This window comes from Sulfitobacter sp. 1A13679 (assembly GCF_043557115.1).
GTDB lineage: Bacteria > Pseudomonadota > Alphaproteobacteria > Rhodobacterales > Rhodobacteraceae > Sulfitobacter > Sulfitobacter faviae.
Genome location: NZ_JBIFFO010000003.1, coordinates 112,397 through 168,496 on the forward strand (window position 1 = coordinate 112,397; position 56,100 = coordinate 168,496).

Sequence of the window (56,100 nt, forward strand, 5' to 3'; positions counted from 1 at the left end):
TACCGCGACGGCGGCCATGACGGTGTGATCGCCTTTGGCGGTGGCTCCGGTCTCGATCTGGGCAAGGTCATCGCCTTCATGGCGGGCCAAACCCGCCCCCTGTGGGATTTCGAGGATATCGGCGATTGGTGGACCCGCGCCGACGCAGACGGCATTGCGCCCATCGTGGCCGTGCCGACGACCGCAGGCACCGGGTCGGAAGTGGGGCGTGCCAGCGTCATCACCAACTCCCAGACCCATGAGAAAAAGATCATCTTCCACCCCAAGATGCTCCCCGCTGTCGTGATCTGCGACCCGGAACTGACCGTCGGCATGCCGCCGATGATCACCGCAGGCACTGGGATGGATGCTTTCGCCCATTGTCTCGAAGCCTTCTGCTCACCGCATTACCACCCGATGAGCCAAGGCATGGCGCTGGAAGGGATGCGTCTGGTCAAGGAATACCTGCCCCGCGCCTATGCCGATGGCAGTGATCTTGAGGCGCGCGGCCATATGATGTCTGCCGCTGCCATGGGCGCCACAGCGTTCCAAAAGGGTCTGGGCGCCATCCATGCCATCAGCCACCCGATCGGCGCGGTGCATCACACCCATCACGGCACCACCAACGCCGTGGTCATGCAGCCGGTTCTGCGCATGAACCGCCCCGCAATCGAAGAGCGTCTGGCCAAGGCGGCGGCCTATCTCGATATCGTCGGCGGCTTTGACGGGTTCTACGATTTCGTCGGTAAGCTGAACGAAGAGTTGAACATTCCCAGCTCGCTGACTGCCCTTGGGGTGACCGACCCCGACATCGACGCGCTGGTGGCCTCGGCCCTGCAAGACCCAAGCTGCGGCGGCAACCCCATTGAGCTTACCAAAGAAAACGTCACGCAGCTGCTGCGCGACTGCTTCTGATCTGAAACAAAAAGGGGGGCCAGATGGCCCCCCTTTCGCATTGCGCTGAATGCGCGAATTACTCGGTTGCCTCTGCCGCCGCTTCGGTTTCGGTCACTTCCGGCCCGACGGAGACCAGATAGGCCCATACGTCTTTCGCGTCTTCTTCGTCTCTCAGACGGTAAGACATTTTCGACTTGGCCCGTTTCGTATCAAGATACTCGGCCAGAAACCCCTTGGGGTCGGCGACGTAGCCTGTGAAACTCTCTTCGTCCCATGTCAGCCCGGCCTCGCCCGCAGCCACGATGGAATCGCCATAGCGGTAGTCTTCGACGGAACCCGCCACGCGGTTGTAGATCCCATAAAGGTTCGGCCCCGTACGGCCCCCTTTTTGGATATCGTTGCCCTCATCATCCGAGATCATGTGGCAGCTTTTGCATTTACGAAAGACCTTTTCCCCGGCTTCGGCGTCACTGGAGGCATGGCTTTCCGCCCAAAGGGGGGTGGCCCCGAGGCAGATGGCGAAGATCGACGCGATACGCATGTTCATTGTGAGTTCCTTTGTCTGTCTGGCTTGAAACTAGCGTTTGGGGCGAAGGGGTAAAGGATGTTCACTGCGCCAAAAGGTAGCACGGGCGCAGGGCGGGCCGGTTAGCGGTTGAGACTAGGGGGAAATCCCCCGATAACTGCCGGTGAATTTCTTCTGCGCCGAGGGTGAGATGAACACAACGGTAAGCCGCATCTGATGGAGATCATGGTCCCCGCCTGGGTCGACGGCACCCTGCAACCGGTCGAAAAGCTTGCCGCGCATGAACGCGGTTTGCGGCATATGGCGGTTTCGGTCTTTGTCATCTCCGACGGCAAGCTGCTGATGCAGCAGCGCGCGCTTGGCAAATATCACACCCCCGGACTATGGGCGAACACCTGCTGCACGCATCCGCATTGGGATGAGCCGCCCGAGGACTGCGCCGCGCGGCGTTTGGACGAAGAGTTGGGGATCACCGGGCTGGCCTTGCAGCACCGGGGCCGGGTCGAATACCGCGCCGATGTCGGCGGCGGGCTGATCGAACATGAGGTGGTCGAGGTCTATCTCGCCCATGCCGCGCCGGATCTGACGATTACGGAAAACCCTGACGAAGTGATGGCGACCCGCTGGATCACCCTTGGCGATTTACATGCCGACCTCGCGCAGCATCCCGATGCATATACGCCTTGGCTGCGGATCTACATGGCCGAACACGAAGGTCTGATCCTTGGCGGCGGGGCGATGGAATAACAGAAAGGCGGGCCAGAGATGACCGACGACATGCAAGACCAAAAGACACGCGCGGCGGATTGGTTCCGCAAGCTTCGCGATGATATCGTTCAGGCGTTCCACGACATCGAAGCGCGTCATGTGGGCGAGGAAGAGGCCGGGCGTTTCGTGGTCAGCAACACCACCCGCACTGCCCCCGATGGATCGGACGCAGGTGGCGGTGAGATGTCCGTCATGCGCGGGGGCCGTGTGTTCGAGAAGGTGGGTGTGAATATCTCCACCGTCTACGGCGAGTTGGGCGAGCGGGCGCAGGCCGCCATGGCCGCGCGCAAGGGGCTGCCCGGCATGGCCGAAGACCCGCGTTTCTGGGCCTCGGGCATCAGTCTGGTGGCACATATGCAAAACCCACATGTGCCTGCGGTGCATATGAACACCCGCATGTTCTGGACCCCGCATGCATGGTGGTTCGGCGGCGGCGCGGATCTGAACCCTTGTATCGAGTATGACGAGGACACCGACCATTTCCATGCCGAGATGAAGGCCGCCTGCGACCCGCATGGGGCCACGCTCTATGATGAGTTGAAGGCTTGGGCGGATGAGTATTTCTACATCCCCCATCGCAAACGCGCGCGGGGTGTGGGGGGCATCTTTTACGATGACCGCAACAGCGGCGACTGGGAGGCGGATTTTGCGCTGACGCAGGATGTGGGTCGCGCGTTCCTGCCCGCCTATGTGCCCGTGGTCGACAAACGGCGCGAGATGCCGTGGAACATGGACGACAAGGACGTGCAGCTGCGGCACCGGGGAATTTATGCTGAGTATAACCTCGTCTACGACCGGGGGACAAAGTTTGGGTTGGAGACGGGGCATGATCCGGATGCGGTTCTGATGAGCCTGCCGCCGATGGCGAAGTGGGTTTGAGCTAACCACCCCGGCCCGGAATCAAGCCGCAGGCGCCGGGCCATCGCCTGCCCGCCCGGACGGGTAGGCGATTTGGTGATGCTGGGCGTGACCTCGCGAGCGCACATCATGGTTGCCCCATAAAGTGGCTTTGACAGCCTCCGGTACGCCAACCCGCGGTCAGGCGCTGACCCTTCGGTGACGGTTACCATCCCGGCCCGGAGTCAAGCCGCAGGCGCCGGGCCATCGCCTGCCCGCCCCACCGGGTAGGCGATTTGGTATGGCTTGGCGTGACCTCGAGGGCGCACATCAAGGCTGATACATAAAGTGGCTATAACAGCCGTCAGATCGCCCACCCGCGGGCAGGCGATGGCCCTCGATCTAAACTTTGGGCGTTGGATTGTTACCCCCGCATCCCGCGAACGGTATCAATCATCAACTGCACATTCTCCGGATCCGCATCCGGCGTGATCCCATGCCCCAGATTGAAGATATGCGGCCCCTTCGACAGCGCATCGCAAATCGCCCGGGTCTCCTGCACCAGCGCATCCCCGCCCGTCACCATATGCGAGGACTTCAGGTTGCCCTGCACACAGCCATGCGGCTGCACATGTTCGGCCACCCACTCTGCACTCACGCCGTCGTCGACGGCGATACAGTCCGCCCCGGTGGCGGCATGTAGATTGGCGAAACGCGCTCCGGCTCCACGCGGGAAGGCGATCACCGGCACGCCCGGATGACGCGCCTTCAGCGCGCTGATGATCTGGCGCAGCGGCTCTGTCGAATAGCGGTCGAAATCCGTGCCTTCCAGCGATCCGGCCCAGCTGTCGAAGAGCTTTACCACCTCGGCCCCCGCCTTGATCTGCATGTCGAGGTATTCGATCGTCGCCAGCGTGATCCGCTCCATCAGCTCATCGAACACCTCGGGGTTCTCGTCCTTTAGCGCATGGGCTGGCCCCTGATCCGGCGTGCCCTTGCCCGCGATCATATAGGTCGCCACCGTCCAAGGCGCGCCTGCGAAACCGATGAGCGTCGTCTCTTCGGGCAGTTCGCGCGACAGGATGCGCACGGTCTCGTAAATCGGGGCGAGGTGGTCGTGAATGGCGTCCGCTGGTTTCAGCGCTTCCATCTCGGCCTTGGTGGTGATCGTCGACAGACGCGGCCCCTCACCAGTGACGAACCACAGATCGGCGCCAAGCGCCTGCGGCACCAGCAGGATGTCGGCGAAAAGGATCGAAGCGTCGAAACCATAGCGGCTGATCGGTTGCAACGTCACCTCGGCGGCCAGTTCCGGGTTGTAGCACAGCGACAGGAAATCCCCCGCTTCGGCCCGCGTCGCGCGGTACTCGGGCAGATAGCGCCCGGCTTGGCGCATCATCCAGATCGGCGGCGTCGGCAGGGTTTCGCCCGCAAGGGCGCGCAGGATGGTCTTATTCGCAGTCATTATGGCGTTCCTATTTGTGGCAAACCCGTAGGTAGCGCAGGTACAGCAGTTGTCAGTTCATGTCGACGGGGGTAGGGATGCGTCATGACGTATCAGCTTCCCACCCCGGCCCGGCCTCTCAACATCGGCACACGCGGATCGCTTCTGGCGCTCGCGCAGGCGAATGAGGTGCGCGACCGGCTCGCCGCCGCCTTCGATCTGCCGTTCGAGGCTTTCACCATCGTCGTGATCAAGACCACGGGCGACAAGATCATCGACCGCCCGCTGAAAGAGATCGGCGGCAAGGGGCTGTTCACCCGCGAGATCGAGGCCGCGCTGCTCGACGACTCCATCGACATCGCGGTGCATTCGATGAAGGACATGCCGACGCTGCAACCCGAGGGGCTGTTGATCGACACCTATCTGCCGCGCGAGGATTGCCGCGATGCTTTCATCTCGCCGCATCTGAAATCCATCGCCGAGTTGCCCGAAGGCGCGGTCGTCGGCACCTCCAGTCTGCGCCGCCGGGCGCAAGTGAAACTGCGGCGGCCTGATCTGGAAGTGGTCGAGTTTCGTGGCAACTTGCAGACTCGTTTGAAAAAACTTGATGACGGTGTGGCCGAAGCGACCTTCCTCGCCATGGCCGGGCTGAACCGCTTGCAAATGGACGACGTGCCACAGGCTGCCGTTCACCCTGACGACATGCTGCCTGCCATCGCGCAGGGGGCCATTGGGGTTGAGCGGCGCGAGGACGACAGCCGCGCCGCCGAGATGCTTTCGGCGATCCATGACCGCAAGACTGGCGAACAGCTTGCCGCCGAACGCGCGTTCCTCGCCACCCTAGATGGCTCTTGCGAGACACCCATCGCCGGTCTGGCCGAACTCAACGGCAGCGAGATGCGCCTGCGCGGTCAGGTGCTGCGCCCCGACGGGTCTGATGCCATCGGCGATGACGTGACCTGCGCCATTTCCGACGGCGCCGCGGCGGGTGAGGCGATGGCCCGCAAGCTTCTGGCCGAGGCCGGACCGGGATTCTTTGACTGGCGCGAATGATCGGCAATCTCTTCACGCTGAAACAGCTTGAAGCGCTGATCTGGGTCGCTGATCTTGGTAGTTTCCGCCGCGCCGCTGCGCATCTGAACACGACACAGCCCAATATCTCGGCCCGGATTTCCGGGCTGGAGGCAACCTTGGGCGTCACCCTGATGCAGCGCGATGCCGGGTCGATCCGGCTCACCGAAAAGGGCACCGCACTGCTGGCCCAAGCCCGCCGCGTCCTGCGCGAAGCCGAAGCACTGGTCGAGACCGCCGCGCGGCCCGACCTGATCGACGACAGCCTCCGCCTTGGGGTGACCGAAGTGGTTGCCAGCACATGGCTGCGCCCCTTTCTGCGCGCGCTGGCCGATGCCTATCCCAATCTCACTGTCGAACTTACCGTCGATCTCTCGCGCGATCTGGATCAGGAGCTTGCCGCTCATGCGCTCGACCTGACCCTGCAAACCGCACCCTTCTCGACCCCGGCGAGCGGGCAGCTGGACTTGGCGACCTATGACTACATCTGGGTGGCCGCGCCGGAATTGGCCGCGCAGATCGGCCCCGCGCCCGACTTCGCCGCCATGCTGCGCCATCCGGTGCTAGGCCATGCGCGGCATACGCAGGCCCATTCCGATCTCATCGGCCATTTCGACGGCACGACCGCCCCCAAGGCCCGTTTGGTGCCCTCCAGCAGCCTGTCGGCGGCGATGAACATGGTGCTCGACGGGATGGGTGTGGCGGTGATGCCACGTGTGATGGTGGCAGGCGCGCTGGCCGATGGGGCGCTGCGGATTCTGCCCGCCGCGTGGCACCCGCGCCCGCTGCAAGTCGCCGCGCGTTATCACGCGGATCGCACGCCCGCCTATGTCGCCCGCGCCGCTGAACTGGCCCGCGAATGCGCCCGAAGCTTCGATGTCGAGGATCGAAAAAACCTTTCACACCCATAGAATATAATAATTTGCACCGATGCTGTGCCCACCCCTATCCTGCGTCCAAACAGGAGTGAGACATGGCATCAACCATCCGACTGGGCGTAGACATCGGCGGCACCTTCACCGACGTGGTGCTGGAAAAGGGCGGCGAGAGTTTCTCGACCAAGGTGCTGACCACCTATGCCGCGCCCGAGAACGCGATCATCGACGGGATGCATCAGGTCTGCGCCAAGGCCGGGATCACGCCCGCCGACCTCACGCAGATCATTCACGGCACCACGCTGGCGACCAACGCGCTGATCGAACGGCGCGGGGCCAAGACCGCGCTGATCACCACCCAAGGCTTCCGTGACGTGATCGAAATGCGCACCGAAAGCCGGTTTGAGCAATATGACCTCAACCTCAATCTCCCCGAGCCGCTGCTGCCGCGCCAGATGCGCTACACGGTGGAAGAGCGTGTCGATGCCACGGGGGCGGTTCTGCACCCGCTCGACCGCGCCGAGGTCGAGGCGCTGGCGGACCGCATCGCCGACGCGGGTTATGAAAGCGTCGCGGTCGGGCTGATCCATTCCTATCTGAACGACGCGCATGAGCGCATGGTCCGCGAGGTGTTGGAAGAGAAGCTGCCGGGCGTCATGGTCTCGATCTCCTCCGAGGTCTCGCCGCAGATGCGCGAATATGAGCGCTTCAACACCGTGGTTGCCAATGCCTATATCAAGCCGCTGATGAAGAGTTACCTCGGACGGCTCGAAGGGCGCCTGCAGGAGGAGGGCGTCTCCTGCAACATCTTCCTGATGCATTCGGGCGGCGGCATCATCTCGATCGAAAGCGCCGCCGAATTTCCGGTGCGGCTGGTGGAATCCGGCCCGGCGGGTGGTGCGGTCTTTGCCGCCAACATCGCCGCGCGCTATGGGCTCGACAAGGTGCTGAGCTTCGACATGGGCGGCACCACGGCCAAGATTTGCTTGATCAAGAACCAGACGCCCAAGACCAGCCGGGTCTTCGAAGTGGCGCGGACATACCGGTTCAAGAAAGGCTCCGGCATGCCGATTTCGATCCCGGTGATCGACATGGTCGAGATTGGCGCGGGCGGCGGCAGCCTTGCCCATGTGGACGCCATGCGGCAAATCCGGGTGGGGCCGGAAAGCGCGGGCTCCGAGCCGGGGCCGGCCTGTTATGGCCGGGGCGGCGCGAAGCCTGCGGTGACCGATGCCGATCTGGTGCTTGGCAAACTCGATCCCGACAATTTTGCCGGCGGTTCGATCCGGCTCGAGACCGGCAACTCCGAGACGGCGCTGAGCCAAGCGATCGGTCAGGAACTCGACATGGACGCCGCCACCGCCGCCTTTGGTCTGGCCGAGGTGGTGGACGAGAACATGGCCAACGCCGCGCGGGTCCATGCGGTTGAGAACGGCGAAGACCTCAGCGACTACACGATGATCGCCTTCGGCGGCGCGGCGCCGCTGCATGCCGGGCGGCTGTGTGAGAAGCTGGGGGTCGAGCGCCTGCTGGTGCCGCCCGGGGCCGGGGTCGGCTCGGCCATCGGTTTCCTGCGTGCGCCTTTCAGCTTCGAGGCCAACCGCTCGGTCTACATGAAGCTGTCGGACTTCGACGCGACCCGCATCAAGACGCTGCTGGCGGAACTGCGCGACGAGGCCACCGGCTTTGTGCGCAACTGCGATGCCGGGGCCAAGATCCTGTCGGAATACAAGGTCTACATGCGCTACAGCGGGCAGGGCTGGGAGATCCCCATCGTGCTGGACGAAGCGGACGCGCTAAACCCCGATGCCGCGCGTTTCGAGGCTTTGTTCGAGGCCGATTACGCCAAGCTTTTCGGCGGCACCGTCGAGGGCTTGGACATCGAGATCACGGTTTGGTCGGTCAATGCCAGCACTCCGCCCGAAGAGGTCGCGCGCACCGCAGAGCAGTCCCCGGGTGCGGCGGCGGATGTGGCTCTAACACGGCGCATTTTCGACCCGGCGCGTTCTGAGTACTGCGAGGCCGATGTGGTCCTGCGCGACCAGATGGCCCCGGGCCAGACCGCCCAAGGCCCCGCCGCGATCGCCGAGGATGAGACCACGATCATCCTGCCCGCCTCGCGCCGGGCGATCTGCCAGCCCGACGGCTGCATCGACATCACTGTGAAAGGGTAAGCCCATGGCACAGACACATTCCAACGTTGCCTATCAGGTCATGTGGAACCGCCTCATCTCGGTGGTCGAGGAACAGGCGCAGGCACTGGTGCGCACCGCTTTTTCGACCTCGGTGCGCGAGGCAGGCGACCTCTCGGCCGGGGTCTATGACACCGACGGTCAGATGCTGGCCCAAGCGGTCACCGGCACGCCCGGACACGTCAACGCCATGGCCGACGCGGTGGCGCATTTCATCCGACGCATCGGGCGGCAGAACATCCTCGAAGGGGATATCTATATCACCAACGACCCTTGGGAGGGCACCGGCCACCTGCATGACATCACCATGGTCACGCCCTCCTTCCACCGCGGCAAGCTGGTCGGCTTTTTTGCCTGTACCGCGCATATCGTCGACATCGGCGGGCGCGGGTTTGGCGCGGATGCGGCGAGCGTCTATGAAGAAGGGCTCTATCTGCCGATCATGAAGTTCGCCGATGCGGGAAAGGTCGATGAGACGCTGGTGCGGATCATCCGTGGCAACGTGCGCGAGCCGGATCAGCTGATTGGCGACATCTACGCGTTGACCACCTGCAACGAGATCGGCCACCGCCGCCTCATCGACATGATGGAGGAATTCGACCTCGACGATCTCACCGGCATCGCGGCCTTCATCCTCGACAACTCGCGCCGCGCCACGTTGGAGCGCATCGCCGCCCTGCCGCGCCAGCGGGCGACCGGCGAGATGACCATCGACGGGTTCGACACGCCGATCACGTTGAAGGTCACTGTGAGCATTGCCGAGGATCACATCCTGTCGGATTTCGCAGGCACCAGCGGGATCGACAAGAAGGGCATCAACTGCCCGCTGGTCTATACCAAGGCCTATGCCTGCTACGCGCTGAAATGCGCCATCGCGCCGGAGATCCCGAACAACGCCGCTTCGCTGGAGCCGTTCCGGATCACCGCGCCCGAAGATACCATCGTCAACGCGGTGCACCCCGCACCGGTGGCGCTGCGGCATATCGTGGGTCACTTCGTGCCCGACACGGTCTATGCCGCGCTCGATCAGATCCTGCCGAACCTCGTGCCGGCCGAGGGAGCGGGGTGTCTATGTAACTTCCAAGTCAGCCTGCGCCCCCGCACCGATGCAAAAGCGCCCGCAGGCGCGCGCCGGGCCGAGGTGCTGACCTTCAACTCCGGCGGTTCGGGCGCGCGACCCGAGCACGACGGGCTCAATGCCACGGCCTTCCCCTCGGGCGTGATGACCATGCCGGTGGAGGCCACGGAACATGCCGGTCCCGTGGTGATCTGGCGCAAGGAATTGCGCCCCGACAGCGGCGGCGCGGGTCGCCAGCGCGGCGGGCTGGGGCAATATATGGAAGTCGGTGCGCGCGAGGGGCATGAGTTCGACATGCAGGCGATGTTCGACCGCGTCGATCACCCCGCACGCGGGCGGCAGGGCGGCAAGCCCGGCGCGCCCACCACCATCGCCCGCGATGACGGCACGCCGATGCGCGGCAAGGGCAAGCAGTTCGTGCCGCATGGGGCGAAGGTGATGATGGCCTTTCCGGGTGGCGCCGGCTACGGCCCCGCCGAGGAACGCCCCAAGGCGCAGGTCAAACGCGACCTTCTGCGCGGCTACATCAGCGCCGAGGTGGCGGCGGCGGATTATGGGCTGAGCGCCGAGGAGATCGCCGAGGTGCAAGAGGCCATCCGCAAAGGCGCCGAACTGTGAAAGAGTGGCCGCTCAAAGGCTTATAAGCGCGAGGGGTCATTGACTGTTACAAAGCGCGGGTGTTCCTTGGCGGCATTATGCCAAAAGGAACACCCGTGATGTATGTGATTGATCCCCCCAAGCAAAGCAGCCTTGCCGTTCAAGGCACCAGCGACCGTTTCCCGGTGCGCCGTGTCTTTTGCGTGGGCCGCAACTATGAGGCGCATGTGCTTGAGATGGGCAATGACATGCGCGACCCGCCGTTCTTTTTCACCAAACCTGCCGATGCCACGCTCGATACGCCTTGCACCGTGCCCTATCCGCCGCTGACGGAGGATTTCCACTTCGAGGCAGAGCTTGTCATCGCCATCGGCAAGGGCGGCGCGAATATCGCGGAAGCGGATGTGATGGATCACATTTGGGGCGCATCCGTGGGCATTGATTTCACCCGCCGTGACCTTCAGGCGCAGGCCAAAAAGATGGGCCGCCCGTGGGACTGGTCCAAGGCCTTTGACAATTCCGCGCCCATTGCGCCGATCCTGCCCATGGCCGATGTTCCCTCGGTCGAGAAGGGTCGCCTATGGCTCGCGGTGAACGGCGAGATGAAGCAGGAGGCCGATCTGTCGCAGATGATCTGGTCGGTGCGAGAGCATACCGCCACCCTGTCGCAGGCCGTGACCTTGGCTCCGGGTGACATCATCATGACCGGCACGCCGGCCGGTGTCGCGGCGGTGCAGCCCGGCGATGTGATCACCGGGGGGGTCGACGGCATCTCCGAGTTCGAAGTCACCGTCGGCCCGCGCGCCTAAAGCGCGTCGCCCGGTCTAGGCCCCGGCCAGCGTGCGTTCGGCCCGCGCGCGGGCTTGGGCCGCCAGATCGGGCAGACCGGTCTTTTCATAGACCTCGCCCAGCATCAGGTTCAGCGGCACGCCATCGGGGTCATAGGTCCGGCGCATCTCAAGCACCTGCTGCGCGGCAGAGGCCCGTCCATCGCGCACCAGCGCGTCGAGGTGGATTTGCTCGAACAGGTCCCGCTGCGCATGGCTGCCGCCACATTCGGCCATGCGGGGCAGGGCCATGCCAAGCTCGCGGATCGCCGTGGCCCACTCCCCCTTGGCATGGGCGGCGATGCCCCGGGCGGCGGGCAGCGCGACTTCTGCCCATGCGGCGTGGTCATGGGCGGCAATCTCACTCGCACGACCTTCAATCGCGGTGAGCATCTCCGCCGCCTCGGTCCGCCCGGTGCGGCAAAGGGCATAGAGATATTGCAGCGTGAGGAAGGGGCTCACCGTATCCGCCCCCCGCGCCGCCACATGGTCGGCCACATCGCCCCAACGGTCGCCCACATCGACGCCCGCGAATTCCATCCGCGCCAGCAGGGACACGGCGCCGACTTGGTCTTGGGAATAGTCCTTTTCCAGCCCCCAGATATGCTGGTCATAGGCGGCGCGCACATCGTCGTGACGGCCCTGCGACAGGTAGAACAGCGCCAGATGCCACCAATTGTGGCTCCGCATGAAGGAGTTCAGATCGCTCCACGTCTCGGCCACGCTTTCCATGAAACGCGCGCCTTCGGCGACGCGGCCTTGCGTTAGCATCACATGGGCCAGCGCGTGATGCGCCCAAGGCTCATCATGGCGCAATTCCATCGCCCGGCGGGCAGCAGCCTCGGCCCGGTCGAGCAGATGGCATTGCTCATAACCAAAGGCGATCATGCCGTGGGTATAGGCGATGTCTTCGGCCTCGGGCAGGGATTTCAACGCTAGGCGCAACATGCCTGCGGCATCGCCGGTGTTGAACAGGTGGTATTGCGCCAGTTTCAGCATCGCCAGATCGCGCGGCCATTTATCGGTAATGGCATCACAGGCGGCGACGAGGGCGGGCACATCGCCGTCGATCCAATGCCCAACGGCGCGGATCACTTCTTGTTCGCGAGCATTCGCGCCGGGGGCTGCCTTGGCGCGGTCCAGATAGGGGCGGGCTTTCTCGGGCGCGATCGGGTGTTCGAGGAACATCCACAAGAGCGCGGCATAGGCATTGACCAGCGGCCCGTTGGGGTCGGCATCGGCGGCGGCGATGATGCCCGCGGCCTTGGGTTGGTAGGACAGGAAGCCGTGGATGAAGTCATTGATCGCCTGCAAGGTTTCCGGGCGGTCGGTAGAGGTTTCCAATCCGTAAAGGTCTTGTGTCATCTCGGGTCTCCGGCGGTGTCGTGGAATTGGCGCAGATGTTGGGCGACGGCCTCGGCGGCGTCCCAATGGATCGAATGGCCCGCCTCGGGCAGGGTGGTCTGGGTCACATTTGGGATCTCCGCAAAAGCCTCCTCGGCGGCGGCGCGGGGGATCAGCAGGTCTTCGGCCCCGTGGAGCACTTGGGTCGGGCAGGTCAGATCAGCGGGCCGTACCGTGGGGCGGAAACCGCGCAGCGCTTCGAGTTGATGGGCCATGGCATCCGCGCTCTGCGCATGGGGATAGGCCAGTGCTGCGGCGAGGGCGGCCTCGGTATTGTCAGGATCGGTGAAGAAACCGGGGGCGAAAATCCAAGGGTAGAGCGCGCGCAGCCAAAGCTGCTCCCCTTCCGGCGCGCGACGCACGGCGAGCAGCGCATCGAAGACTGCCATGGTCCGGGGTGCGCGAACCGGGGCAGAGGCGAGAACGCTCAGCGCTTGGATGCGATCCGGCGCGAGGCCAAAAAGCTCCATCGCCATCAGCCCACCCATCGAATGGCCGACAACGTGAAAGGTGTCATGCCCCAGATGATCCATCAGCGCCAGCGCATCCCGAGCCATCTGCGCGACAGAGGTTTCGGCATCCCAAGGGGTCGTGCGCCCGGTGCTGCGGTTGTCGGGCCGGATCAGGGTGAAGTGATCGGAAAGCAGCGGGGCCAAAGCGCCCCAACTCGCGCTGTCGCTCAGCATCCCGGCCAGCATCAAAAGCGGCGGGCCGCGCCCGTCGACCTCATAATGAAGTGAAATATCGGAGAGGGGCAGATCAGGCATTCAACGTGCTCCAACAAGGCAAAAGATCCCCATCGGCGGGGGTGGCCGCATAGATGGCGCGGGCGATGGCGCGCGACAGGCAGAGGGCCGCGGCATGGCCGATCAGCGCCACATCCCCCGCAGGCCGCGCCGCGGTCGAGAGAGAGAAGACCAGATCGCCGTCATTGGGCTTATGTGCAGGCACCACGGCACGGGCGATGCCGTCATGGGCCGCCACGGCGACGCGCTGGCATTCGGCCTTGGTCAGCGTGGCGTCGGTGGCGACGATGGCGATGGTGGTATTGGCGCGGGCCGACATGGCCGCCATCTTGCGGCTCTCGAAGCTCAGCCCCAACCCGGCGGATGGGTCCGGCCCCAGCCCGCCGAACTCTCCGTCGATCTCAAAGGGGGCGGCGTGGAAATAGCGGTCACCGGGGGTGGTAACGGCGCCCACCGGATTGGCCCCGACAAGCGCGCCGACCGTGCTGCCATCTGGCAATTGCAAACTGGCGGAGCCGAGGCCCCCTTTAACCATCGCGCTCAGCGCCCCGGTGCCCGCACCGACCGAGCCGATTTGAAAATCTTCGCCCGCCGCTTCCAAGGCTTGGCGGCCAAGATCGGCATAGGGGTTCTGCGCCCAATCCTTATCGCCGCCGTTCAGCAGATCGAAGAGGATCGCGCCGGGCACCAGCGGGATCAGCGCGTCGCCCACGCGAAAGCCGCGGCCCTGCGCGCGCAGGGCATCGACCACGCCCGAACAGGCATCCAGCCCATAGGCAGAGCCGCCCGAGAGCACCAGCGCATCGACCGCCGCGACGGTTTTGTCGGGGGCCAGCAGGTCTGTCTCGCGCGTGCCGGGCGCGCCGCCCATGACGTGGACAGAGGTGGTGAAGGGCGCATCGCCGATCAGCACGGTGCTGCCGGATTTCAGCCGCGCATCCTGCGCATTGCCCACCTTCAGCCCTGCCACATCGGTGATCAGGTTGCGCGGGCCGGGACGCATTGGCGCGCTCATGGCAGGCTCTTCACGTGAAACATCCCCGTAAGGGTGCGCATGGGGCAGGGGGCTAACAAGGGCATCATCACTCCGGCGTTGATTTCGGGCGGAGTTTGCGCGCTTCCCCGGCGGATGCCAAGGGCCGAGGTGGGACAGGATGCCCCCGCCGGAGGGACGCCACAAAAATGGGCGCGCAGATTGCCCCGCGCGCCCGATCCATCCGGTGTGACTGTTTGGTTTACTTCTGCTCTTCGGCGACAGCGGCGGCGACGGCCTCTTCGAAGATAGCGAGCCCCTCTTCGACGATGGCGTCGGAGGCTGTCAGCGGGACCATCACGCGCACGGCGTTGCCATACATGCCACAGCTCAGCAGCAGCAGGCCGCGCTTCAGCGCATGGGCGATGACCCGTTTGGTGAAGTCGGCATCGGGCTTGGCGCTGTCGAAGTCGGTCACGAACTCAACGGCGACCATGGCCCCAAGGCCACGGATGTCCCAGAACCGGAAGGGGGCGGAACGCTCGCCAATCTCGGCAAAGCGGGCTTTGAGCGTGTCGCCCATCGCGGTCGAGCGGGCCAGAAGACCTTCGTCTTCGATCACCTCGATGGCTGCCAATGCCGCAGCGCAGGCCACCGGGTTGCCGCCATAGGTGCCGCCCAAGCCGCCGGGGGCCATCGCGTCCATCACATCGGCGCGGCCAATGACACCGGCCAGCGGATAGCCACCTGCCATGGATTTCGCCACGGTGATCAGGTCTGGCACCACGCCGGAATGCTCGATTGCGAACCATGTGCCGGTGCGGCCAAAGCCCGCCTGCACTTCGTCAGCGATCAAGAGAATGCCATGCTGGTCACAGATCGTGCGCAGCTCTTGCATCATTTCGAAGGGCACGGGGGTGTAGCCGCCTTCGCCAAGCACCGGCTCGATGATGATCGCGGCAACACGCTCGGGCTGGGCATCGGTGAGGAAGAGGTTCTTCAGCCCGGTCAGCGCGTCCTGCACGGTGATCCCGTCGCGCACAGAAGGGAAAGGCGCGCGAAAAACATCCGCGGGGAAGGGGCCGACGTCTTTCTTGTAGGGCGTGACCTTGCCGGTCATACCAAGCGTCAGCAGGGTACGGCCGTGGTAGCCGCCGGTGAAGGCGATGACGCCCGGGCGGCCGGTGGCGGCGCGGGCGATTTTCACGGCGTTCTCAACGGCTTCGGCGCCGGTGGTGACCAGCAGCGTCTTCTTGGGCGCGTCACCGGGGGCGAGCGCGTTCAGCTTCTCGGCCAGTTCGACGTAAGGCCCGTAGGGCACGACCTGAAAGCTGGTGTGGGTGTAGTGGTCTTCCTGCGCCTTGGCGGCCTCGACCACCTTGGGGTGACGGTGCCCGGTGTTCAGCACGCCGATGCCGCCGACGAAGTCGATGTAGCGGTTGCCTTCCACGTCCCATAGCTCGGCGTTCTCGGCATATTTCGCGTAGATCGGCGCGGCGGAGGCGACGCCGCGCGGCACGGCGGCATCGCGGCGCGCGATGAGATCGGCGTTGGTCTGACCGTCGGGCTGGGTCGCGGGGTTGGTTTCGACCACGGAGATCTGCGGCGCGGCTTTGGCTTTGGCCGCGGATTTCCGGGGTGATTTCTTGACGGTGCTGGACATGGAACAGATACCTTATTGCGAAAGAGAGAGGGCAGTGACGTGTCGTTTAAAAAATCCATATTCCGTTTAATATAATTGTCAATCGCGATCGCAGCCTCTATCTAACAATTCCCGTGACCCCCCGGTTGACCCAAGGCCGTGCCCCGTAGCGGCGGCGCGGGGGCCTACAAAGGACAAGCCATTGAACGTCGGCGATAAACTCAGAGCGATCCGCAAGAAACACGGGCTCTCCCAACGGGAGCTTGCGGCCAAGGCCGGGCTGACCAATGGCACGATATCGCTGATCGAAAAGAACCGAACCAGCCCCTCGGTCGCGTCGCTCAAAAGCCTGTTGGACGCGATTCCCATCAGCATGGCCGAATTTTTCGCGATTTTAGAAGAAGACGACAGCGCCAAAGTCTTCTACCGCGCGGAGGAGTTGACCGAGATTTCACCAAGTCATCAGGGCGGCGTATCCCTGCGTCAGCTGGGCAGTGCCGCGCATCACGCGCTTCAGGTTTTGCATGAAACCTATGAGCCCGGCGCCGATACCGGACCTGAGTTTCTGAGCCATGAGGGCGAAGAGGCGGGGGTCGTGGTGCGCGGGAGCATCGAAGTAACGGTGGATGGCGCGGTCAGCTTGCTTCATGCCGGGGACGGATATCTGTTCGACAGCCGCCTGCCGCATCGGTTCCGCAACACCGGGTCCGAAAGTTGCGAGATCGTCAGCGCCTGTACCCCGCCCAGTTTTTAAAAAAAGGTGCCCCATAAATATCGACCGCCCCGAGCATTCTGCTCGGGGCGGTCGATAGGGGGTGTCAGGTCTTAGTAGTCTGACCGGTAGTTCGACCTTTGGGTCTCCGGTTGCTGTTTTTCGCGCCCGGTGCGGTCCTCATCCGGGTGAAGTTCCCTTCGGCCCGTGGTGAGGGCAAGGATGATGACCGCCGCTAAGGTCAGGATGGTCAGACCGCCGAGAAAAAGCTCCGTGGTCATCTCCGTGTTCCTTTTTAGCACTGCGTTTCAGGTGCTCAACCGCGCGCAGGCCAAAGGGTTCCGACAAATTTTTCGCCTATGACGAGTCTGTGATCGGTCCGCCACGTTTTGGGCCAGATTCCATTGGGGCTTTGGGGCCTTAGTAATCGTAGATCATTTTACTGTCGGTCGGGACGTGGAAGTTCACCCGGATCTGATAGATGTCGTCGTTGGTTTCGACCTCGACCTGGCCGTTCAACTGGCGGGTAAAGGCAAGGATCAGGCGCGAGCCTAGCCCGGTGCCGGACTTCACCTCTTCGGGGTTGCCGATGGTGTTGCGCACTTCGAGCATCGCCTGCTCTGGCCCGGTTTGGATCAATTTGAGCGAAATAAAGCCTTTGCCATGTTCGACCGTCGAGACGTATTTAAGCGCATTGGTCAGCGCCTCGGAGACCAGCAGGGTCAGCGGCGCGGCATCGTCGGCGTCGATCTTGATCGGCTCGAAGGACTGCTCAACCTTCACGCCAGAGCCGGATGGCAAGCCGACTGAGAGCATCTGGCCCACGATCTCGGTCAGTAATTCACTGGCATTGACGCGGACCAGATCGTCATTCTGATAGAGGTTCTTATGCACCGTGGCGAGGCTGAGGATACGGTCTTGCAACCGGCGCAGCACGAAACGCGCATCTTCGCTTTTGGCCTGCCGGATCTGCATGTTCATGATCGAAGAAATCAGTTGCAGGTTGTTCTTAACCCGGTGGTGCACCTCTTTCAGCAGGATGTTCTTCTGCCGAAGGCTGTCTTCCAACGTCGCCTCGTCCCGCAGGATGGATTCCGCCATGCCAACAAAAGCAGCCTCCATCTCGACCAATTCGGTGGGGACCGAGGGGCCGAGCGTCCCACGCGGGAGAGTACGGTTCAGCGCAAAGCGCCGCATCTGCCGCCCGAGTTTGCGAATATGGTTGATCGCCAGACGGTTCAGCGCCCAGAAGGCCACGATAAGGCTCGCCAGCCACATAACGATGGGCAAAAGCGCGCTGAGGCGGGTCGAAACGCCAGTATCCAAAAACGGGGTGTTGCTGGGCCAAACGCTGAGCGCGAAGACCGTGTCGGGCACAATCGGCACGATCACATAGGCGCGTTCTTGGCCATCGGAATTTTGCGAAAGAAAGACATTGGGCTCTTTGGTGGTCAGCAGCGACAGGGCGACATCGTTGGGATATTCCGTCTTGGCCACCTCAAGCCCGTTTTCGGTGGTAAGGATATGACCCATCTTATTGAGGGTCATCATCGCAACGCTGCTGTGTTTGGTCTTGGGCTCGCGGATCGCGTTGATGGCATCCTCGGGGATGCTAAGCGCCATGAAGCCGATCAACTCGCGCTCTTCGTAGACCGGCGCGTTGATCAGCGTGACCACTTGGTTGCTGACCGCCCCCTGCAACACTGGCATCGCGCGGCGGACGGGGTTTTCCAGCAGGGTCTGGAAATTCTCATCCTGCGAAAAGTCATGATCCTGCCCCGTGGAGGAGCAGGTCATTTGTCCGTCTAGCCCGATGAAACCCACAAGCGAATAAATGTCTGACGCCTGTTTGTATTCCCTAAGGAAGGCCGTGCATTCCTCAGGATCTTCCCGCCTGAGCCGCACGATGGCGGTGAGAGCTTCTGCCGCGCCAAAGGCCTCTTGGATCACCCGGCGTTCCGCCGCGGAGGCTTGTTCCGTCACGGCGATCAGCGATAGCTCCGCGCTTTGGCGACTCTGATCCGCGATCTGCCGTGTCTGTACAACCGCGATCAGCCCGATGGGCAAAAGCGCGAGAGACAGAAACAGCAGGATACGGATCGTCAGCCCACGCATCAGATCACCGCTGAAGAAGCCAGATGTCATATTTAAAAAGAGGAAACTTTAGATGCGGATAGGACAGACATTGTTGCGTCATCGGTCATTTCAAGCGACTCGTCGTCATGGTGACCCAGCAGTTCGGCAAGGCGGGCACGCGCCCGGTTGGTGCGGCTCTTGATGGTGCCGACAGCGACCCCACACATTTCCGCAGCTTCTTCGTAAGAGAAACCGGAGGCCCCGACAAGAAGCAGCGCTTCGCGTTGTTCGTCCTTCAAAAGAGCCAGTGCCTTGCGGAAGTCGGTCATCTGCATGTGGCCGTCGTGTGCGGGCTTTTCGGCCAGCCCATCGGTCAGCACGCCATCCACGTCCGAGACTTCGCGCTTCGCCTTACGGCGCGAGGAATAGTAGGTGTTACGCAGGATCGTGAAGAGCCAAGCACGCATATTCGTGCCTTCTTGGAACTTTTCGATGTTGGTCCACGCCTTGACCAAGGTGTCCTGCACCATGTCGTCTGCCGTGGCACCATTGCGTGTCAGGCTGATGGCAAAGGCCCGCATGGCCGGCAGATGTTCTACCAGCTCGTCGCGCGGATCGGGACGGGTCATCATGACGTTCCTTTTTCTGAATCCTGTTCCTTCAACTTCTGAAGCAGATCCTTGAAACGATCAGGGATGCCTTCTTCGAGCGTCTCATCGAAGACCCGTTTGAGGTTGTCGTCGATGACGCGCTCGCGCTCGTCCTTGTTTCCTGAATTCACTAACATCACCTCTGGCATCGTCGTCTCGTTTGAATAATTATGCATGCATACTGGAACCAAACACAATGTCGACGTGTTTGGTTCCAAGAAAAGTAAAAAGGATTCGACTAGATGAACGATGCGACACAAAAGACCAGCATCAGCGATGAACTGGGAGCCAACATCCCCTACCTTCGCCGGTTCGCGCGGGCGATGACAGGCAGCCAGACCAGTGGCGACACCTTTGCCGCGGCAGCCCTCGAAGCCATCTTGGTTGATCGCTCGGTGCTCGATGGAGTAGATACAAAGACGGGTCTTTTCAAGGTTTTGTACGGTATTTGGGCCAGCGCAGGTGCCCCGGTCGAAGAGGGCGAAAGCGGCCCGCGGGCCAAGGCACAACGCCATCTTTCCAGCCTCACGAACAACAGCCGTGAAGCGCTTTTGCTGCACACGATCGAAGGCTTCTCTCACGGGGAAATCGCCAAGATCATCGGTGTGGATGAGGCCGAAGCGGGCGAGTTGATCCAGATCGCCCATCGTGAGATGGCCGACAGCACCTCGGGTTCGGTGATGATCATCGAAGACGAAGCCATCATCGCGATGGACATTGAATCCATCGTGGCCGAGATGGGCCACCGGGTGACCGGCATCGCCCGCACCCGCGAAGAGGCGGTGAAACTGGGCAAGGCCGACGTGCCGGACCTGATCCTCGCCGACATTCAACTGGCCGACAACTCTTCGGGCATCGACGCGGTGAACGACCTGCTGAACGAGCTGGGCATGCGTCCGGTGATCTTCATCACGGCCTTCCCCGAACGTCTGCTGACCGGCGACAAGCCCGAGCCTGCCTTCCTGATTTCCAAGCCCTATTCGGTGGATCAGGTCGTCTCAGCCGTGTCGCAAGCGATGTTCTTTTCCTCCACGGAAACGCTCAACGCCTGAAGCTGAGCCGCGAAAACAGGGTTCCCCGCGCGCAACGTCGCGCCGGGAACCCTTTGCACTAAAAGCATGTGCCGCCTAACATCACCCAAACATTCAGGAGGCCCGCATGGCCAAGACCACAACCGCTGCCGCAAAAGAGGTGACGATTGACGATCTGTCGGATCAGATCGCACTTCTCAAAAAAGACATCGCATCGCTGACCGAAACCCTGGGCGACTATGGCAAGGCCAGGTCGGAAGAGATGCGGGACAATGCTCGCAATGCGGCGAATGATTTCGCCGATACGGGGCGTCTCAAGGCGATGGAAGTTCAGCAACAGGCCGAGGAATTCCTCAAGACTCAGCCCGGAACCGCTTTGGGGATTGCCGCAGGCATCGGTTTCCTCGTTGGTCTTGTGACGGCCCGCCGCTAAATGCTGTCTTCGGTGATGCAACATCTGCGCGGCTCCCTGCGACGGGCGCTGCGCACGGCCATGCTCAGCGCCGGGGCCGCGCTTTTTCTGCTGATCGGCCTGCTGTTTCTGACGCTGGCGGCATGGCTTTACCTCATCACCGTCACCACCGCGCTCACCGCCGCGCTGATCCTCGGCGCGGTTTACTTCGGTATGGGCTTTCTCTTGCTCGCCATCGCCGGGTCAGATGGTGAGGCTGCGGCGCAGCCGTCCCGGCAAGAGGACCCCGCCGCCTCCGATCATGATGGCTTGAAGAACCTGGTCATGGCATTTCTGGCTGGCATAACCGCGGGTCAGAAAGCGCGCCGTTAACCGCGGCCAGCAGGTTGCTGCTGGAAAACGGGCGGGTGATGAATTTCAACCGCTCGCCCACCTTCGCCAGCCGTGGCGTATCGTTCATGATGCAGATGATCGGAAACCACTCCTGCAAGTTCGACAGTTCCGACAAATGCTGATGCAACTGTTCGCGCCGCAGCGACAGGACCGCGAATTCCGTGTCGTTGACGTTGTCCACCAAGGCGCTGAGGTCAAAGCTTTCCAATACTTCAATTTGAGATTGCGGAAACGCGGCAGAAAGCGTTTCATTTATGTCTGAACAGACCAATGGGTCCGGTTCGTAGATCAAGATCGACATGGTCTTCCCCCGGGTAAGCAAAGTCGTCGGTGTAGGGGGTGCGCAAAACACGCGCATTAAACTAAGACATATGAAGGCAAATTTTATCTAATGACGACACACTGCCGCTATTGTCCCCTTCGGCGCAAGGATGCTTTCCTGCCGATGTCGAAAGAAGAAGTGAGCTTCATGGAGAAGTTCAAGTCGGGTGAGCTGACCGTCGAACCGGGCACGCCGATCCTGATGGAAGGGTCGAACTCGCCCCAGCTTTACACGGCGCTCACCGGAATGGGCATCCGCGACAAGACGCTGGAGAACGGCAGCCGGCAGGTCATCAGCTTTGTCTTCCCCGGCGATTTCATCGGGCTACAGGCTGGCATCATGGGCGAAATGGGCCATTCCGTCGAAGCCCGGACCCATATGCGGCTCTGCGTTTTCAACCGCAGTGAGTTCTGGAACTTCTTCAAATCCCACCCCGAACGCGCTTTTGACATCACTTGGCTGGCCGCCATCGAAGAGCATTTCATGGGCGAAGTCCTCGCCACCATCGGCCAACGCACCGCGATGCAGGCCATCGCTTGGGCGATGGTCAAGATTTTCGAACGCGGCCAGTCGCTCGGGATGGTCACCCACAACCAGATGCTGCTGCCCTATTCGCAACGCGATCTGGCCGATGCGCTTGGCCTCTCAGTGGTGCACACCAACAAGACCCTCGGCGCTCTGAAAGAACGTCAGTTGCTGTCGTGGTCCGACAGGGTGCTGCAAATCAACGATCTTGCCGCCTTGGCGAAAGAGGGGATGACCGATCCGGAAAGCCGCCAAAAACGCCCGCTGCTCTAACCGTCAGTCCTGCGCGACATCGATATAGGTATCCGCCGCCTCCGCCCCGCGTTGCCCGCGCGGCTTGGCCGGGCCAACGGTGCTGTCAGGCCGCGTCCGCCGCTCCACCTGCGCGTTCAACGCGGCCCCAAACAAGATCAGAAAGCTGCTGATCCAAAGCCAGATTAACATCGCGATCACCGCCCCGATCGAGCCATAGACCTGATTGTAATTGCCGAAATTGGCCACATAATAGGAAAAACCGATGGAAAGCACCGCCCAAGACAGCACCGCCAAGATCGCCCCGCTGCTGAGCCACGGAAGCCGCGCCGCCCGCCGGTTTGGGCCAAAGCGGTAAAGCACCCCAACCCCGGCAAACAAAACCACCGTCGCCACGGTCCAACGCAAAAGGTCGGCCACCGCATTGCCAAAGGGGCCAAGCGGGATGAAGGCCAGAATGATCGGCGCGATCACTACCGCCAGCAGCGCCACGATGCCGACCGCCACAAGGCTCACCGTCAGAAGCAGGGCATGAAGGTAGTGTTTCGCGGCATTGCGGTTGCGCTCATTGTAGACGGCGTTCAATCCGATCACCATCGCCCCCACCCCGGCCCGGGCGGACCAAAGCGCCACCAGCAATGACACGATACCGGCCCAACCCAGCGTATCGGCCCGCGCAGTGACCAAGCCGGTCACCTGCGTATTAATGATGTCATAGACATCATCCGGCAGCAGCCCGCGCACTTCCTCCAATTGGGCGACGACGACGACAGGGTCCGAAATCAGCCCCAAAAGCGCGATCAATGCCGCCAGCGCCGGAAACAGCGACAACATGGCGAAAAACGCCACCCCGGCCGAGATCAGCGCAAGGTTGTCCTCCGCCGCCTGTTTCAGGCTCGCCTTGAAAGCATCCCAATAGATCGCCGGTCGGGTCGGGGGTCTGCGCAACACCAATGCCATTCCTCTCAATTCGGCCCCGCCATTGATCGGGACCGCTTTGCCTCAACTGTCCTCCACATCGTCGCGGACCTGGCCCCAAGCAACAAGGGTGAAGACCACCGTGCCGCCAATGATGTTGCCCACAAGCACCGGCAGGAAGAAGCCAAAGATCGCCTGACCGACCCCCAAGCCGCCATGCAGGATCAGCGCGGCCATCTCGACCGAACCCGCGACGATATGCGTGAAATCCCCCGCCGCAATCAGCCAAGTGAAGGTCAGGATCAGGAAAAAAGCGGTCTCGTCCGCCTGCGGAAGCATCCAAACGATCAGCGCCACGATCACGCCCGCCGGAATGCCGCGCCAAAATGCTTCTGACAGCCCCATGCCGGTGGCGTGTTCCGAAAGGCTGATGATGGCGGGTAGAATGTTTTCAGGGATGGCGGGCGTATAGATAAACAGTGCCGCCGCCGCAAAGGCCCCGACGACATTCGCCCCCAATACAACACCCCAAAGCCGCAACAGGCTGCACAAAACACCCAAACTACGCTCCTGCATCAATGGCAAGACGGTGGTAATGGTGTTCTCGGTAAACAACTGCATCCGGCCCATGATGACCGCGATGAAACCCAAGGAATAGCCAAGGTTCTCTAGCAAAAACCGCCACTCCGCATCCGGCAGATAGGTCCGGAAAATTGCCTCGCCCAAGACAGAAAGACTGATCAGCATCCCCGCAGAAATCCCCGACCAGATCAATGACCGGTTGGTGCGGTTCAACTCATCGCGCCCCTCGCGGCGGATCACCTCATAGATCAGCTTGGGCGACAGCGCCGCCGCATCACTGACAGAGCGTTCTTCCGCCTCCTCCTGCACAGCAGAGGTCGGGGGTTTCTTCTGGATCAGTGGGGCCATGCGCGTTCTTCCTAAAAACTATGGACATAATGAACATAGCCCGCCGCAGCCTTCTGCACAGTAAAAAGACCACAGCCCCACGCCGCACCACCAGCGGCCCTGTCGAGCCTCCGCCCTTCACCTTCATCCTTTCTCAAATACCGATCCCGCGCTCTCAACCAGCCGGATCAGCCGCGTTCATCCCCACCGGCCCGCAAGGCCAACCCCTCAACAATCGCCGTCAGCGCCGCCCCCCGATGCAGTTCCGCCCTTGGAAAGCGCGCCCGCATCTCGTCTTCGACCACCGCCATCAGGCTCGACCCGCCGACAAAGATCAGCCGGTCCACTGCCTCAGGCGCGAGGCCTGCCTTCTGCGCCGTCGCTTCTGCCGCGTCCCCCATCTGCACGGCGAGTTTCGACAGCCGCTTGCGCATCCAATCGCGGGGCAGGGGCAAGGTCGCGCGGGGTTTGAGCATCGACACGTCGATCACCGGATCAGTATCCCCCGCGCCCCCCGCACCATTGGCGCGGATTTTCCCCGCTTCGACAGCAAAGGCGAGGTCATGGCCAAGCTCTTCGTCAAGCACTTTGACCAGGCGGGCCAGACGTTTGGGATGTTCGGCGAACTTATGGAGTTCCGCCGCCGCCTTGCGGGTCTCCGGCCCATAGAGAAACGGAATTTTCGCCCAAGTGGCCAGATCGTTAAAGATCGCATTGGGCGCGATATGGGTGTCACCCCCGAAAGCGTGGCGAATTTCGCTGCCCATGCCAAGCTGCGGCATCACCCGCCCGATCGACAGGGACCGGTCGAAATCGGTCCCGCCCAGCCGAATGCCGTGGCTTTCCAGAATGTCGATCTCATCATTTCCGCGCTGCCGGAACAGCGTGAAATCCGAGGTGCCGCCGCCAATATCGATGACCAGCCCCAGATCCCCCGGACGCAAGGCCGCTTGATTGGCAATCGCGGCGGCTTCGGGTTCGTTCATGAAGTCCACATGATCGAAACCCGCCCGGCCATAGGCCTCGCGCAGGTCTGTCAGGGCTTGGGCATCGCGGGCGTCATCGGCTGAGTAAAAGCGCACGGGGCGTCCCGAGAGCGCCCTGTCGAAGTGCAGCCCCGTGGCGGCCTCGGCCTGCGTTTTGACCCGCGCAAGAAACCGCGCCACGATGTCGATAAAGTCGAGCCTTTCGCCCAAAAGCACCCTTCGTTCGCGCATCAGCCGGGTGCCAAGCAGGCTTTTCAATCCGCGCATATACCGGCCTTCGGCCCCGGCCAGCAGCGCGTCGGATGCCGCGGCACCGATCCGCATTTCCCGTGCTTCGAAATCAAAGAAGACCGCCGTCGGAAGGGTCTGCGCCTCGGCCTCCAGCGGGATCAGACGCGGCATGCCGTCAACGGCGATGCCCGCCGCGGTGTTGGAGGTTCCGAAATCAATCCCCAGCGTGGCCATGATGTTCTCCTGATGCCTTTTCACGGTCGCCCCGATGCGCGGCGCGCCCGTGCAAAGCACCCGCGATACCCTTCTCGCGCGTGCTTGGCAACGAAGGCTGGCGTGCCGCGTGGCTTTTGGCTAGCCTCGCAAAAAAATACGCCAATATGGGAGACTTTCATGAACCGTTTGAACCGCTTGATGACCGGTGTGGCCAGCGCTGCATTGGCCGTTGCCGCCACGACGGCCCTTGCCAAGGACGACATCACCGTCGCCATGCAGCTTGAGCCGCCGCATCTTGATCCGACCTCCGCCGCTGCTGGGGCCATCGACTCGGTGCTTTATACCAATGTCTTCGAAGGGCTGACCCGCTTCATGGGCGACGGCTCTGTCGTGCCGGGGCTGGCTGAATCTTGGGAGATTTCCGAAGACGGGCTGACCTATACTTTCAAGCTGCGCGAGGGGGTCACCTTTCACGATGGCACCACGATGGATGCCGAGGATGTGAAATTCACTCTCGACCGGATCAATGCCGAAGACAGCGCCAACGCGCAAAAGGCACTTTATTCCGCAATCTCCGAGGTGAATGTCATCGATCCCCAGACCGTTGAGGTCAAACTGAGCGAGCCGAACGGCAACATGCTTTTCAACCTCGCCTGGGGCGATGCGGTGATCGTGGCGCCGGAATCGGTCGAGACGATCAAACAGACCCCAATCGGCACCGGCGCTTTCAAATTTGAGAACTGGAACCAAGGCGACAAGATCACCCTGACCCGGAATGAAGACTATTGGGGCGAAGCGCCCGCCCTGGCCAGCGCGACGTTCAAATTCATCTCGGACCCGACAGCGGCTTTCGCCTCCGTCATGGCCGAGGATGTCGATGTTTTCACTGGCTTCCCCGCGCCTGAGAATATCCCCCAGTTCGAAGCCGATCCGCGGTTTCAGGTTCTGATCGGTTCGACCGAGGGGGAAACGATCCTGTCGATCAACAATCAGCGCGAACCTTTCGATAACGTTAAAGTGCGTGAGGCCGTTGCCCATGCCATCGACCGGCAGGCGATCATCGACGGCGCGATGTTTGGCTATGGCACGCCCATCGGCACCCATTTCGCACCGCATAACCCAGACTACGTCGACCTGACGGAGATGAGCAGCTACGATCCCGAGAAATCGAAGGCGCTGCTGGCCGAGGCCGGTTTCCCCGATGGGTTCGAGACGACATTGCACCTGCCGCCCCCCTCCTACGCCCGCCGCGGGGGTGAGATCATCGCCGCGCAGTTGGCCGAGGTTGGCATCAAGGCGCAGATCACCAATGTCGAATGGGCGCAGTGGCTGGAAACCGTGTTCAAAGGCAAAGATTTCGGCCTGTCGATCGTCAGTCATACAGAGCCGATGGACATCAACATCTATGCCAACCCGGACTATTACTTCCAGTATGACAATGCCGAGTTCCAGTCTCTGATGACCGAGTTCAACAAGACGGCCGACCCCGCCGCGCGGAGCGAGATGCTGGCCAAGGCGCAGCGCATCATCGCCGAAGACTATGTGAACGGTTACCTGTTCCAGCTCGCCTTCCCGACGATTGCCAAGGCCGGTGTTGAAGGGCTTTGGGTGAACGCACCGACACAGGCGACCGATCTGACCGGCGTCAGCTGGGCGGAGTGATCTGAAAGGATCATGTTGAGACACTAAAAAAGGGCGCGCCGTGAGGCGCGCCCTTTATAATTAGATGCGAAGACCTATTAGTCTTTGCCACGCATGCCAGCAGCGGCTTCGCTTACCAGCGCGTCGGGGTTCTGGTTGCAGACGACCATGAAGTCTTCCATTTCCTGCTGCATGTCCGTGTCGGCCATCACATCGGCGTCTTCGGAATCTTCAACGGCTTTGGTGTTGTCGATCAGGGAATCTTCGGTCTCTTCGGAATCTGTCGCTTCTTCAGCGGAGATGTCGCTCGGTTCGGAACCGTCGCTCTTGGTTTCGGTGATCAGGGAGCCACCGTGGCCGCCATCTTCCAGCTCGGCGATTGCCATGGAAGCGACTTTCATTTTGTCGTCATCGCTCAGTTCTTGGTACTGGGCGCAGGTCATGGTGGCCATGTCCATGTGAGCGGCGGCAAATGCGGGTGCGGAAACGGTGCCCAGAAGGCCGGCGATCGCAAGTGTTTTCAAAGTCGTTTTCATTTTCATTCTCCAGTTTTGTCTGTTCTCCCGAAAACAACACCGCATAACGGATATGGTTCCAGCGCATAGCAATAAGGCACAGGAAAATGGCGTACTGAGTGTGTAAGGATTTGTTATTGAAGGGTTCTTTCGGTAGCGATCCAGCGCGGGAATCATGAGGGCACCAAAAAATCAGCATTTTTGTCCTTCTTGCCGGGGAAACTGCACGCGGGCTCTGGACCCTCCCGCGCGTGCCGCCTAACCTCCGCGCTATGTTGCGCTATGCGTTGAAAAGATTTCTCTCCTTGCTCATCAGTCTCGCGGTTGCGTCGCTGGTGATTTTCATGGTGATCGAGGTCGCCCCCGGCGATCCGGCGTCCTTTATGCTGGGCTTGAATGCCCAGCCCGAAACGCTGGCCGCGCTGCGCAGTGAACTGGGGCTCGATCAGTCCCGTCCAGAGCGTTATTTGGAATGGGTCGGTGGCATGTTGCAGGGGGATTTCGGCACCTCCTACACCTATCGGACCCCGGTGACCGAGATGATCGGCGACCGGCTTTGGGTCTCTGTGCCCTTGGCGCTTTATGCGCTTTTCCTCTCTGTCATCGTGGCTTTTCCGGCGGGCATCTATGCCGCCTCGCGCCGTGGGCGGGCGGGGGATGTGGGCGTGATGGGGGCGACACAATTGGGCGTGGCGGTGCCGAACTTCTGGTTCGCCATGATCCTCGTGCTGATCTTTTCGATCAATTTGCGCTGGTTTTCGGCAGGCGGTTTCGTCGGCTGGGACAAGGGGCTTTTCGCCGGGCTGCACGCGCTGACCCTGCCTGCCATCGCGCTGGCTTTGCCGCAGGCGGCGATCCTCGCACGGGTCATGCGCTCGGCCCTGCTGGATGTGCTGGGCGAAGATTTCATGCGCACCGCGCGGGCCAAGGGGCTGACGGCGCGGCAGGCGCTTTGGCGGCACGGGCTGCGCAATGCGCTGATCCCGGTGCTGACCATCATCGGCCTGCAGTTCTCCTTCCTGCTGGCCGGGTCGATCATTATTGAGCAGGTCTTTTATCTGCCGGGCCTTGGGCGGCTGGTGTTTCAGTCGATCTCGGCACGAGACCTGATCGTCGTCGAGTCGGTCGTGATGCTCTTGGTCTTTTCGGTGATCTTGGTGAACTTCCTTGTCGATCTGGCCTATGCCGCTGTCGATCCCCGGTTGAGGGCCCGCACATGAACCGCAACCTGATCCTTGGGGCGGTGCTGACCTCGGTCTTTCTGCTGGCCGCGCTGATCTCCTTTGTCTGGACGCCCTATGACTATGCCGGACTTGATATCGCGAACAAGCTGCACAGCCCGTCGCTGGCCCATCCGATGGGGACGGATCACTTTGGCCGTGACATCCTGAGCATGATCATGGTCGGCGCGCGCACCTCTATCGCCGTGGCGCTGGTGGCGGTGGGCATTGGCATGGGCGTGGGTGTGCCGCTAGGGCTTTGGGCTGCGGCACGGCGCGGCAGCCTTGTGGATGAGGTCATCATGCGCGGCAATGATCTGGTCTTTGCCTTTCCGGCCATTGTCATCGCCATTCTGATTACGGCGGTCTTTGGCGCCGGGGCGATCAATGCGATCATCGCCATCGGCATCTTCAACATTCCCGTTTTCGCCCGGATCACCCGCGGTGCGGCGCTGTCGTTGTGGCAGCGGGAGTTCATCATGGCGGCACGGGTAGCGGGCAAATCCGCGGCGCGTATCTCGTTCGAGCATATCCTGCCCAATGTCGCCAACCTGCTGATCGTGCAGGGGACCATCCAGTTCTCTCTCGGCATCCTTGCCGAAGCGGGGCTGAGCTATGTCGGCCTCGGCGCGCAGCCGCCGGTGCCGTCTTGGGGCCGGATGCTGGCCGATGCGCAGACCATGGTCAGCATCGCGCCGCATATGGCCCTGATGCCGGGTTTCGCAATCATCCTGACGGTGTTGGGGCTGAACCTGATGGGTGACGGGCTGCGCGACCTGCTTGATCCCCGCCTGAGGGTGGCACGCACATGACGCTTCTTTCTGTCTCCAACCTTTCGCTATCTATCCACGGGCTGCGCATCCTCGACGGGGTGACCTTTTCCGTCGCACCGGGAGAGATCGTGGCCGTGACCGGGGAAAGCGGCTCGGGCAAGTCGATGACCGCGCTGGCGGCGATGCAGCTGCTGCCCAAGGGCGCGACGACGACCGGGCATATCATGCTGGGCGAGGACGATCTGACCCAGATGGACGAGGCAGCGCTTTGCGATATGCGCGGCAATGACATCGGCATGGTGTTCCAAGAGCCGATGACCGCGCTCAACCCGGTGCAAAGCATCGGTCGCCAAGTGGCTGAGACCATCCGGGTGCATGAACCCAGCGTCTCGCGGGCCGAGGCCGAGGCCCGAGCCGCCGATACGCTGACCCGCGTGGGCTTGCCCCAAGACCGCTTTCCCCTATCGCGCTATCCGCATGAGCTAAGCGGCGGGCAGCGCCAGCGGGTGGTGATCGCCATCGCCATCGCCCTGCGCCCCCGTCTGCTGATCGCGGACGAGCCGACCACCGCGCTGGATGTCACCACGCAGGCGCAGATCCTCGCCCTGCTGACCCGCTTGGCGCGCGAAGACGGCATGGGGCTGTTGATGATTACCCATGACCTTGCCGTCGTGGCGGATATGGCCGACCGGATCATCGTCATGCGCAAGGGGCAGATCGTCGAACAGGGGGAGACACAAGCTCTGCTGCACAACATGCAGCACCCCTATACCAAAATGCTTTTCGACGCCTCACGCCATGAGGTGAACCTGCCCGCGCCGCCCGCGCCTAAGCCTCTGTTAGAAGTCAAAGGCGTCTGTCGCGATTACCATCTGCCGCGCAAGACACTCTTCGGCGCGCCCGGCACGTTCCGCGCGGTGGACAACCTCAGCTTTACCCTGAACCGGGGGGAGCGGCTGGGGCTGGTCGGGGAATCCGGTTGCGGGAAATCGACCCTGACCCGGGCGATTTTGGGGCTGGAGCCGGTGCAAGAGGGCAGCATCACTGTCGATGGCCAGCCGGTCTTTACCGGGACGCAGCCGAACCTTGCCGTGCGCCGCAAGATGCAGGTGGTGTTTCAAGACCCTTTCGGCAGTTTCAACCCGCGCCACCGGGTCGACCGTTTGGTGACCGAGCCTTTCCACCTGCTCGACACCCCGCCGCAGGGGGTCGAACGGACCCGCGCGATTGACGAGGCCCTGACCGCTGTGGGGCTGCGCCCGGCGGATGCACGGAAATACATCCACGAATTCTCCGGCGGGCAGCGGCAGCGGATCGCCATCGCCCGGGCGCTGATCATCCGGCCCGAGTTGATCCTTTTCGATGAGGCGGTCAGCGCGCTGGATGTCTCGGTCCGGGCGCAGATCCTTGATCTGCTGGCCGATCTTTGCAGCCATTATGACCTGACCTATCTCTTCATCTCGCATGACCTATCGGTGGTGCGCACGGTGACGGACCGGGTGCTGGTGATGCAGTCTGGTAAGATCGTAGAGGCCGGAGAGACAGCGCAGGTCTTTGACGCGCCGCAGCACGCCTATACTAAATCGCTGATCGCCGCTGCCCCGGTTCTGCCCGACTTGCCCCAGCCCGTCGGGTAGGCTTTGCGGCCCTTCGTGTCAGCCGCATTGATTGCGATGAAAAACCGACCTAACGTGAAATCGGGGATTCCCGCCACAGGGGCATGTCTGCTCGCGGTCTGAATGGCGTGTGAAGAATTTCCTAGCCCAGTCAATTGCCTGAAGGCTGCGGCGCTCTACTTGTGCATGCAATGGTGTCCGCCTAAAGGGTGGTCCGCCAATTATAACAATGGGAGACATCTTATGAAAATGTTCAAAATGCTCGCGATGACCGGTGCCATGGTGGCCGGCACTGCGGCCATGGCTCAGGAAAAGTTCATCACCATCGGCACCGGTGGTCAGACAGGCGTTTACTTTGTCGTCGGTCAGTCGATCTGCCGTCTGGTGAACCGCGGCACAGCGGATCACAACCTGAAATGCACCGCGCCGTCGACCGGCGGATCGATCGCCAACATCAACGCCATCAAAGCGGGCGACATGGACATGGGCGTGGCCCAGTCCGACTGGCAGTTCCACGCCTACAACGGCTCCTCCCAGTTCGAGGGTGACAAGTTCGACAACCTGCGCGCGGTCTTCTCCGTGCATGGTGAGCCGTTCAACGTCATCGCCCGTGCCGACAGCGGCATCGAGTCCTTCGACGACCTCAAAGGCAAGCGCGTCAACATCGGCAACCCCGGTTCCGGTCAGCGCGCCACCATGGAAGTCGTGATGGACGCCAAAGGCTGGACGCTGGACGATTTCGCACTGGCGTCCGAGCTGAAACCGGCTGAGCAAGCCGCCGCTCTGGGCGACAACAAGGTGGACGCGATCATCTACACCGTGGGCCACCCCAACGGTTCGATCCAAGAAGCCGTGTCGACCGTCGACGCTAAGCTGATCCCCGTGGACGGTGATGCGATCCAAGGTCTGATCGACGACAACCCCTATTATGCCGAGGCCACCGTGCCGGGCGGCATGTACAAGGGCACCGACGAAGACGTGAAAACCTTCGGCGTGAAAGCCACCTTCGTGACCTCCGCCGATGTTGACGACGAAGTCGTCTATCAGGTGGTCAAAGCGGTTTTCGACAATTTCGACCGTTTCAAGCGTCTGCACCCTGCCTTTGAGAACCTGACCCAAGAGGAAATGATCTCGGGCGGTCTTTCCGCGCCGCTGCACCCCGGCGCCGAGAAGTATTACAAAGAGCAAGGTTGGCTCGAGTAATCTATCCGTGACATGATAGCTCTGGCGGCGGTACGCTGCCGTCAGAGACCCGAAAAACAATATGCGCATCCGCCCCAAGGTGGAGCCGACAGGGGGACGATATGTCTGAGAAGGACCAGCAAAAGGCGGCGGCTGTCGAAACCGCCGCGACCGGTGACCGGGGCGGATTGAGCCAGGCGGAACTGGACGAACTTGTCGCTTCTTCTGACACGGGTGGGCGTTCTGTCAGCGGGTTGATGGGCACCTTGCTGCTGCTGGTGGCATTGGCTTGGTCCCTTTTCCAACTCTACATCGCCTCGCCCATCGGCCTTTTCAACGATACGCTGGCCCGCTCCATTCACCTCGGCTTTGCTGTATTCCTTGGCATCATGGTGTTTCCAGCCACGCGCACGAGTTTTCAGGTGGCGCTTGGCGTCATCGTGCCCATCGTTCTTGCCGCGCTCTTTATGGTCAGTACGAAGGATTCCACCGCGGTCTGGTGGATCCCGATCCCCGCGCTCTTCGTCATTGCCACAGTGCTCCTCGGCTCCCCCAAGAACCGCGTTCCGATCTGGGAATGGGCCTTGGCCATCGTCGGTACATTCTGCGCTCTCTACCTCTTTATCTTTTACCGTGACATCGCCAACCGCGTCGGCGCGCCGATCCTGCCAGACTATATCGCAGGGGTTACCGGCCTGTTAATCCTGCTCGAAGCCACCCGCCGCGCCCTTGGGCCTGCGCTGATGATCGTGGCGAGCGTCTTTCTTTTCTACACCGTGCTTGGCCCCTATATGCCCAGCATCATCGCGCATAAGGGCAACAGCCTTTCGGAGATCGTGAACCACCAGTGGATCACGACCGAAGGTGTCTTTGGCATCGCGCTTGGCGTATCGACCTCCTTCGTCTTCCTCTTCGTGCTTTTCGGCTCGCTGTTGGACCGTGCGGGGGCGGGCAACTACTTCATTCAGGTCGCCTTCAGCCTCATGGGCCACATGCGCGGCGGCCCGGCGAAGGCTGCGGTCGTGGCCTCGGCGATGACTGGCCTGATCTCGGGCTCATCCATTGCCAACGTGGTGACCACGGGCACCTTCACCATCCCGCTGATGAAGAAGGTGGGCTTCAACTCCGAGAAGGCCGGCGCGGTCGAGGTGGCCTCTTCTGTCAACGGGCAGATCATGCCGCCCGTCATGGGGGCTGCGGCCTTCCTGATGGTCGAATACGTCGGCATTCCCTATTTCGACGTGGTGAAACACGCCTTCCTGCCTGCGGTAATCTCCTACATCGCGCTGGTCTACATCGTGCATCTTGAGGCGATGAAAGCCGGGATGCAGGGTCTGCCGCGCGCCTATACGCCCAAGCCGCTGGTGCAGCAGCTTATCGGTATCGCCTTTGCGATCATCGCGATCTGCGCGCTGTCCTTCGCCGTCTATTACCTGATGGGCTGGATTCGCCCGGCCTTCCCCGAAACGGCGGGCTATATCATCTTTGTCTTCCTCACGGCGGTCTATGTCGGCCTGCTTTATGTGGCGAGCAAGGAAGAACCGCTTGAGATGGAAGATCCCAACGCCGAGGTGACGACCCTGCCGATGCCGGGGCCCACTGCGCGGTCCGGTCTGCATTTCATCCTGCCTGTCGTGGTGCTGGTCTGGGCGCTGATGGTCGACCGCCTGTCGCCCGGCCTCTCGGCCTTTTGGGCGGCGGCCTATATGATCTTTATCCTGCTGACGCAGCGCCCGCTTATGGCGATGTTCCGGGGTGAAAGCCAGTTCGTCAACGATGTCAAAGCCGGGTTCCTTGACCTGATCGACGGTCTGGTCACCGGCGCGCGCAACATGATCGGCATCGGCATCGCCACGGCGACAGCGGGCATCATCGTCGGCGCGGTCAGCCAAACCGGTGTCGGCTCGGCCCTCGCGGATGTGGTCGAAGTGCTCTCGGGCGGCAATATCCTTGCCATCCTGTTCCTGACGGCTGTGCTCTCGTTGATCCTTGGCATGGGCCTGCCCACCACAGCGAACTATATCGTCGTCTCGGCCCTGCTGGCGCCGGTGATCGTAACGCTGGGGCAGCAGAACGGGCTGATCGTGCCGCTGATCGCGGTGCATCTCTTCGTCTTCTACTTCGGCATCATGGCGGATGTGACCCCGCCGGTGGGTCTGGCGAGCTTTGCCGCCGCCGCCGTCTCGGGCGGTGATCCGATCCGAACCGGGCTGGTCGCCTTCTTCTACTCCCTGCGCACCGCGGCGTTGCCGTTCCTGTTTATCTTCAACACGGAATTGCTGCTGATCGGGGTCACATGGGGGCAGGGGCTGTTCATCTTTGTGGTGGCCACCGTGGCCATGCTGCTTTTCGCGGCGGCGACCCAAGGTTTCTTTCTGGCCCGCAACCGTTTCTACGAGACTATCGCGCTGCTGCTCATCGCCTTTACCCTGTTCCGCCCGGGCTTTTGGATGGACATGATCTATCCCCCCTATAGCGAGGAGGCCCCGACCGAGATTGTTCAGGCCGCCGAAGAAACCCCCGCGGGCGAACGGCTGCGGCTGCGTATCTCGGGCGTGAATGATCTGGGCGATCCGCTGGAGTTCGTGGCCCTGCTGCCCATCGGCGAAGGTGAGACCGGTGCCGAGAAGCTGGAGGCCGCGGGGCTCATGTTCCGCGAGGATGGCGACAAGATGATCATCGACGATGTCCTCTACGACAGTCCCGCGCAGGGCGCTGGCCTTGATTGGGACCAAGAGGTGCTGCGGGTGTTGAAGCCGATGCCGCAACCCAGCAAGTACTGGATGTTCATCCCCGCCCTGCTACTTCTGGCGCTGGTGGTCTTCTTGCAACGGGGCCGTGCCGCGCAGGCCCCCCGTAAGCCCGCGACAGCCTGAGGAGGGCGCATCATGTTCGATAACATCCTGCTGACCGTTGATCTGAGCGACCCGAAATCATGGGAAAAGGCGCTGCCGCAGGCGATTGATATGATCCGCCTCTCCAAGGGCACGTTGCATATCCTCTCGGTCGTGCCGGATATGGGCACGCCGCTGGTCGAAGGGTTCTTCCCCGCGGATTACGAGAAACAGGCCACGGGCCGCGCGGCCAAGGCGCTTGAGCAACTGGTCGAGCGTGAGGTGCCTGATGACGTAAAGGTGAAGCAGCATCTGAAATTCGGCAAGATCCACCGTGAGGCGCTGAAAACGATAAAGAAATCAAACGCCGATCTGGTGGTCATGGGGTCCGAGCATCCCGACAGCCTGCGTGAATTCCTCGTCGGTTCCAACGCCGACCGCATTGTGCGTCGTTCCCCTGTTTCCGTTCTGGTCGTGAGGGCGTAAGACACGTGCGTCGCGGAGATAGGCAAGGAAATGGTCCATTGCGCCGCGTAGTTCGGAGTATTTACGCATGACCCCTTTCGCGATTGCCGGCGTGCAAATGTACGTCAATGCCTTGCAGCCCAATGTCGAGGGCATGATCCAGCGGCTCGACATTCTGATGGCGCGTTTCCCTTGGACGCAGATGGTGCTGTTCTCCGAACTGGCGCCTTTCGGCCCGCTTGACCGGTTTGCCCTGCCGCCCGAGAATGAGACGATCGAACAGTTTCAGGCCGCCGCGCGGCGGCATCGGGTCTGGCTGATCCCCGGTTCGATGTTCCTCAAGCATCCCGAGGATGGCCGCGTGTATAACACCTCGGTCGTCATCAACCCAGAAGGCGAAGTGGTGCGCCGCTATGCCAAAATGTTCCCCTTCCGGCCCTATGAGGCGGGCATCGCCGCAGGCAATGAGTTCTGCATCTTCGACGTGCCGGAGGTGGGCCGCTTTGGCCTGTCGATCTGCTATGACATGTGGTTCCCCGAAACGACGCGGCAGTTGACCTCGCAGGGCGTCGAGGTGCTGTTGCACCCGGTGCTGACCGGCACCACCGACCGCGATGCGGAACTTGCCATCGCGCGCGCCACGGCGGCGCAGTTCCAGTGCTATATCTTCGACGTGAATGGCCTCGGCGCCGGGGGCGTGGGCCGGTCCTGCGTGGTTGATCCGACTTCGATGGTGCTGCACCAATCGGCGGGTCAAGAGGATATGTTCCCGATTGAGATCGACCTCAACATGGTGCGCCGTCAGCGTGAGACGGGGATGAAGGGGCTGGGCCAACTGCTCAAATCCTTCCGCGACCGCCCGACAGACTTCCCGGTCTATGACCGTGACAGCGGCGCGGATGCTTTCCTGCACACGCTTGGCCCGCTTGAAATCCCGCAACAGGGCAGCCGCGCGGGGCTGCATGTCGATGTGCCCGCCCAGCAGGTGCCTGCCGAAATCCCGACCTATAAGGGCAAGAACGGTTTCCCGCCTGAGCCGCTTGCCAGCCCCACCGCCGGGACGGCGCCCGAGGTGGCCCAGACACCGGCGCCCGTGGCCCCGGCTGCGGGCACGCCCGACCCACAGACAACGCCCGACACGCCCGGGCAGAACGACAATACCAGCGGCTAGGCCGGGGTTAGGTTCGCACAAAGCGCTACCTGACGCATCGGTCGGCCCTCCAGCAGAGGACGACTGATGCATTCTATGAACGACTATTCCTCGGCCATTCAACTGCGGTCGGATCGGTGGAGCGCCCTGCGCGCCGCCGCCGCCGCCATGTCACGCGATCCGAAAGGCAAGGGCGCGGCGCAGGGGCGCAAGGAAATCGAGGCGCTGTTTGAGTCACTGGCCCTGATCGAGCCCTATTGGGCCTTTCCGGGCATGTCCGCTTTTGACCACATGCGTCGCCAGTTCGCCCACGGCAATTTCGAAGATCTGGCCTTTGCCGTGAACCGGGTGACGCGGGCGCTAACCACCGGCGCCTATCGCCGTCGCACCATCCCGTTGGAACGCGACAGTCTGGATCAGGACGAGCATGACGACGAGGCGATGCTGCCGCCCGAGGCGCGGGCGCTGGCGAAACCCTATTTCGAAGTGCTGATCGTCGACAATGTGAACGAACAGCAGGAACGCTGGCTGCGCAGCAATGTCACCCGCATGCGCCGGACCGAAGACCCGTTCATCTACGAAGCCGTCGTGGTGCCCAGCCTCGAGGACGCGCTGATCGCGGTGATGTTCAACCACAATATCCAAGCCATCGTCGTCCGCCCCGGCCTCACGCTGAAATCAAAGGTCGATCAGCAGATCCTGACCCGCTACCTCGCCCGCGCGGGCGGGCAGGATGAGATCGACGCGCTTCAGCCTGAGAGCTATGGCCCAGAGCTTTGCCGCATGATCGCCAAGGTCCGGCCCGAGCTTGATGCCTATCTGGTCACCGAACGCTCGGTCGAGGATATCGCCGGGCTCGATCTGGGGATTTGTCGGCGTGTCTTCTACAATCAGGAAGACTTCATGGAGCTGCACCTCAACATCCTGCGCGGGGTGCAGGCGCGCAACAAGTCGCCCTTCTTCACTGCGCTGGTGGAATATTCCAAACAGCCCACCGGCGTCTTCCACGCCATGCCGATCAGCCGTGGCAAGTCGATCACTCGCAGTCACTGGATTCAGGACATGGGGGCGTTCTACGGGCCGAATATTTTCCTTGCAGAGACCTCGGCGACCTCTGGCGGCCTCGACAGCCTGCTAGAGCCGCACGGGCCGATCAAAGAGGCGCAGGAACTGGCAAGCCGCGCCTTCGGCTCTAAACAGACGTTTTTCGCCACCAACGGCACGTCGACCTGCAACAAGATCGTGGTGCAGGCGTTGGTGCGGCCCGGCGACATCGTGTTGGTCGACCGCGACTGCCACAAGAGCCACCACTACGGCATGGTGCTCGCGGGCGCGCAGGTCAGCTACCTCGACAGCTATCCGCTCAACGAATATTCGATGTACGGCGCGGTGCCGCTGCGCGAGATCAAGGAGCGGCTTTTGGAGCTGAAGGCGGCGGGCAAACTCGACCGGGTGCGGATGCTGCTGCTGACGAACTGCACCTTCGACGGGCTGGTCTATAACGTCGAGCGGGTGATGGAGGAATGTCTGGCGATCAAGCCCGACCTCATCTTCCTCTGGGACGAGGCATGGTTCGCTTTCGCCCGGTTTAGTCCCACATATCGCCAGCGCACCGCGATGAACGCGGCCAATACCCTGCGGGCGAAGTTCAAGTCCGAGGCCCATGCCGCCGCCTATGAGGCCCAGCAAAAGACCCTGAAGGACGCGGATGATGAGACCCTGCTCAACACCCGGCTGATCCCCCCGCCGCGGGCGCGGGTGCGGGCCTATGCCACGCAATCGACCCACAAGACGCTGACCTCGCTGCGGCAGGGCTCGATGATTCACGTCAACGACCAGGACTTCAAAGGCGAGGTCGAGCAGAGCTTCCACGAAGCCTATATGACCCACACTTCGACCTCGCCGAACTATCAGATCATTGCTTCGCTCGACGTGGGGCGGCGTCAGGTCGAACTCGAAGGCTTCGAGTTTGTCCAACGGCAGGTCGAAGCGGCGATGTCGATGCGTCGCGCGATCAGCGAACACCCCCTCTTACGCAAGTATTTCAAAGTGCTCTCCGCCGGGGACATGATCCCCGAACAGCACCGCGAAAGCGGCGTCACCAGCTATTATGACGTTGAGCAGGGCTGGACCGACATGTGGGATTGTTGGGAGCAGGATGAATTCGTGCTCGACGCGACCCGCGTTACCCTCGCCGTGGGCGGCACGGGCTGGGATGGCGATACCTTCAAGACCCAGATCTTGATGGACAAATACGGCATCCAGATCAACAAGACCTCGCGCAATACCGTGCTGTTCATGACCAACATCGGCACCACGCGCTCTTCGGTGGCCTATCTGATCGAAGTGCTGGTGGAGATCGCCAAGTCGCTCGACGATCTGCTGGACGATGCCAGCCGAATGGAGCGGCTGTCATTCGACCGGCGCGTCACCAATCTGATGGAGAACTACCCGCCGCTGCCGGATTTCAGTTGCTTCCACGAAGCCTTCCGCGCGGCCGACACGCCCGAGGGCGACATTCGCACGCCCTTCTTCCTCGCCTATGATGAGAAGAACTGTGACTACCTCGACCTGAACGGATCCTTGCAAGAGGTGATGGACGCGGGCGACACGGTGGTCTCGGCCAGCTTCATCATCCCCTATCCGCCCGGCTTTCCGATCCTCGTCCCCGGACAGGTCGTCAGTCAGGAAATTCTCGACTTCATGCGCGCGCTCGATGTGAGCGAGATCCACGGATACCGGCCCGATCTGGGCCTGCGCGTCTTTACCGCGGAGGCATTGAAACGCGTGCGCCGCAAAGACCTTTCTTCTTCACCCGTTTGACCAAAAGGACCTACGACATGGCAAAAATTCTCAAGAATATCTCCGAAATCCGCCGGTTCTTTCACCGAAACGAGGACCCAGTTTATTTCATCTCGGCCACCAACTTCAATTTGCTGGGCCTCGATGAATGGGTGAAGAATTTCAAGTACATCTGCTACATCGACTGCTACGGCGGCAAGCATCCCAACGTCTTCTGCCCCTCGGAACAGCCCCATGCGGAGTTCCAGAGCATCGAGGACATCAACAACTACCTTTTGCAGCACAAGGAGGTCATCGACTTCATCAAGCGCCGCGGCGGCAAGCCCAAATTCGTCTTCCTGATGTTCGACGAGGAAACCGAGCGCCTGAGCAAGGAGTTGGGCGCCGAGGTCTGGTTCCCGAAAGCCAAGCTGCGCCAGTCGATGGACAACAAGATCGAGACCGTGCGCATCGGCAACAAGGCTGGTGTGCCTTCGGTGCCTAATACGCTGAGCGAGGTGAAAAGCTACGACCACCTGCGCGAGATCTGCGAGAAAGCCGATCTCGGCCATGACCTCGTGCTGCAATCGGCCTATGGCGACAGCGGGCATACGACTTTCTTTATTAAGTCCGAAGCCGATTTCCGCCGCCACGAGAGCGAGATCGTGGGCGAGGGCGAGATCAAGATCATGAAGCGGATCGACTGTCGCGGCGCCGCGATCGAGGCTTGCGCCACCAAGGAGGGCACCATCGTCGGCCCGCTGATGACCGAACTGGTCGGCTTCAAGGAATTGACCCCCTACCGCGGTGGCTGGTGCGGCAACGAGATCCTCGCCACCGCCTTCCCGCCCAAGGTGCGGGAGAAGGCCCGCGATCTGACCTTCAAGTTCGGCGAGCAGTTGCGGAAAGAGGGCTATCGCGGCTATTTCGAGCTCGATTTCCTAATCGACAAGAAGACCGGCGACCTGTGGCTGGGCGAGTTGAACCCGCGCATCACCGGCGCAAGCTCCATGACCAACCACGCGGCCTTTGCCCATGCCGACGCGCCGCTGTTCCTGTTCCACTTGCTGGAGTTCAGCCGCAAGAAGTTCACCCTCGACGTGGATGAGCTGAACGCCCGCTGGGCTGACCCGGACAATATCGACGGTTGGAGCCAGATGGTCATCAAACACACCGAAGACAGTGTCGACATCTGCACCGAAGCGCCCGAGACCGGGATTTACAAGATGAAGGAAGACGGCAGCGTGGTCTTTGACCGTTTCGACTATCACCGCCGCGCGGTCGAGAGCGAGAACGAAGCCTTCTTCCTGCGCATCTTGCAACCGGGTGACTATCGCTACGAGGGCGCGGATATTGGCATCCTCGTGACGCGGGGTCGGTCGATGACCAAGTCTTTCCAGTTGAACGAACGCGCGAAAAAGTGGATTCATGGGATCAAACGCAGCGTGGATGGCAAACCCTTGCCCACCGCCTCTGCCGGTCCAGAGCTTTCTGATCCGGCGTTCAAGATCCTGTAACGAGATGAAAGGCCGCGATGTACTGGCGCGCATTGTCCGAAGACCAGCCCGGCCCGAAATGGGCCGGTCTCTTCGCGGCCTATTGGCCTGATTATCACGCATGGTGGTTGAAGGAGGGGGAGGCCGCGCGCCCGACCTATGCCCAATGCCGCCGTGCGCTGGCCCAGCATATGCCCGAGATGCTGCCGCTTTATGACCAGCTTTGCAGTCTTGCAGGCGGCGGCGATCACGCGGCGCGCTTCCTTAGTTTCTATTGCCCGCCGCCCTATCTGTCGGCCTGTTCGCAGGCGATCTGGGCGGGGAAAGAGCCGGTCATGGTGCGCAACTATGACTATAACCCCAATGCCTTTGACGCGATGGTGCTGCGCACCGGTTGGCAGGGGCGGCAGGTCATGGGCACCTCCGACGGGCTTTGGGGGCTGGTCGACGGGGTGAATGACGCAGGGCTGTCAATCTCACTCACCTTTGGCGGGCGGCGTGTGGTGGGCGAGGGCTTCGGTGTGCCGCTGATCCTGCGCTATGTCTTGCAGACCTGCGAAACCGCGCAGGAGGCGGGCGAGGTGCTGGCGCGGGTGCCCACGCATATGAGCTACAACGTCACCGTACTCGACCGAAAGCGCAGTTACCTGACAGCCATGATGGCCCCCGATCGTCCCGCTGTCATCACCCGCGCCGCGGTGGCGACCAACCATCAAGAGAATGTGGAGTGGATCAGCCACGCCCGCTTTACCGCCACGGTCGAGCGGGAGCGCTACCTGTTGCAACGTCTGCGTCTGCACCGCGACCCGGAGGAAAAGTTCATCGGGGCGTTCCTCAAGCCGCCGCTTTATTCCACGGCCTTCAACGCCGGGTTCGGCACGCTTTACACCGCCGTCTACCGTCCGCGCAAACGCGAGATGGAGTTGCGCTGGCCCGGCACGACATGGGCGCTGTCGCTGTCGGATTTCACCGAAGGGGCGCGGCAGGTCTTGGTGCCGGGGGCGGCATGAGCGGGGCGGCGCGCAAAGGGCCGCTGTCCTCGCTCAGGGTGGTGGAGTTTTCCGGTCTTGGCCCCGCGCCGCTGGCAGGGCAACTGCTGGCCGATCAAGGCGCGGATGTCATCACGGTTGACCGCAAAGCCGCCCCGGCGGAGCCGTCGGACATCAACCGGCGCGGCAAGCGGTCGGTGGTGTTGAACCTGAAAACCGCCGAAGGGATCGCCGCGGCAAAGGCGCTGATCGCTTCTGCCGATGTGCTGATCGAAGGGTTTCGCCCCGGCGTGATGGAACGTTTGGGCCTTGGCCCTGACGCCTGCCCCGAGGCTCTGATCTATGGCCGCATGACCGGCTGGGGCCAGACCGGCCCATGGGCGCAAACGGCGGGGCATGACATCAATTATCTGGCTCTAACAGGGGCACTTCATGCCATAGGCCGCGCCGATGCGCCCCCGGTGCCGCCCCTGAACATGGTGGCGGATTACGGCGGCGGGACGATGTTCTTGCTGTTCGGCATCCTTGCTGCCGTGATCGAACGCGGGGTGACCGGTAAGGGCCAAGTCGTCGACGCCGCGATGGTCGATGGGGTGCCTGCGATGATGGGGCTGATCCACGGCATGCTGGCCCAAGGCGCGTGGACCGAAAAGCGTGCCGCCAATTGGCTCGACGGGGCTGCGCCGTTTTACCGTTGCTACACCTGTGCGGATGGGAAATTCATCTCGGTCGGGGCATTGGAGCCGCAGTTCTACGCGATCTTGTTAGCGAAGTTGGGCCTGCCTGCGGAGCTTGCCGAGAGCCAGAACGACAGGACGACATGGGAGGCGCGTATCGCCGAGTTCTCCGCGATCTTTGCCACCCGCGCCCGGGACGACTGGGCGGCGCATTTCGATGGCTCGGATGCCTGCGTGGCCCCGGTGCTCAGCTTTTCCGAAGCGCCGGATCATCCGCAGATGGCGGCGCGGGGCAATGTGGGGAGGGTCGATGGCGTGCTGCAATCAGGCCAAGCGCCGCGGTTTGACGGTGCCGCGCCGCAGATGCCCAGCCCCCCGCGGGCCATCGGCGCGGATACCGATGCGGTGCTGGCGGAGCTTAGCCTTCCGCGCGACCGCGCATGAAAAACCCCCGGCCAAAGGACCGGGGGTAAATCTCGTCACAGAGGCAGGGCTCAGGCCGCTTTGCGGTCGTGTTTGCCCTCTTCGATTTCCTCGACGATCTTGGCGACGAAAGCGTCGAGATCCTCGGGCGAGCGGCTGGTCACGATGCCTCGGTCGGCCACCACTTCGCTGTCTTCGTAGTGCGCACCGGCGTTCTTCACATCCGTCGCGATGGAGGAGAAGGAAGTCGCCTTGCGGCCCTTGATGATGCCCGCCTCGATCAGCAGCCACGGGGCGTGGCAGATGGCGGCGACGGTCTTGCCGCTGTCGTGGAACTTGCGGATCAGAGCCACCGCATCTTCGTTGGCACGCAGCAGGTCGGGGTTGATTTGGCCACCGGGCAGCACGATGCCTTGGTAGTCGTCGACATTCACGTCCCGAAGGGCGAGGTCTGCGGGCACGGTGTTGCCCCAGTCATCTTCGTCCCAACCCTTGATCTCATTGCCATCGGGCGTGGCCACATGGACGGTGGCGCCGCGGTCGCGCAGATCGTTCAGGGGTTTTTCCAGTTCGGACTGCTCAAAGCCATTGGTGGCGAGGATCAGGATCTTTGCATTGGTAATATCAGTCATTGCTTTCTCCTTTGTCATTTCTGCTAGACCAACGGTCTGCATGGCCGCCTGTTCCCCTCACATTCGCGCGAGGGCGATGATCCGCCGGTGCAGATGCGCCACAGGCCGGTGAATATTTGTTGATACGTCAAAGGGCGGCATCATATATGCGTCCAGAATGGATCGCCCCGACACCCCCCTTGCCGAATTGCCCATGGACGAATTGATCGTCTGTTCGCAATGCGACGCCGTCTATCGGCTGCGCCGCCCCGCCCATGGGGAGCGGGCGAGTTGTGAGCGGTGCCATACCGCCCTGATCACCCCCCGCAGGAACGCCGGGTTGCAGATCATCGCCGTGGCGGTGGCGGTCATGGTGTTGATCATCGGGGCGGCGGTCTTTCCCTTCCTGACGATCGACGCGGCGGGGGCCAGCAACGCGGTATCGGTGCTGGATGCAGCGCTTGCCTTTTCCGGCGGGCCGATGATCCTCTTGTCGCTGGCCACGGCGGCGCTGATCTTTTTCATCCCGCTCTTGCGGGTGCTGCTGACGCTCTATGTGCTGATCCCCGTGGTGCTGGATCGCCCGCCCGCGCGCCATGCCGTCGCCGCCTTTCGCCTGTCGGAGGAACTGCGCCCTTGGTCGATGGCCGAGGTTTTTGCCATCGGCTGTGCCGTGGCGCTGGTCAAAGTGGCCGATCTGGCCGATGTGGGCTTTGGCCCCGCGTTTTACATGTTCGGCGCGTTGGTGATCCTCGTCATCGCGCAGGACAGATTCTTATGCAAATGGTCCGTATGGAACTCTCTGGAACATCCCAAGACATCGTGAGCGCACGGGAGTTGGGCATCGTGGCCTGCACCCGCTGTAACAAGCCCGCGCCGATGGGCACGGAGCTTTGCAGCCGTTGTGGCAGCAAGCTGGTCTCGCGCGATCGGATGAGCCTTCAGCGTGTCTGGGCATTCTGGACGGTGGGGCTGATGTGCTACATCCCCGCGAATACCTATCCGATGCTTAAAACCCGCACGCTGTTTCAGGTCGAGGAAAGCACGATCATCGGCGGCGCGGTGGAACTGGCGCAATATGGCAACTGGGGGATCGCCCTGATCATCCTCTTCGCCTCTGTCGCCATTCCGTTGGCCAAATTCATGGCAGTGGCCTTTCTTGCCATCAGCGTCAAGCGGCGCTCGGTCACCTCGCAGCGCCAGCGGCATTACCTTTACGAAGTGGTTGAGTACATCGGGCGCTGGTCGATGATCGATATCTTTGTGGTTGCGATTTTGTCGTCTCTGGTGCAACTCAAGACATTGGCCGCCATCAATCCCGGTACCGCGAGCATCTTTTTTGCCCTCTCCGTGATCTTTACCATGCTGGCGGCACAAGCGTTCGACACCCGCATGATCTGGGACGCTCAGACCAAGGACGAGGGCCCGAAAACCAATGACTAAGACGCCTCCCGACGTACCGATTTCCCCGACCCGCAAGATGTTTCTCAGCGGGGCCTCGGTGATCTGGATCATCCCGATCCTCGCCTTGATCGTGGCGCTTTTCGTGGCCTATCGGTCTTATAGCGAGCGCGGCCCGGTGATCGTCGTGGAATTCGAAGAGGGCGCGGGTATCTCTGCTGGCGAGACCGAGTTGCGCTTTCGCGATGTGACGGTCGGGGTGGTCGAGAAGGTCGGCTTTACCTCGGGTTTGGACCGGGTGACGGCGCATATCCGCGTCGACAAGGACGTGGCGCCTTATATCGACAATGGCGCGGTCTTCTGGGTCGTGCAGCCCGAAGTCACCGCGCAGGGCATTACCGGTCTCAGCACGGTGCTGAGCGGTGTCTATATCGAAGGGTCGTGGGACCAACAGGTCGGCCCGGCGGCGGAGCGCTTTCAGGGATCGTCGACTGAGCCGTTGATCCGCGGCGGCCAAGGCGGGCTTGAGATCGCCTTCCGCTCCACCGCGAACGGGCATCTGACCGACAATGCGCCGATCCTTTACAAGGGCATCGAGGTGGGCCGCGTCGGCTATGCCAAGATCGCCCCGCGCGGCAACTACGCCATTGTCGAGGCACTGATTTTCGAAGAGCACCGCCAGTTGATCAATGAATCCACCCGCTTTTGGGACGCATCGGGCTTTAGCGTCAACATTGGCCCCGCGGGGGCCGAGATCGACTTTTCTTCGTTGGCGACCCTCGTCGGCGGCGGCATCACCTTTGACACTTTCGTCTCGGGCGGGGCGCAGGTGTCTGACGGCACGGTGTTTGAGATTTACCCCGACAAGGAAACCGCGCGGAACTCTGTCTTTAACGCCTCCGAGGTCGATCCGCTGAAGCTGAGTGTCGTGTTCGACGACAATATCTCGGGTCTGATCGTCGGCGCCCCGGTTGAGATGAGCGGGCTGGAGATCGGCGAGGTCGAGACCCTCTCGGGGCTGGTAGACTTCGAACGTTTCGGCGACAGCCGCGTCCGGCTGAACGCCATCCTGTCGATCCAGCCCGCGCATCTGGGGATGCAGGATGACGTCACCGCCGAAGCCGCGCTGGCGTTCTTGAAAGAACGTGTGGAAAACGGCCTGCGCGCGCGGCTTGCCTCGGCCAGCCTTCTGACGGGTGGTCTGAAGGTTGAATTCGTGAGGGTGGAAGACGCACCCGAAGCGTCGTTGGCCGAGACGGAGAATGGCCTTGCCCTGATGCCGACCACGGAAAGCGATGTTTCCGATGCCGCGGCCACGGTCGAAGGGGTCTTTACCCGCATCAACAGCCTGCCGATTGAAGAATTGCTCAACAGCGCGATTACCTTCCTTAACTCGGCAGAAGCTTTCGTTTCGGACGAGGATCTGCGCGAAACCCCGCAGGATGTGCGGACCTTGCTGGGCGAACTGACCGGGCTGGTCTCCTCCGAAGAGGTCAAGAACGTGCCGGTGGCCCTGAACGGCACGCTGGTACGGATCGAAGAACTGGTGGCCCAGCTTGAAGAAGAGCGGATTGCCGAACGGCTTTCCACCGCGCTCGAAGGGGCGTCGGATGCGGCGAATGCGGTGTCGTCGTCCGTTGAGGGCGTGCCGGAGTTGGTGGAGCGCATTCAAGCGGTGGCGGCCAAGGCCGAAACGCTTGAGGTCGAAGAACTGGTCGTCGCACTCACCGACCTCACCGAATCCGCCGATGCGGTGATCGGCACCGAAGATGCGGTGGCCCTGCCGGGCGCATTGAAACGCGCCTTGGACGAATTGAACGCCACATTGGAAGAGCTGCGCGAAGGCGGCGCGGTCGAGAATGTGAACCGCACTTTGGCCTCGGCCCGCAACGCGGCGGACAATATCGCCCTCTCGGCCCAAGACCTGCCGCAGGTGGTCGAGCGTTTGACCGCGCTATTTGCCCAAGCCAGCCGCACCATCGAAGGCTATAACCAAGGTGAACAGCTGAGCCGCAGCGCCGAACGCACCCTGCGCGACATTCAGAAAGCTGCCGATGCCCTTGCATCTTTGGCGCGGACCATCGAACGTAACCCCAATTCTCTATTGCTGGGACGGTAACGCATGACATTTGCAAGACCCTTGATCACCCTCGGCCTGCTGGCTGCCTTGGCAGCCTGTGGCGGCACAGCTGAACGTTTCCCCGTCCGCGCCCCGGCGGTGACAGAGAAGACCTCCATCGCCTTCAGCTCTGTCGAAGTGCGCGACGTGTCTTTGCCGACCTACGCCGCCGCCGAAGAGATTTCGGTGCAATTGGCCGATGGCCGTCTGGTCAGTTCGACCGATGTGCTTTGGGCCGATGCGCCCGAACGGGCCGTGGCGCTGGAGCTTAGTCAGAACCTTGCGCGGATGACGGGGCGGCGCATCGCATCCGAGCCTTGGCCGTTCGAGGCTTTCCCCGATGCCAGCCTCGAAGTGCGCTTTGCCGAACTGGTGGCCACCGAAGCCGGAGAATTCCGCGCCTTCGGTCAGTATTTTGTGGCCGTCCGGGATGAGCGTCGGGAGCGGTCGGGCCTGTTTGACCTCAGCGTGCCGTTCAATCCCGAAGGTGGCGCAAACGCCATCGCCGCGGCGCGGGGGCAACTCGTCCTTGATCTGGCCCGCTATATCGCGCGGAACGGGTTGAAGTAGGGTCGAGCGCCGGAAGTCTACCGGCGACGCGCTTTGTTCCGTCTGTTCGGAAAATTCTGAATAGTCTTGATTTGTGCCTCGCCTTGTCTATCTACCGTCAACGCGCCTGCCGTGGACGGGGAATGATGGATAGCACCGACCAAATCGACCAAGTCCGCGATGACTTCATCACCCGCATGGGCGTCGTTGCCATGGGCGAGGGGTTGCCGCGCATGGCAGGGCAGGTCTTTGCGATGTTGGTTTTCGAGGGCGAGCCGATCGCCTTTGGCGCGCTGTCGCGCCGCCTTTCCGTCAGCCGCGCCACGATCAGCACCTCCATTCGCCTGCTCGAAGAGCGGGGCTTGATCCGGCGTGTGAACAAGACGGGCGACCGGCAGGATTACTTCCAACTCGCCGATGACGCCTATGCCGCGATGACGAAATATGCGCTGGCAGGGACCCGCCACGCCAAATCCGAGATTAACGATACGATCCGCAAGCTGCCCGAGGAGGCCGAAGGCGTGCGCCAAAGGCTCGATACTTTCGCCGCCTTCTATGACACGATCAGCGCCGCGCTTGATGACGTAGCAACCCGGGTGAGCAAACCCAAGTATTAACGCGCGCCTGATCATAGGGCCGCGGTGATGGAGTTCGATCAATGAGTGACACATCTCAAGAGCGCCAGACGCTTTCATTCGACAGCGATGCCGGCTCGAAACGGTCGAAGTTCATCGCCGGTGGGATCGCGCTGTTGATCGCTCTTTGGATGGGCAGCGGCTATATCATCCCCTCCGAAGAGATCGAAGAAGCCGCGCCTGCGCCCATTGCTCCCGAAGCGGTGACAGTGGCCGTGCGCGGCTCTCAGGCGGACAGCGTGACGCAGGTCTTCGTAGCTGAAGGGCAGGCCTTGCCGGACCGCGATACGATGGTCCGCGCCGAAGCGGGCGGTGAGATCGCCGAGGTGCTGGTGGACAAAGGCGATGTCGTCGAAGCGGGCGCGCTGATCGCGCGTCTCAGCACCACGGCGCGCGATTCCGATCTGGCCCGCGCGCGTGAGGAATTGAGCCGCGCACAGCGCGAATACGACAATGCCCAAGCGCTGCTGGACCGCGGTGTCTCGACCGTGGACCGCGTGAGCCAAGCCCGCGCGACCTTGGCCGCCGCTCAGGCCTCGGTCACCGCCGCCGAAGAGGCGCTGAACAACACCGAAATCCGCGCCCCCTTTCCCGGCCGGTTAGAGATGCTCGATATCTCAGCGGGAGAGTTCGTCTCCACCGGTGAGGAAATCGCGCGGCTGGTCGACAACACGCCGCTGACGATCCAAGTGCAGGTGCCCCAGCAGTCGCTTAAAGACATCAAAGAGGGGCAAAACGCCGAGGTTGTCTTCATCACCGGGACAGAGGCGCAGGGCGAGGTGCAATTCGTCTCAAGCAGTGCGAGCGCCGAAACCCGGACCTTTACCGCCGAAGTCAGGGTCGAAAACGCCGATGGTGCGATCCCCGCGGGCATTTCGGCCCGCGTGCGCATCCCCACGGGCGAGACACGCGCGCATTTCGTCTCTCCGGCGATCCTGTCCTTGGACACCAATGGCACCTTGGGCGTCAAAACGGTGAACGATGAGGATAAGGTTGTCTTTAACAAGATCGCCATCGTGCGCGCCCAGACCGATGGTATCTGGATCGCTGGCCTGCCGGATGAGGCGCAGATCATCACCATCGGACAGGGTTTCGTCAACGACGGGGAAACGGTCAACCCGCAGCCCGAAACCGGTGGCGAAAGTGAGGGTGAAGCGCAGCCCATGACGGGTGTGCCCGAGATTGACGAGTTGGAAGACCAGCCAACCGGCGACGGCCAGATCACCGGCAGCGCCGAAGCCGCCCAGCCGGAGCAAGTGGAATGAACACGCTGATCGACGCCGCTTTCAGCCGCGCCCGCGTGGTGATCCTGAGCTTGGTGATGATCTTGGCGGTCGGGGCCTATGCCTATGTCGGTATCCCCAAGGAAAGCTCGCCCGAGATTCCGATCCCGACGCTCTATGTCTCCACCTCTCTCGAAGGCATCTCGCCCGAGGACAGCGAGCGGCTGCTCGTAGAGCCGCTTGAGACCGAACTCAGCGCGATAACCGGGTTGAAACAAATCACCTCGAACGGGGCCGAGGGCCATGCCTCGGTGCAATTGGAATTCGAGCCGGGGTTCGATTCAGATGAGGCGCTCGACAAGGTGCGCGAGGGCGTGGACCGGGCCAAGTCGGACCTGCCCGAAGACGCCACCGATCCGGTCGTGACCGAGATCAACACGGCGCTTTTCCCGATTCTGACCGCGATCCTTTCCGGCCCGGTGCCGGAACGGACGCTCAACTCCATTTCCGAAGAGTTGAAGGACGCGATCGAAGGGCTGTCCGGCGTGCTTGAAGTCGATGTCGGGGGGGAGCGGACCGAGCTTTTGGAGGTGCTGATCGATCCCACGGTCTTTGAGACCTACAACATCTCTTTCGAAGAGCTGATCAGCCAGATCAACCGCAACAACCGCCTGATCGCGGCGGGGGCGATTGAAAGCGGCGCGGGGCGGCTGGTGCTCAAGGTGCCGGGGCTGATCGAGAATGTCGAAGACGTTATGTCTCTGCCGATCAAGGTGCGCGGCGATACGGTGGTGACTTTTGCCGATGTCGCCACGATCCGCCGAACCTTCAAAGACCCGACTGGCTTCGCCCGGATCGACGGCCAGCCCGCGCTGGCGCTTGAGATCAAGAAACGCTCGGGCGCGAATATTATCGAGACGGTCGCGGCGGTGCGCGAATTGATTGACGAGATGCGCGCGGAATGGCCCGACAGCATCACCGTCAAATACACCCAAGACGAATCCGAGCAGGTCCAAGACATGCTCAGCGATCTTGAGGCCAATGTTATTGCGGCGGTGATCCTTGTGATGATCGTGATTGTCTGGGCCTTGGGCGTCCGCTCGGCCCTGCTGGTGGGCTTGGCCATTCCGGGGGCCTTCTTGGCCGGGGTCACGGCGCTTTGGGTCATGGGCTATACGATGAACCTTGTGGTGCTGTTTTCGCTGATCCTTGTGGTGGGGATGCTGGTGGACGGGGCCATCGTGACCACCGAACTGGCCGACCGACGCCTACAAGAGGGGCATTCGCCCCGCGCCGCCTATGCCCATGCCGCCAAGCGTATGGCATGGCCGATCATCGCCTCAACGGCGACGACGCTCAGCGTGTTCTTTCCGCTGCTGTTCTGGACCGGCACGGTGGGGGAGTTCATGAAATTCCTGCCCATCACGGTGATCCTGACCCTGACAGCCTCGCTTTTCATGGCGCTGGTCTTTATCCCCGTGGTCGGTGGCATCATCGGCAAGCGGCCCCCGCAATCGGCCAAGGATAAGGCCACGCTCTATGCCGCCGAACAGGGCGATCCGCGTGACCTGAAGGGCTTTACCGGTGGCTATGTCAAACTGCTGCAATTCGCGATTCTACGCCCGTGGATGACCCTGATCCTCGCTATTTCCATGCTGATGGGCGGCTTTACGGCCTATGCGCAATTCGGCAACGGCATCACCTTTTTCCCCGATGTAGAGCCTGATTTTGCGCAGGTGCAGGTGCGCGCGAGGGACAATTTTTCGATCTACGAACAAGACGCGCTGGTGCGGCAGGTCGAACAGCGCCTCTTTGCCTATGACGAGATCGCCAGCGTCTATGCCCGCACCGGCAGCAGCAACCGCGACAGCGCCGATCTGATCGGCACCATTCAGGTTGAGTTCACCGAGTGGGACGAACGCCGCCCCGCCGCCATCATCGGCGAGGAAATCCGGACCGAGATGGCGGCCATTCCGGGGATCGACGTGCAGGTGCAGACGGCATCGAACGGCCCCTCGGCGGGCAAGCCCGTCAATCTGCGGATCGAGGCGCATGACCCGCAGGTGCAGCAGCAGGTGGTGGATCAGATTCGCGAGAAGATGGCCGATATCGGCGGTTTCACCGATGTGACCGACTCGCGCCCCCTGCCGGGGGTGGAATGGCGCATCGCGGTGAACAGGTCCGAGGCCGCGCGGTTCGGGGCCGATATCTCGACCCTGGGGCAGGCGGTGCAACTGCTGACGCGGGGCATCACGGTCGCGGATTACCGGCCTGACGATGCCGAAGGCTCCATCGACATCAACGTGCGCTTCCCCTCCGATGAGCGCACGCTGGAAGAGTTGCAATCGCTGCGTGTGCCGACCTCCGCAGGGTTGGTGCCGATCTCGAACTTCGTGACTTTCGAGCCGAGTCCGCGGACCGGCACGATCACGCGGGTGGATCAAGAGCGGGTGGTCACGATCGAGGCCAATGTCGCGCCCGGTGTCTTGGTGAACGACCAGACCGTCGCGCTGCGCAGCGCGATCGACGCGATGGACTTGCCGCCGGGTGTCGAAGCCTCCTTCGCCGGGGAGGCGGAGGACCAGCAGGAATCGATGATCTTCCTCGTCGGTGCCTTCATTACCGCAATTTTCCTGATGTTCGTGATCCTCGTGATCCAATTCAACAGCTTTTACCAAGCCTTCGTCGTCATGTCGGCCATCGTCTTTTCGATTGCCGGGGTGCTCTTTGGCCTGCTGATTACCGGACGGCCCTTCGGGGTGGTCATGGGCGGCATCGGGGTGATCGCGCTGGCGGGGATCGTGGTGAACAACAATATCGTTCTGATTGACACCTATAACGATCTCAAGAAACTGGGGCTGTCGCCGCTAGAGGCCGCCTTGCGCACCGGGGCGCAGCGTTTGCGGCCCGTGGTGCTGACCTCGGTCACCACGGCGCTTGGCCTGATGCCCATGGTGATCGGCCTCAACATCAACTTCTTCACGCGCGAAATCGTCTATGGCGCGCCTTCCACCCAATGGTGGACCGAGCTGAGCTCGGCCATCGCGGGCGGTCTGGTGGTTGCCACGGTGCTGACGCTGGTGGTGACCCCGGCGATGTTGATGCTGGGAGAGAAGAAAGCGAAACGCGCAAAGCCGACCCCGCCAGAGCCGGAACCGGTCGCCGTCTAGCGTAAGGTTAGGCGGCCCAAGATCAAGCGGCCCAAAATCAAGCCGCCTTATCGGCCTTGTCTTCGGTCAGGATCGTGTAAAGCGTGGCCGGGTCGGGGTTCGACCGCAACTTGGTGCAGATGCTGGTGTCGCGCAGCGTGCGGGCCACCAGTGCCAGCGCCTTGAGATGCTCCACCCCCGCATCTTCGGGGGCGAAGAGGGCAAAGGCCACGTCGACCGGTTGCCGGTCGACCGAGGAGAAATCAATCGGCTTGTCCAGCAAGACGAAGGCACCGACAACCTTATCGATCCCGTCCATCCGCGCGTGGGGCAGGGCAACGCCATGGCCGACACCGGTCGGCCCGAGGGTTTCGCGCGTCATCAGCGCGTCCACCACTTGGCCGGCCGGCAGCCCATAGGCTTGCTGGGCGAGTTCGCCGATATCCTGCATCAGACGCTTCTTGCTCGAAGCCGAAGTCAAAACCTTCACGGCCTCTGGCTTGAGGAGTTTGCCGAAATCCATTCCGCTCGCCCTGCTCTGTGGCGGAAGTTACCGCCGTGGGTTACGAAGGGTCGATCCAGCCGATGTTGCCGTCTTCGCGGCGGTACACGACATTCATCCCTTCCTGGCCTTCCTTGCGAAACAATAGCACCGGATCGCCCGACAATTCCATCTGCATCACCGCTTCGCCGACAGACAAAGTTGGCACCTTCGTCTGCATCTCTGCAATGATCATGGGTTGGAGGGTATCAGGTTCCTGCGCATCTGAATCGCTGTCTGACGCGAGGATATAGGAGGACGCCCCCAGAAGTTCAACCGGTTCGGCGCGTTCTTTGTGATGGTCCTTCAGGCGGCGCTTATAGCGGCGCAGCTGTTTCTCCATCTTTTCGCAGCAGCTGTCGAAGGCGGCGTAGATCTCTGTCGCCTTGGCCTTGGCCGACGCATTAAGACCGGTGGAAAGATGCACGGTCGCCTCGCAGGCAAATTCGTGGCCCGTTTTGGAAAACACCACCATCGCATCTGTCGGGCGTTCAGCATATTTGCTGACCGCCTCGTCCAGTTCGGTTCGGACATGTGTCCGAAGCGCGTCGCCAATGTCGATCTGTTTGCCACTGATCTGATACCGCATATCGTCTCCTTGTCTTTCTTGTTCCGAACATTGCCAAACGGTCCACATGCGTGGAGCGCGACAACTTTCAGATATGGAGGAATGGCGCTGCGACCAGGATGATTTTGACCGTTCCTTCGCGGGAAGGGCGATGCAGGATCAAACAGGAACGCGATGTCACCATAGCTCAATGAGGCCGCGTTTCGGTTTGAAAGTCAATGGCGCCGATGCGCGCGCCATCCTTTTATCGCTACAATCAGAGCGGTTTTCCGCATCATGCGAGCAAGGCTTCGCCGAGGGCTGGCAGGCCCGGAAAAACGCGCTAAGTCTTAGGAAATACGGAAATTATCGCCAAGGTAGACGCGGCGCACATTCTCGTTTTGCACAACTTCTTCGGGCGTTCCGGACATCAGAACTTTGCCCTCATGCAGGATATAGGCGCGGTCCACGATCTCTAGGGTTTCGCGCACATTGTGGTCGGTGATCAGCACCCCGATGCCGCGTTTCTTGAGGTCGGCAACCAATTGCCGAATGTCCCCGACCGAGATCGGATCGACCCCGGCAAAGGGTTCATCAAGCAGCAGATAGTTCGGGTTGGCGGCCAGACAGCGGGCGATTTCCACCCGTCGCCGCTCCCCGCCCGATAGCGCCAGCGCAGGCGCGCGGCGCAGGTGTTCGATGGAAAATTCGGTCAGCAACTCTTCCAACCGTTCGCGGCGCTGGTGGCGGTGTTTGACCCGGATATCGAGGATCGCGCTGATGTTGTCTTGGACCGACAGCCCGCGAAAAATGCTCATCTCCTGCGGCAGATAGCCGATGCCAAGCTGCGCGCGGCGGTACATCGGTAGGGTGGTCACGTCTTTGCCGTCCACCGTGACGCGCCCGCCCTCGGGCGTGACCAGACCGGCCACTGCGTAGAAAGTGGTCGTCTTGCCCGAGCCGTTCGGCCCCAAAAGCGCCACGACCTCCCCCCGGTCAAGCGCCATCGAAAAGTCGCGGATCACCGCTTTCTTGCGGTAAGACTTGCGCAGATGCTGAATGCGCAGGCCGGAATCGCCCCCGGCGACTTTCAGCTCGGGCGGCATCAGTTGTCGCTGCCGGGCTGCAAAATGGTCTTCACGCCGCCCGACATCTGCGCCGTGCCGTCGTTCAGGTTCACCGTCATTTCCTGCGCGCTCAGCGCACTGGGGCCTTGGGTCATCAGCACATCGCCTCGCATCACCAAGGTGCCTGCGTCGATGTCGTAATCGGCGCGCTGCGATTCAGCGGCGTCCTCCCCCGCGACCAATACCACGCCGCCGGTGGCCTCCAGCTTGGCAATGCCCTGATCCGAGGCGCGATAGACGACCTCGACCTTACCGGCAGAAAGGGTCATTTCGCCCTGAGAAATCAATACATTGCCCGTGAAAACGGCGGTGCCCGTTGCATTGTCGACCGACAGGTTATCGGCGGTCACTTCGACGGGTTGGCTGGTGTCTTGCTCAAGCGCGCCGAAGGCGACATTGGCAGACTGTGCAGAGACAGGGGCGGCCTGCAGCGCGAAAAACAGCGGCAGCATCAAAATAAACAAGTGTCTCAAGGCAGTTACTCTTTCGTTGCTTGCGGCGTGTATATCAGTTTCACACCCTTTGTGAAAAGCAATTGCGATCCGGCGCTGTTCTGCCGGTTGGTGATGGCCATGCTGCCGGCGGTGATCTCACCCGCGGGGCTGGTGGCGCGCACCGGGCCGGGCGATTGCAGGTCCAGCGTGGTGAGGTTCGAGATCATCCGCTCGGACAGGATTTCGTAGCCGGTTGAGGTGCTAACCCGCACATCGCCCGCCAGTTCCGCTTCCTCTGCACCGGTGTCGAACCGCCCGCTGTTGGAGTGCAGCGTGATTTTGGAGCCGCCTTCTAGGTCCAGCGTCGCCTCGATCTCTTCGGCCTCATTTGTGCCCGTCTCCCCGCCGGGAGTGGTCAGCTTTTCGGCAGAGAAAGAGATCAGATCGCCATCCGCCGTGGTGCCAGAATAGAAAGGGCCGGTGATCTGCTGGTCGCGCAGCCGTTCTTGAACC

Annotated in this window: 53 protein-coding genes (2 of these 53 only partly in view); 32 read left to right on the forward strand and 21 right to left on the reverse strand. The window is 62.0% G+C overall.

What is annotated here, in order from left to right; genetic code table 11:
* On the forward strand, positions 1-894 hold the 3' portion of the coding sequence (locus tag ACGYLA_RS03715; RefSeq protein ID WP_394430422.1) for an iron-containing alcohol dehydrogenase. Its footprint begins 252 nt before the window's first position; 894 of the gene's 1,146 nt are visible here — the last part of the coding sequence; its start codon lies off the left edge, out of view; the stop codon is at positions 892-894.
* 58 nt (positions 895-952) lie between these two features.
* On the opposite strand, the gene ACGYLA_RS03720 is transcribed toward ACGYLA_RS03715, so the two are convergent.
* Positions 953-1,423, reverse strand: a complete 471-nt coding sequence (locus tag ACGYLA_RS03720; RefSeq protein WP_394430424.1) for a c-type cytochrome — start codon at positions 1,421-1,423, stop codon at positions 953-955.
* A gap of 195 nt (positions 1,424-1,618) precedes the next feature.
* Here ACGYLA_RS03720 and idi point away from each other — a divergent pair, with 195 nt between their 5' ends.
* Positions 1,619-2,149, forward strand: coding sequence for an isopentenyl-diphosphate Delta-isomerase (gene idi / locus ACGYLA_RS03725; RefSeq protein WP_271688674.1), 531 nt, complete (start codon positions 1,619-1,621; stop codon positions 2,147-2,149).
* Positions 2,150-2,167: 18 nt separating this feature from the next.
* Positions 2,168-3,049 carry an oxygen-dependent coproporphyrinogen oxidase gene (hemF, locus tag ACGYLA_RS03730; protein WP_394430426.1) on the forward strand — a complete coding sequence of 294 codons (882 nt, stop codon included), beginning with the start codon at positions 2,168-2,170 and terminating at the stop codon, positions 3,047-3,049.
* A 382-nt stretch (positions 3,050-3,431) separates the two neighbouring features.
* Here hemF and hemE read toward each other — a convergent pair whose 3' ends face one another.
* Positions 3,432-4,472, reverse strand: a complete 1,041-nt coding sequence (gene hemE, locus ACGYLA_RS03735) for a uroporphyrinogen decarboxylase (protein ID WP_394430428.1) — start codon at positions 4,470-4,472, stop codon at positions 3,432-3,434.
* An 84-nt stretch (positions 4,473-4,556) separates the two neighbouring features.
* On the opposite strand from hemE, the gene hemC reads away from it, so the two are divergent.
* The 5 genes from hemC (at position 4,557) to ACGYLA_RS03760 (ending at position 11,073) form a co-directional block, all read left to right on the forward strand.
* On the forward strand, positions 4,557-5,504 hold the full coding sequence (hemC, locus tag ACGYLA_RS03740; protein ID WP_394430430.1) for a hydroxymethylbilane synthase: 948 nt from the start codon (positions 4,557-4,559) through the stop codon (positions 5,502-5,504).
* Positions 5,501-6,433, forward strand: coding sequence for a LysR family transcriptional regulator (locus ACGYLA_RS03745; protein ID WP_394430432.1), 933 nt, complete (start codon positions 5,501-5,503; stop codon positions 6,431-6,433). The genes hemC and ACGYLA_RS03745 overlap by 4 nt, the downstream gene beginning before the upstream one ends.
* A 62-nt stretch (positions 6,434-6,495) precedes the next feature.
* Positions 6,496-8,571 carry a hydantoinase/oxoprolinase family protein gene (locus ACGYLA_RS03750; protein WP_394430434.1) on the forward strand — a complete coding sequence of 692 codons (2,076 nt, stop codon included), beginning with the start codon at positions 6,496-6,498 and terminating at the stop codon, positions 8,569-8,571.
* Between the two features lie 4 nt (positions 8,572-8,575).
* Positions 8,576-10,285, forward strand: a complete 1,710-nt coding sequence (locus ACGYLA_RS03755; RefSeq protein ID WP_394430436.1) for a hydantoinase B/oxoprolinase family protein — start codon at positions 8,576-8,578, stop codon at positions 10,283-10,285.
* 98 nt (positions 10,286-10,383) lie between these two features.
* Complete coding sequence (locus ACGYLA_RS03760; RefSeq protein ID WP_067262780.1) at positions 10,384-11,073, forward strand: fumarylacetoacetate hydrolase family protein; 690 nt, start codon at positions 10,384-10,386, stop codon at positions 11,071-11,073.
* Positions 11,074-11,088: 15 nt separating this feature from the next.
* Here the strand turns inward: ACGYLA_RS03760 and ACGYLA_RS03765 are convergent, their stop codons facing one another.
* From ACGYLA_RS03765 to gabT, 4 genes are all read right to left on the reverse strand, one after another.
* The gene (locus ACGYLA_RS03765) at positions 11,089-12,456 is read right to left on the reverse strand and encodes a tetratricopeptide repeat protein (protein WP_394430438.1); all 1,368 of its coding nucleotides are present in this window, start codon (positions 12,454-12,456) and stop codon (positions 11,089-11,091) included.
* Positions 12,453-13,262 (reverse strand): alpha/beta fold hydrolase, encoded by an 810-nt coding sequence (locus tag ACGYLA_RS03770; protein WP_394430440.1) that lies wholly within the window; start codon positions 13,260-13,262, stop codon positions 12,453-12,455. Before ACGYLA_RS03770 ends, ACGYLA_RS03765 begins: the two co-directional genes overlap by 4 nt.
* A complete protein-coding gene (locus tag ACGYLA_RS03775; RefSeq protein ID WP_394430569.1) occupies positions 13,255-14,244 on the reverse strand; it encodes a P1 family peptidase in 990 nt (329 codons plus the stop codon). The genes ACGYLA_RS03770 and ACGYLA_RS03775 overlap by 8 nt, the downstream gene beginning before the upstream one ends.
* 232 nt (positions 14,245-14,476) lie before the next feature.
* Complete coding sequence (gabT, locus tag ACGYLA_RS03780; protein WP_394430442.1) at positions 14,477-15,877, reverse strand: 4-aminobutyrate--2-oxoglutarate transaminase; 1,401 nt, start codon at positions 15,875-15,877, stop codon at positions 14,477-14,479.
* Between the two features lie 181 nt (positions 15,878-16,058).
* Here gabT and ACGYLA_RS03785 point away from each other — a divergent pair, with 181 nt between their 5' ends.
* The gene (locus tag ACGYLA_RS03785; RefSeq protein WP_209216952.1) at positions 16,059-16,610 is read left to right on the forward strand and encodes a cupin domain-containing protein; all 552 of its coding nucleotides are present in this window, start codon (positions 16,059-16,061) and stop codon (positions 16,608-16,610) included.
* Positions 16,611-16,681: 71 nt separating this feature from the next.
* On the opposite strand, the gene ACGYLA_RS03790 is transcribed toward ACGYLA_RS03785, so the two are convergent.
* The 4 genes from ACGYLA_RS03790 to ACGYLA_RS03805 form a co-directional block, all read right to left on the reverse strand.
* Positions 16,682-16,849 carry a hypothetical protein gene (locus tag ACGYLA_RS03790; protein WP_271688683.1) on the reverse strand — a complete coding sequence of 56 codons (168 nt, stop codon included), beginning with the start codon at positions 16,847-16,849 and terminating at the stop codon, positions 16,682-16,684.
* A 139-nt stretch (positions 16,850-16,988) separates the two neighbouring features.
* On the reverse strand, positions 16,989-18,713 hold the full coding sequence (locus ACGYLA_RS03795; protein WP_394430444.1) for a sensor histidine kinase: 1,725 nt from the start codon (positions 18,711-18,713) through the stop codon (positions 16,989-16,991).
* A 2-nt stretch (positions 18,714-18,715) separates the two neighbouring features.
* Positions 18,716-19,273 carry an RNA polymerase sigma factor gene (locus ACGYLA_RS03800; protein WP_067264157.1) on the reverse strand — a complete coding sequence of 186 codons (558 nt, stop codon included), beginning with the start codon at positions 19,271-19,273 and terminating at the stop codon, positions 18,716-18,718.
* Positions 19,273-19,443 (reverse strand): NepR family anti-sigma factor, encoded by a 171-nt coding sequence (locus ACGYLA_RS03805; protein ID WP_197470876.1) that lies wholly within the window; start codon positions 19,441-19,443, stop codon positions 19,273-19,275. The genes ACGYLA_RS03800 and ACGYLA_RS03805 overlap by 1 nt, the downstream gene beginning before the upstream one ends.
* Before the next feature lie 93 nt (positions 19,444-19,536).
* On the opposite strand from ACGYLA_RS03805, the gene ACGYLA_RS03810 reads away from it, so the two are divergent.
* From ACGYLA_RS03810 to ACGYLA_RS03820, 3 genes are all read left to right on the forward strand, one after another.
* Positions 19,537-20,346 carry a response regulator gene (locus tag ACGYLA_RS03810; RefSeq protein WP_067264155.1) on the forward strand — a complete coding sequence of 270 codons (810 nt, stop codon included), beginning with the start codon at positions 19,537-19,539 and terminating at the stop codon, positions 20,344-20,346.
* 106 nt (positions 20,347-20,452) lie between these two features.
* Complete coding sequence (locus ACGYLA_RS03815) at positions 20,453-20,758, forward strand: YqjD family protein (RefSeq protein WP_394430446.1); 306 nt, start codon at positions 20,453-20,455, stop codon at positions 20,756-20,758.
* Positions 20,759-21,109, forward strand: coding sequence for a phage holin family protein (locus ACGYLA_RS03820; protein WP_394430448.1), 351 nt, complete (start codon positions 20,759-20,761; stop codon positions 21,107-21,109). It abuts the gene before it with no gap.
* Here the strand turns inward: ACGYLA_RS03820 and ACGYLA_RS03825 are convergent.
* The gene (locus ACGYLA_RS03825) at positions 21,060-21,431 is read right to left on the reverse strand and encodes a hypothetical protein (protein ID WP_394408136.1); all 372 of its coding nucleotides are present in this window, start codon (positions 21,429-21,431) and stop codon (positions 21,060-21,062) included. The two genes, ACGYLA_RS03820 and ACGYLA_RS03825, sit on opposite strands and share 50 nt — an antisense overlap.
* A 90-nt stretch (positions 21,432-21,521) precedes the next feature.
* On the opposite strand from ACGYLA_RS03825, the gene ACGYLA_RS03830 reads away from it, so the two are divergent.
* Positions 21,522-22,250: a Crp/Fnr family transcriptional regulator gene (locus tag ACGYLA_RS03830; protein WP_394430450.1), complete on the forward strand. Its 729-nt coding sequence runs from the start codon at positions 21,522-21,524 to the stop codon at positions 22,248-22,250.
* Between the two features lie 3 nt (positions 22,251-22,253).
* Here the strand turns inward: ACGYLA_RS03830 and ACGYLA_RS03835 are convergent, their stop codons facing one another.
* The 3 genes from ACGYLA_RS03835 to ACGYLA_RS03845 form a co-directional block, all read right to left on the reverse strand.
* A complete protein-coding gene (locus tag ACGYLA_RS03835) occupies positions 22,254-23,189 on the reverse strand; it encodes a YihY/virulence factor BrkB family protein (RefSeq protein WP_394409329.1) in 936 nt (311 codons plus the stop codon).
* Between the two features lie 42 nt (positions 23,190-23,231).
* Positions 23,232-24,077 carry a formate/nitrite transporter family protein gene (locus ACGYLA_RS03840; protein ID WP_394409332.1) on the reverse strand — a complete coding sequence of 282 codons (846 nt, stop codon included), beginning with the start codon at positions 24,075-24,077 and terminating at the stop codon, positions 23,232-23,234.
* Between the two features lie 167 nt (positions 24,078-24,244).
* The gene (locus ACGYLA_RS03845) at positions 24,245-25,507 is read right to left on the reverse strand and encodes an Hsp70 family protein (protein ID WP_394430452.1); all 1,263 of its coding nucleotides are present in this window, start codon (positions 25,505-25,507) and stop codon (positions 24,245-24,247) included.
* A 159-nt stretch (positions 25,508-25,666) separates the two neighbouring features.
* Here ACGYLA_RS03845 and ACGYLA_RS03850 point away from each other — a divergent pair, with 159 nt between their 5' ends.
* A complete protein-coding gene (locus tag ACGYLA_RS03850) occupies positions 25,667-27,151 on the forward strand; it encodes an ABC transporter substrate-binding protein (RefSeq protein ID WP_394430454.1) in 1,485 nt (494 codons plus the stop codon).
* A gap of 77 nt (positions 27,152-27,228) precedes the next feature.
* Here ACGYLA_RS03850 and ACGYLA_RS03855 read toward each other — a convergent pair whose 3' ends face one another.
* Positions 27,229-27,672 (reverse strand): HdeA/HdeB family chaperone, encoded by a 444-nt coding sequence (locus tag ACGYLA_RS03855; protein WP_394404536.1) that lies wholly within the window; start codon positions 27,670-27,672, stop codon positions 27,229-27,231.
* Positions 27,673-27,917: 245 nt separating this feature from the next.
* Here ACGYLA_RS03855 and ACGYLA_RS03860 point away from each other — a divergent pair, with 245 nt between their 5' ends.
* From ACGYLA_RS03860 to ACGYLA_RS03910, 11 genes are all read left to right on the forward strand, one after another.
* Positions 27,918-28,865: an ABC transporter permease gene (locus ACGYLA_RS03860; protein ID WP_209217004.1), complete on the forward strand. Its 948-nt coding sequence runs from the start codon at positions 27,918-27,920 to the stop codon at positions 28,863-28,865.
* Positions 28,862-29,677, forward strand: coding sequence for an ABC transporter permease (locus tag ACGYLA_RS03865; protein WP_394430457.1), 816 nt, complete (start codon positions 28,862-28,864; stop codon positions 29,675-29,677). The genes ACGYLA_RS03860 and ACGYLA_RS03865 overlap by 4 nt, the downstream gene beginning before the upstream one ends.
* The gene (locus ACGYLA_RS03870; protein ID WP_394430459.1) at positions 29,674-31,275 is read left to right on the forward strand and encodes an ABC transporter ATP-binding protein; all 1,602 of its coding nucleotides are present in this window, start codon (positions 29,674-29,676) and stop codon (positions 31,273-31,275) included. Before ACGYLA_RS03865 ends, ACGYLA_RS03870 begins: the two co-directional genes overlap by 4 nt.
* Before the next feature lie 222 nt (positions 31,276-31,497).
* The gene (locus ACGYLA_RS03875; protein WP_067268205.1) at positions 31,498-32,457 is read left to right on the forward strand and encodes a TAXI family TRAP transporter solute-binding subunit; all 960 of its coding nucleotides are present in this window, start codon (positions 31,498-31,500) and stop codon (positions 32,455-32,457) included.
* A 101-nt stretch (positions 32,458-32,558) separates the two neighbouring features.
* On the forward strand, positions 32,559-35,312 hold the full coding sequence (locus ACGYLA_RS03880) for a TRAP transporter permease (RefSeq protein ID WP_394430461.1): 2,754 nt from the start codon (positions 32,559-32,561) through the stop codon (positions 35,310-35,312).
* Between the two features lie 12 nt (positions 35,313-35,324).
* Complete coding sequence (locus ACGYLA_RS03885; RefSeq protein WP_067268202.1) at positions 35,325-35,756, forward strand: universal stress protein; 432 nt, start codon at positions 35,325-35,327, stop codon at positions 35,754-35,756.
* Between the two features lie 67 nt (positions 35,757-35,823).
* Positions 35,824-36,906 carry a nitrilase-related carbon-nitrogen hydrolase gene (locus tag ACGYLA_RS03890; RefSeq protein WP_394430463.1) on the forward strand — a complete coding sequence of 361 codons (1,083 nt, stop codon included), beginning with the start codon at positions 35,824-35,826 and terminating at the stop codon, positions 36,904-36,906.
* A gap of 66 nt (positions 36,907-36,972) precedes the next feature.
* The gene (locus ACGYLA_RS03895) at positions 36,973-39,708 is read left to right on the forward strand and encodes an aminotransferase class I/II-fold pyridoxal phosphate-dependent enzyme (protein WP_394430465.1); all 2,736 of its coding nucleotides are present in this window, start codon (positions 36,973-36,975) and stop codon (positions 39,706-39,708) included.
* Between the two features lie 17 nt (positions 39,709-39,725).
* Positions 39,726-41,183, forward strand: a complete 1,458-nt coding sequence (locus tag ACGYLA_RS03900) for a biotin carboxylase (protein WP_271692737.1) — start codon at positions 39,726-39,728, stop codon at positions 41,181-41,183.
* A gap of 17 nt (positions 41,184-41,200) precedes the next feature.
* The gene (locus ACGYLA_RS03905) at positions 41,201-42,172 is read left to right on the forward strand and encodes a C45 family autoproteolytic acyltransferase/hydolase (protein ID WP_209216969.1); all 972 of its coding nucleotides are present in this window, start codon (positions 41,201-41,203) and stop codon (positions 42,170-42,172) included.
* The gene (locus tag ACGYLA_RS03910; protein ID WP_394430468.1) at positions 42,169-43,272 is read left to right on the forward strand and encodes a CaiB/BaiF CoA transferase family protein; all 1,104 of its coding nucleotides are present in this window, start codon (positions 42,169-42,171) and stop codon (positions 43,270-43,272) included. The genes ACGYLA_RS03905 and ACGYLA_RS03910 overlap by 4 nt, the downstream gene beginning before the upstream one ends.
* A 50-nt stretch (positions 43,273-43,322) precedes the next feature.
* Here ACGYLA_RS03910 and ACGYLA_RS03915 read toward each other — a convergent pair whose 3' ends face one another.
* A complete protein-coding gene (locus ACGYLA_RS03915) occupies positions 43,323-43,883 on the reverse strand; it encodes a type 1 glutamine amidotransferase domain-containing protein (RefSeq protein ID WP_394430471.1) in 561 nt (186 codons plus the stop codon).
* Between the two features lie 157 nt (positions 43,884-44,040).
* Between ACGYLA_RS03915 and ACGYLA_RS03920 the strand changes: the two genes are divergently transcribed.
* The 7 genes from ACGYLA_RS03920 to ACGYLA_RS03950 all read left to right on the forward strand — a co-directional run bounded on the left by ACGYLA_RS03920 (position 44,041) and on the right by ACGYLA_RS03950 (position 52,959).
* A complete protein-coding gene (locus ACGYLA_RS03920; RefSeq protein ID WP_394430473.1) occupies positions 44,041-44,688 on the forward strand; it encodes a paraquat-inducible protein A in 648 nt (215 codons plus the stop codon).
* A complete protein-coding gene (locus tag ACGYLA_RS03925) occupies positions 44,646-45,305 on the forward strand; it encodes a paraquat-inducible protein A (RefSeq protein WP_271693873.1) in 660 nt (219 codons plus the stop codon). Before ACGYLA_RS03920 ends, ACGYLA_RS03925 begins: the two co-directional genes overlap by 43 nt.
* Positions 45,298-47,382: an MlaD family protein gene (locus ACGYLA_RS03930; protein ID WP_394409365.1), complete on the forward strand. Its 2,085-nt coding sequence runs from the start codon at positions 45,298-45,300 to the stop codon at positions 47,380-47,382. Before ACGYLA_RS03925 ends, ACGYLA_RS03930 begins: the two co-directional genes overlap by 8 nt.
* Before the next feature lie 3 nt (positions 47,383-47,385).
* Positions 47,386-47,952: a membrane integrity-associated transporter subunit PqiC gene (locus ACGYLA_RS03935; RefSeq protein WP_394430475.1), complete on the forward strand. Its 567-nt coding sequence runs from the start codon at positions 47,386-47,388 to the stop codon at positions 47,950-47,952.
* A gap of 122 nt (positions 47,953-48,074) precedes the next feature.
* Complete coding sequence (locus ACGYLA_RS03940; RefSeq protein ID WP_394430477.1) at positions 48,075-48,548, forward strand: GbsR/MarR family transcriptional regulator; 474 nt, start codon at positions 48,075-48,077, stop codon at positions 48,546-48,548.
* Positions 48,549-48,589: 41 nt separating this feature from the next.
* Positions 48,590-49,831, forward strand: a complete 1,242-nt coding sequence (locus ACGYLA_RS03945) for an efflux RND transporter periplasmic adaptor subunit (RefSeq protein WP_394430479.1) — start codon at positions 48,590-48,592, stop codon at positions 49,829-49,831.
* Complete coding sequence (locus ACGYLA_RS03950; RefSeq protein ID WP_394430481.1) at positions 49,828-52,959, forward strand: efflux RND transporter permease subunit; 3,132 nt, start codon at positions 49,828-49,830, stop codon at positions 52,957-52,959. Before ACGYLA_RS03945 ends, ACGYLA_RS03950 begins: the two co-directional genes overlap by 4 nt.
* Positions 52,960-52,996: 37 nt before the next feature.
* Here ACGYLA_RS03950 and ACGYLA_RS03955 read toward each other — a convergent pair whose 3' ends face one another.
* The 5 genes from ACGYLA_RS03955 to lptC all read right to left on the reverse strand — a co-directional run.
* Positions 52,997-53,461 (reverse strand): PTS sugar transporter subunit IIA, encoded by a 465-nt coding sequence (locus tag ACGYLA_RS03955; RefSeq protein ID WP_067630567.1) that lies wholly within the window; start codon positions 53,459-53,461, stop codon positions 52,997-52,999.
* Positions 53,462-53,501: 40 nt separating this feature from the next.
* Positions 53,502-54,068 (reverse strand): ribosome hibernation-promoting factor, HPF/YfiA family, encoded by a 567-nt coding sequence (hpf, locus tag ACGYLA_RS03960; protein WP_067267651.1) that lies wholly within the window; start codon positions 54,066-54,068, stop codon positions 53,502-53,504.
* 308 nt (positions 54,069-54,376) lie between these two features.
* Positions 54,377-55,135: an LPS export ABC transporter ATP-binding protein gene (lptB, locus tag ACGYLA_RS03965; RefSeq protein ID WP_136720275.1), complete on the reverse strand. Its 759-nt coding sequence runs from the start codon at positions 55,133-55,135 to the stop codon at positions 54,377-54,379.
* Positions 55,132-55,605: a lipopolysaccharide transport periplasmic protein LptA gene (gene lptA / locus ACGYLA_RS03970; RefSeq protein ID WP_394374296.1), complete on the reverse strand. Its 474-nt coding sequence runs from the start codon at positions 55,603-55,605 to the stop codon at positions 55,132-55,134. The genes lptB and lptA overlap by 4 nt, the downstream gene beginning before the upstream one ends.
* Before the next feature lie 26 nt (positions 55,606-55,631).
* Positions 55,632-56,100 carry the 3' portion of an LPS export ABC transporter periplasmic protein LptC gene (gene lptC, locus ACGYLA_RS03975; protein WP_209216978.1) on the reverse strand. Its footprint extends 140 nt past the window's final position, so only the last 469 of its 609 coding nucleotides appear in the window; its start codon lies off the right edge, out of view; the stop codon is at positions 55,632-55,634.

Bases quoted from the DNA above. Each gene is read 5' to 3' on its own strand.
- ACGYLA_RS03720 (WP_394430424.1), bottom strand. From the start codon at position 1,423: ATGAACATGCGTATCGCGTCGATCTTCGCCATCTGCCTCGGGGCCACC.
- idi (WP_271688674.1), top strand. From the start codon at position 1,619: ATGGAGATCATGGTCCCCGCCTGGGTCGACGGCACCCTGCAACCGGTC.
- hemF (WP_394430426.1), top strand. From the start codon at position 2,168: ATGACCGACGACATGCAAGACCAAAAGACACGCGCGGCGGATTGGTTC.
- hemE (WP_394430428.1), bottom strand. From the start codon at position 4,472: ATGACTGCGAATAAGACCATCCTGCGCGCCCTTGCGGGCGAAACCCTG.
- hemC (WP_394430430.1), top strand. From the start codon at position 4,557: ATGACGTATCAGCTTCCCACCCCGGCCCGGCCTCTCAACATCGGCACA.
- ACGYLA_RS03745 (WP_394430432.1), top strand. From the start codon at position 5,501: ATGATCGGCAATCTCTTCACGCTGAAACAGCTTGAAGCGCTGATCTGG.
- ACGYLA_RS03750 (WP_394430434.1), top strand. From the start codon at position 6,496: ATGGCATCAACCATCCGACTGGGCGTAGACATCGGCGGCACCTTCACC.
- ACGYLA_RS03755 (WP_394430436.1), top strand. From the start codon at position 8,576: ATGGCACAGACACATTCCAACGTTGCCTATCAGGTCATGTGGAACCGC.
- ACGYLA_RS03760 (WP_067262780.1), top strand. From the start codon at position 10,384: ATGTATGTGATTGATCCCCCCAAGCAAAGCAGCCTTGCCGTTCAAGGC.
- ACGYLA_RS03765 (WP_394430438.1), bottom strand. From the start codon at position 12,456: ATGACACAAGACCTTTACGGATTGGAAACCTCTACCGACCGCCCGGAA.
- ACGYLA_RS03770 (WP_394430440.1), bottom strand. From the start codon at position 13,262: ATGCCTGATCTGCCCCTCTCCGATATTTCACTTCATTATGAGGTCGAC.
- ACGYLA_RS03775 (WP_394430569.1), bottom strand. From the start codon at position 14,244: ATGCGTCCCGGCCCGCGCAACCTGATCACCGATGTGGCAGGGCTGAAG.
- gabT (WP_394430442.1), bottom strand. From the start codon at position 15,877: ATGTCCAGCACCGTCAAGAAATCACCCCGGAAATCCGCGGCCAAAGCC.
- ACGYLA_RS03790 (WP_271688683.1), bottom strand. From the start codon at position 16,849: ATGACCACGGAGCTTTTTCTCGGCGGTCTGACCATCCTGACCTTAGCG.
- ACGYLA_RS03795 (WP_394430444.1), bottom strand. From the start codon at position 18,713: ATGACATCTGGCTTCTTCAGCGGTGATCTGATGCGTGGGCTGACGATC.
- ACGYLA_RS03800 (WP_067264157.1), bottom strand. From the start codon at position 19,273: ATGACCCGTCCCGATCCGCGCGACGAGCTGGTAGAACATCTGCCGGCC.
- ACGYLA_RS03805 (WP_197470876.1), bottom strand. From the start codon at position 19,443: ATGCCAGAGGTGATGTTAGTGAATTCAGGAAACAAGGACGAGCGCGAG.
- ACGYLA_RS03810 (WP_067264155.1), top strand. From the start codon at position 19,537: ATGAACGATGCGACACAAAAGACCAGCATCAGCGATGAACTGGGAGCC.
- ACGYLA_RS03815 (WP_394430446.1), top strand. From the start codon at position 20,453: ATGGCCAAGACCACAACCGCTGCCGCAAAAGAGGTGACGATTGACGAT.
- ACGYLA_RS03820 (WP_394430448.1), top strand. From the start codon at position 20,759: ATGCTGTCTTCGGTGATGCAACATCTGCGCGGCTCCCTGCGACGGGCG.
- ACGYLA_RS03825 (WP_394408136.1), bottom strand. From the start codon at position 21,431: ATGTCGATCTTGATCTACGAACCGGACCCATTGGTCTGTTCAGACATA.
- ACGYLA_RS03830 (WP_394430450.1), top strand. From the start codon at position 21,522: ATGACGACACACTGCCGCTATTGTCCCCTTCGGCGCAAGGATGCTTTC.
- ACGYLA_RS03835 (WP_394409329.1), bottom strand. From the start codon at position 23,189: ATGGCATTGGTGTTGCGCAGACCCCCGACCCGACCGGCGATCTATTGG.
- ACGYLA_RS03840 (WP_394409332.1), bottom strand. From the start codon at position 24,077: ATGGCCCCACTGATCCAGAAGAAACCCCCGACCTCTGCTGTGCAGGAG.
- ACGYLA_RS03845 (WP_394430452.1), bottom strand. From the start codon at position 25,507: ATGGCCACGCTGGGGATTGATTTCGGAACCTCCAACACCGCGGCGGGC.
- ACGYLA_RS03850 (WP_394430454.1), top strand. From the start codon at position 25,667: ATGAACCGTTTGAACCGCTTGATGACCGGTGTGGCCAGCGCTGCATTG.
- ACGYLA_RS03855 (WP_394404536.1), bottom strand. From the start codon at position 27,672: ATGAAAATGAAAACGACTTTGAAAACACTTGCGATCGCCGGCCTTCTG.
- ACGYLA_RS03860 (WP_209217004.1), top strand. From the start codon at position 27,918: ATGTTGCGCTATGCGTTGAAAAGATTTCTCTCCTTGCTCATCAGTCTC.
- ACGYLA_RS03865 (WP_394430457.1), top strand. From the start codon at position 28,862: ATGAACCGCAACCTGATCCTTGGGGCGGTGCTGACCTCGGTCTTTCTG.
- ACGYLA_RS03870 (WP_394430459.1), top strand. From the start codon at position 29,674: ATGACGCTTCTTTCTGTCTCCAACCTTTCGCTATCTATCCACGGGCTG.
- ACGYLA_RS03875 (WP_067268205.1), top strand. From the start codon at position 31,498: ATGAAAATGTTCAAAATGCTCGCGATGACCGGTGCCATGGTGGCCGGC.
- ACGYLA_RS03880 (WP_394430461.1), top strand. From the start codon at position 32,559: ATGTCTGAGAAGGACCAGCAAAAGGCGGCGGCTGTCGAAACCGCCGCG.
- ACGYLA_RS03885 (WP_067268202.1), top strand. From the start codon at position 35,325: ATGTTCGATAACATCCTGCTGACCGTTGATCTGAGCGACCCGAAATCA.
- ACGYLA_RS03890 (WP_394430463.1), top strand. From the start codon at position 35,824: ATGACCCCTTTCGCGATTGCCGGCGTGCAAATGTACGTCAATGCCTTG.
- ACGYLA_RS03895 (WP_394430465.1), top strand. From the start codon at position 36,973: ATGCATTCTATGAACGACTATTCCTCGGCCATTCAACTGCGGTCGGAT.
- ACGYLA_RS03900 (WP_271692737.1), top strand. From the start codon at position 39,726: ATGGCAAAAATTCTCAAGAATATCTCCGAAATCCGCCGGTTCTTTCAC.
- ACGYLA_RS03905 (WP_209216969.1), top strand. From the start codon at position 41,201: ATGTACTGGCGCGCATTGTCCGAAGACCAGCCCGGCCCGAAATGGGCC.
- ACGYLA_RS03910 (WP_394430468.1), top strand. From the start codon at position 42,169: ATGAGCGGGGCGGCGCGCAAAGGGCCGCTGTCCTCGCTCAGGGTGGTG.
- ACGYLA_RS03915 (WP_394430471.1), bottom strand. From the start codon at position 43,883: ATGACTGATATTACCAATGCAAAGATCCTGATCCTCGCCACCAATGGC.
- ACGYLA_RS03920 (WP_394430473.1), top strand. From the start codon at position 44,041: ATGGATCGCCCCGACACCCCCCTTGCCGAATTGCCCATGGACGAATTG.
- ACGYLA_RS03925 (WP_271693873.1), top strand. From the start codon at position 44,646: ATGGTCCGTATGGAACTCTCTGGAACATCCCAAGACATCGTGAGCGCA.
- ACGYLA_RS03930 (WP_394409365.1), top strand. From the start codon at position 45,298: ATGACTAAGACGCCTCCCGACGTACCGATTTCCCCGACCCGCAAGATG.
- ACGYLA_RS03935 (WP_394430475.1), top strand. From the start codon at position 47,386: ATGACATTTGCAAGACCCTTGATCACCCTCGGCCTGCTGGCTGCCTTG.
- ACGYLA_RS03940 (WP_394430477.1), top strand. From the start codon at position 48,075: ATGATGGATAGCACCGACCAAATCGACCAAGTCCGCGATGACTTCATC.
- ACGYLA_RS03945 (WP_394430479.1), top strand. From the start codon at position 48,590: ATGAGTGACACATCTCAAGAGCGCCAGACGCTTTCATTCGACAGCGAT.
- ACGYLA_RS03950 (WP_394430481.1), top strand. From the start codon at position 49,828: ATGAACACGCTGATCGACGCCGCTTTCAGCCGCGCCCGCGTGGTGATC.
- ACGYLA_RS03955 (WP_067630567.1), bottom strand. From the start codon at position 53,461: ATGGATTTCGGCAAACTCCTCAAGCCAGAGGCCGTGAAGGTTTTGACT.
- hpf (WP_067267651.1), bottom strand. From the start codon at position 54,068: ATGCGGTATCAGATCAGTGGCAAACAGATCGACATTGGCGACGCGCTT.
- lptA (WP_394374296.1), bottom strand. From the start codon at position 55,605: ATGCTGCCGCTGTTTTTCGCGCTGCAGGCCGCCCCTGTCTCTGCACAG.